The following is a 57463-nucleotide window of genomic DNA, read 5'->3' on the forward strand; positions in this document are numbered from 1 at the left end:
GACGCACGCCTCTTCGTCGTCGATGAGTCCATCGCCTCGGGTGACGGCGAGGTCGTCGTGCCGGCGGACCTCCGCGCGCGCGATCCGCGTCGCGGCGGCCGGATCCACACCGGGGTCGATGCCCTCGGCCCGCAATCGCACCCGCACACGTTCGGCGACCAGCGCAGAGGGATGATGACTCACCCCGGCATCCTCGCAAGTTCCCGATGCGGAGACCCGAAGTTATCCACAGGCATCCGGACCGTGGACGACTGCGGGCCGATCCCCAGGCATGCGGTTTCGCCGGCAACTAGAATGAAGCCACCGCGCGGGAGTGGTGGAATTGGCAGACACGCAGGATTTAGGTTCCTGTGCCCCAGGGCGTGTGGGTTCAAGTCCCACCTTCCGCACGAGAGACGACGGTGCCGATCGACGGCCGCCGAACGCGTCGCTCAGCCGCACCGCCGACCATTCACGACCGACGGGACTCTCCCAGTGCTCGAAACCATGTTGCACGCGCCGACCGCCCTCATCCCCTGGCTCGACCCCGCCACGATCATCGGGTCCGCCGGGCCATGGGCGCTGCTCGTGGTGTGCTTCATCATCTTCGCCGAGACCGGTCTGCTCGTCGGATTCCTGCTTCCCGGTGACACTCTCCTCGTGATCGCGGGGCTTCTCTCGCACCCCATCGCCGGATCAGAACACGGTGTCTTCGGCATCAACGTCTGGTTCGTCGCGCTCCTGATCGGTCTCGCGGCCTTCGTCGGCGGCGAAGTGGGATACGTGATCGGCCACAAGGGCGGTCCCGCCGTGTTCGAGCGCAAGGAATCGGGTCTCTTCAGCAAGAAGAACGTCGAGCGCACGAACGCGTTCTTCGAGCGCTTCGGCGGCATCACGGTGATCCTCGCGCGCTTCGTGCCGATCGTGCGCACCTTCGCCCCCGTCGCGGCAGGAGTCGGCCACATGCCGTGGCGTCGATACACGCTCTACAACCTGATCGGTGCGGTTCTCTGGGGCTTCGGGCTCACGATGTTCGGGTACGTGATCGGGTTCATCCCCCCGGTCGCGAAGTTCGTCGAAGACTACATCGACCTCATCCTCCTCGCCGCGGTGGGCGGCACCGCCCTGGTCACGCTGTGGCACTACCTGTCGGAGCGACACAAAGCCAAGAAGGCTGCGGCCGCGGGCGAGGACGTGGTGACGGATGCGGAGGAGGCACAGGAACTCGTCCTCGACGCCGACGTGTTCGACCGCGCTCCGGACCTGGACGGCGACGGCAAGCACTGACTGCCCGCGAGAGGGGGGCAGGCGGCCGACGTCGCTCAGCCGGCGTTCTTCGCGCGTTCCTCCTTGGTACGGGCGACGCTGGCGCGCAGTGCCTCCATGAGGTCGATGACCTCACCACCCTCCGCTGCCTTCTCCGCCTCGCCGAAGGTCTCGGCGACGTCGAACGTGTCGCCCGCCTCGATCTTCGCGTCGATGAGGGTGCGAAGCTCCTTCTGGTATTCGTCGACGAACTCCTCCGGGTCGAAGTCGGCGGAGTAGCTGTCGACCAGCGATGCCGACAGCTCGAGCTCCTTCTTCGAGATCCGCACATCCTCGTCGAGCGCGGGGAACTCCGCCTCGCGCACCTCGTCGGCCCACAGCAGCGTCTGCAACACGAGGACCTTCCCCCGCACGCGGAGCGCGGCGAGCCGTGTCTTCTGTCGCAGGGTGAAGCGCACGATGGCGGTGCGGTCCGTCTGCTCCAGGGTCTTGCGCAGCAGTACGTACGCCTTCGGGGACTTCGAATCGGGCTCGAGGTAATACGGCTTGTCGAGCGTGAGCAGGTCGACCTGATCCGACGGCACGAACTCGACGACGTCGATCTCCCGGCTCTTCTCGGCGGGGAGCGCCGCGAGGTCGTCCTTCGTGAGCACGACGGTCTGCCCGTCTTCGACGTAGGCGCGATCGATGTCGGCGTACGCCACGGTCTCGCCGCAGACCTCGCAGGTGCGCTGGTAACGGATGCGTCCGCCGTCCTTCTCATGCACCTGATGCAGTGGGACGTCGTGGTCCTCGGTCGCCGAATACACCTTCACCGGCACGTTCACGAGCCCGAACGTCAGCGCGCCCTTCCAGATCGTCCTCATGACACCAGTGAACACCAGGCGGAGCCGTCGCGACCAGACCCTTGACTACGCTGGCTGCATGGTCGGACAAGGGCAGATCGTGCAGGTCGACGGCCGCCGACTGCGCGTGACCAACCTCGACAAGGTCGTCTACCCCGCCACCGGCACGACCAAGGGCGAGATCATCGCGTACTACACGCAGATCGCACCGCTCATCCTCCCGCTCCTCGACGGCCGACCCGTGACCCGGAAGCGCTGGGTCGAGGGCGTCGGCACCACGGATGCTCCGGCCGATGCCTTCTTCACGAAACAGCTCGAACCCGGGGCACCCGACTGGATCCTCCGCCAGGCGATCCAGCACTCCGACGGTCCGAAGGAGTACCCGCTGGTCGAGGATGTGCCGACCCTCGTCTGGCTCGCGCAGGTGGCGGCGATCGAGCTGCACGTTCCACAGTGGCGTTTCGCGCCCGACGGCCTGCCGGGGCGACCGGACAGGCTCGTGCTCGACCTCGACCCCGGCCCGGGGGTCGGTCTCGATCAGTGCGCCGAGGTCGCCCGCATCGCCCGAGGGATCCTGACCGACATGGGGCTCGATCCGTTCCCTGTGACGAGCGGGAGCAAGGGCATCCATCTCTACGCCGCACTTCCCGGCGAGCAGACGAGCGACGAGATCTCCGCCGTGGTGAAGGAGCTCGCCCGCCTCATCGAGAACGATCATCCCGATCTCGCGACCAGTGTCATGTCGAAAGCCGTCCGCGGCGGCAAGGTCTTCCTCGACTGGAGCCAGAACAACGGCAAGAAGACGACCATCTCGCCGTACTCGTTGCGTGGCCGGGCGCAGCCCTGGGTCGCGGCTCCCCGCACCTGGGACGAACTCGACGAACCGGAGCTCGCGCAGCTCGACCTCGACGAGGTGCTCGCCCGCGCCGCTGCCGGAGTCGATCCCCTCGCGGCGCTCCGACCTCTCGTCGCCGCCCCGGCGTCGGCTCCTCCGCGGCATCGCGCTTCCCGCCATCCGCGCAGCGCACCGGCACCGGCGACAGCGCGGACCGCAACAGCCACCGTCGCCGCGCTCCCCCGATGCTCGCCGAGAACGGTACGCCCGGTGTGGCGCGCACCCTGAGCACGCCCTCGTGGGTCGAGGTGAAGTGGGACGGCATCCGGGCGATGGGCACGTGGGCGGACGGCAGGATGCTGCTCCACGCGCGTCGCGGCACCGACATCACGGCTCGCTACCCGGAGCTCACCGCTGACGGCACTCCGTTCCTCCCGGTGTCGGACGCCATCGTCGACGGAGAGATCGTGGCCTTCGACGGTCATGGCCGACCGAGTTTCTCGCTGCTGCAGAACCGGATGCACCTGACCCGGCCCCGCGAGATCGAACGCGAGGTGGTGCGCACGCCGATCGTGTACATGGTGTTCGACCTCCTGCGCCTCGACGGACATGACCTCACCGGGATGCCGCTGCGCGAACGGCGCACCCTGCTCGAAGAGGTGATCTCCGAGCTCGAGGCACCCGTTCGACTCCCTCCCGTGTTCGACGATGTCGACGCGGCGCTCGCGGCCAGCGGGGAGTTCGGACTCGAAGGTGTCGTGGTCAAGGATCCGCAGTCGAGGTATCGCCCCGGTCAGCGGAGCCCCTCCTGGCTCAAGCTCAAGCACACGCGGATGCAGGAAGCGGTCATCGTCGGGATCCGTCCGGGAAAGGGAGACCGGGAGAGCACGCTCGGCTCGCTGCTGCTCGCTGTGCCGGAGCGGGCATCCTCCTCCGCGGGGGCGTCTCCCCGACTTCGCTACGTGGGACGCGTCGGCACGGGATTCACCGACCGCATCCTTCACGACCTCCTCGCGCGACTGGAACCGCTGCGGATCCCGGATGCGCCCCTCGACGGCGTCCCCGCCCTCGACGCCTCCGATGCGCTCTGGGTGCGTCCGGAACTGGTCGGCGAGGTCGAATTCGCGAACTGGACACCCGACGGAGTGCTGCGCCATGCGCGATGGCGCGGGCTGCGCCCAGACAAGGAACCGGGCGACATCGTCGTCGAGTCCTGACCGGCGGTCGACGCACCGGCTCCGCTCAGGCGTGGTGCGGTTCGCAGTCGGACTGCTCGGCTGGTTCGATCTGGAAGGTGGAGTGCTCGACGTCGAAGTGATCCGCGAGACACGCCTGCATATCGGCGAGCAACTGCGTGGAGCGGCCGTCCGCGAACAGCTGCGGGTCGACGCTCACATGCGCCGTGAACACGGGTGCGCCTCGCGTCAGCTGCCACACGTGCACGTCGTGCACGCCGACGACACCGCCGTAGCCGAGCAGGTGGGTTCGGATCTCGCTGACCGCGGTCCCCTTCGGCGCGGACTCCGCGAGCACCGAGAAGACTTCGCGGAGCAGCGCGACGGCCCGCGGGATGATCATCGCCGCGATGAACAGGGACGCGATGGCGTCGGCCGGCATCCATCCGGTCACGAGGATGACGATGGCGGCCACGATGACCGCCGCGGATCCGATCAGGTCGCCCATCACCTCGAGATACGCCCCGCGCACGTTGATGCTGGTGCGCTGGGCGCGGCTCAGCAGCCACATCGACACGGCGTTCGCCAGCAGACCCACCACGGCCACGATCAGCATCAGTCCGCCCGCGACCTCGACGTCGCCCGGATTCACCAGCCGTCCGATACCCTCGACCGCGACCCAGGTGGCGAGCGCGATCAGGATCACGGCGTTGATGAGGGCGCCGAACACCTCGGCGCGCTGATAGCCGAAGGTGCGTCGGTCGTCTGCCGGACGCGCGGCCACGGTGGCGGCGATCAAGGCGATCACGAGAGCGGAGGCATCCGTGAACATGTGCGCGGCGTCTGCCAGCAGCGCGAGCGAGCCCGTCAGGAGGGCACCGATGACCTGCACCACCATCACGGTCGCGGTGAGCGACAGCGAGATCGCCAGCAGGCGTCGGCTGCTGGCCGAACGGATGCCGCCGGCGGCGGGTGCGTGATCGTGCATGCCACCAGGCTAGACCGCGCGACCGGGTCGACAGGCCGATCCGGCCTAGTCGGGAAGGGTAACGATTCTCAGCGTCACCGGGGGTTCACGCGCGAGCGCGCCGGTAGGTGAGGACGACGCAGCCGTTGTCGAAGGGGCGCGCTTCCTCCAGCTCGAAAAGCACCGGGGCGAAGGCGAAGCGCGCCATCGGAATCCCCTCACCGACGATGACCGGGTACTTCTTGACGATGAGTCGGTCGATCTCGTCGATCAGCGCACCGGCCAGCTGTGCGCCACCCGCGAGGTAGATGCCCAGACCGGCTTCCGCTTTCAGCTCCCGCACCCTCTCGACGGGATCGGTGCGGACGATCTCCACGTTCCCGTCGCGCGAATCGGGGAGGCTGCTGCTGAACACGACCGTGCGCAGGTGCGCATACGGGTCGGTCACCCCCACCTGCAACGCCGGTTCGTACGTGCGACGTCCCATCACCACGGTGTCGAAGCGGGTGACCGGAGCATCCGCCCCACCCCGGCCTGCCCGGGCGAACGTCGGCTGCACGTCGGCGAGCTCGGTGCCGAGCGTCTCCGCGAAGGCAGGGGTCACGGGGTAGAAGTCGACCTCGTCCGCGGGGCCGGCGATGAAGCCGTCGAGAGAGACGCCGATGTAGTAAGTCAGTTCACGCATGCCGTCACACTAACCACTACGGGTGCAGTACGTCAACGGTAGTGGTTACAACAGCCGCGGATCAGAGCGCGGCGAGCAGGGGCACAAGTTCCGAGAACGCGCGAGCCCGATGGGACTGAGACTGCTTCTCCTCCGCGGTGAAATCGCCCACGGTGCGCTCGTTCCCCGTCGGCTGCCCATCCGGGATGAAGATCGGATCGTAGCCGAAGCCTCCCCCGCCCGAAGCGGCGTGCGCCAACCGTCCTGGCCATCGCCCCTCCACGACACGCTCCCGCCCGTCGGGGAGGACCAGCGCGATGGTCGAGGTGAAGTGCGCCGTGCGATGGGGATCGGCGATGTCGCGCAGCTGATCGAGCAGCAGTTCGAGATTCGCGGACGCGTCCTTCTTCTGACCCGCCCAGTACGCGGAGAACACGCCGGGAGACCCGCCGAGCACATCGACGCAGATCCCGGAGTCATCGGCCAACGCCGCGAGCCCCGTGTGCGCAGACGCCGCCCTGGCCTTGATGAGGGCGTTCTCGGCGAATGTCACGCCATCCTCCACCGGCTCCGGGCCGTCGTACCCGATGACCTCGAGGTCAGGACGCGTTCGCGCCACGATCTGCTGGAACTCCGCGACCTTGTGCGGGTTGTGCGTCGCGAGCACCACCTGCATCGTCACTCCCCGCCAGCGCGGCGAGCTGCTTGCCCTTCAGGTCTTCGCAGCCGGCGAGGCCCAGCTCGAGCAGCGCATCCAGCTCGAGCTTGTCGAAGGGCGCACCCTCCGCCGTGCCCTGCACCTCGACGAACAGTCCGCGACCGGTGACGACCACGTTCATGTCGGTCTCCGCGCGCACGTCCTCCGTGTATGCCAGGTCGAGCATGGGCTCGCCGTCGATGATCCCCACCGAGACGGCGGCGACGGAATCGAGGAGCGGCGTCGAGTTCCTGCCGATGAACTTCTTGTCACGACCCCACTCGATGGCGTCGGCCAGGGCCACATAGGCCCCCGTGATGGCGGCAGTCCTGGTCCCGCCGTCCGCCTGCAGCACGTCGCAGTCGATGACGATCGTGTTCTCGCCCAACGCCTTCGTGTCGACGACGGCGCGCAGTGCCCGGCCGATGAGGCGGGAGATCTCATGCGTCCGACCGCCGATGCGTCCCTTGACGCTCTCACGGTCGTTCCGGCTGTTGGTCGCCCGAGGGAGCATCGCGTACTCGGCGGTGACCCAGCCCTTGCCCTTGCCCGTCAACCAGCGGGGCACCCCGTTCGTGAACGATGCGGTGCACAGCACCTTCGTGCCCCCGAAGCTGATCAGAGCCGATCCCTCGGCCTGTGCGCTCCAGCCGCGCTCGATGGTGATCTCGCGGAGCTGATCGGTGGAACGGCCGTCGACGCGGACGATTTCGGTCATGTGCTTCTCTCGGGTCGGGGTGAGCGAATCGGTCGGGACGATTCGAGGCGGGTCTTACTCGAAGGCGGTGCGGGGAACGGAGATCACACCGGTCTGCACGAGCTGCACATCGCGCACCTCGCGCCCCATCAGACGATTGGCCAATGCGGTGAAATCGTCGGTCGAGGCGCCGGTCGCCTCGTAGACATAGGTGGCAGTGGCATTCGGCGAGGCGAGCAGGTCACCCCGCACCAGTTGGCGATACACATCGCCTGCCGTCTCGTCGTCGCTGGAGACCAGCGTGACCCCTTCGCCCATGACGTAGCTGATGGCGCCCCGCAGGAACGGATAGTGCGTACAGCCGAGCACGAGCGTGTCGACCCCCGCATCGCGCAGCGGAGCGAGATACCCCTCGGCGACCGCAAGGACTTCGGGCGTACCCGTGATCCCCGCCTCGACGAACTCGACGAACCGGGGGCAGGCGGCGGTGAAGACCTGGAGACGTTCGTTCACCTCGAGCATGTCCTGGTAGGCCCTCGACCCGATGGTGCCGACCGTGCCGATCACGCCGACGCGTCCGTTGCGCGTCGTGGAGACGGCGCGGCGCACGGCGGGACCGATGACCTCGACGACGGGGATGTCGTACCGCTCTCTCGCGTCCCGGAGCATCGCTGCCGAGGCGGTGTTGCACGCGATCACGAGCATCTTCACACCCTGATCCACGAGGGTGTCGAGCACCTCGAGGGCATACCGGCGGACATCGGCGATGGGCTTGGGTCCGTACGGCGAGTGGGCGGTGTCGCCGATGTAGACGAAAGACTCACGGGGCAGCTGGGCGCGGATGGCCCGCGCCACCGTGAGCCCGCCGACACCGGAGTCGAAGATCCCGATCGGCGCGTCGTTCATGACTCCCCAGCCTACCCGCGTGCGGCCCCACCGCGCGTATCAAGACGCTCACTAAGCTGAGCGCATGACCACGTCGACGGCGCTGCTCACCGACCGCTACGAGCTGACGATGCTCGCTGCCTCCCTCCGCGACGGCACGGCGTTCCGGCCGAGCGTCTTCGAGCTGTTCTCCCGGCGATTGTCCGGGGGGCGCCGATTCGGCGTCGTGGCGGGGACCGGACGTCTGCTCGGACTCCTGCGGGAGTTCCGGTTCGGAGAGGACGAGCTGCGGTTCCTGCGCGACGAGGAGGTCGTCGATGCGGCGTCGCTCAAGTACCTCGAGGACTACCGGTTCACAGGGTCGATCCGCGGCTACCGCGAGGGAGAGCTGTACTTCCCCGGCTCGCCCATCCTCACGGTCGAGGGGTCTTTCGCCGACGCGGTGGTGCTCGAGACCCTCGCCCTGAGCGTGCTCAATCACGACTCCGCCGTGGCGACTGCGGCGTCACGGATGAGCATCGCGGCGGGTGAGCGCCCTCTGGCCGAGATGGGTTCACGGCGTGCTGCCGAGCGCTCGGCCGTCGCTGCGGCGCGCGCGGCCTACATCGCCGGGTTCGGGGCGACGAGCAACCTGGAAGCCGGGCGGAGTTGGGGTATCCCGACGATGGGGACGGCGGCGCACTCCTGGACTCTCCTGCACGACACCGAGGAGGAGGCCTTCCGTGCCCAGGTGGAGAGCATGGGTGTCGGCACCACGCTGCTCGTGGACACCTACGACATCCGCACCGGAGTCGAGACGGCCATCCGCGTCGCCGGCACGGGGCTCGGCGGGGTACGGATCGACTCCGGGGACCTGCCGATCGTCGCCGCCGATGTGCGCGCACAACTCGACGAACTCGGAGCGACGTCGACGCGGATCACGGTGACCAGCGACCTGGACGAATACGCGATCGCGGCCCTCGCCGCGTCACCCGTCGACGCGTACGGTGTCGGCACGTCGGTGGTGACCGGATCGGGCTATCCGACCGCGAGCATGGTCTACAAGCTGGTGGCACGGCAGGACTCCACCGGGTCGTGGATCGGCGTCGCGAAGGTCTCGGCGGACAAGGGATCGCACGGTGGGCGCAAGGCCGCTTTCCGCACGCTCGTCGATGGTGTCGCGACCGCCGAGACCGTCGCGGTCTCCGACGGGTTCGAAGAGATCGACACGGCGAGCGAGCATCCGGACGGGCGTGCGCTGCAGGTGACGTTCGTGGAAGCCGGCGAGATCGAGACCGCCTACGAGGGGATCGAGGGGACTGCGGCCGCACGGTCGCATCACCTGCGGGTACGCGAAGAGCTTCCCGTGCGCGCCCTCGCCCTCAGCAAGTCCGACCCGGCGATCCCCACCGTCTACGTCGACGCCGACTGACGTCAGCCGATCATCGACTCGTAGATCTCCTTGCACGTGGGGCAGATCGGGAACTTCTCCGGGTCGCGACCCGGCGTCCACTTCTTGCCGCACAGTGCGCGCACCGGCTTGCCGGTGATCGCCGACTCGAGGATCTTGTCCTTCTTCACATAGTGCGAGAAGCGCTCATGGTCGCCCGGCTCGAGGTTCTCCTCACGGAGGAGCTCTTCCAGTTCGCGATCAAGCGTTGCCACGCCGCCCTGATCGGGGCTGTCCAGCGGAGTACTCATCCCGTGAGTCTAGCGTCGTCGTGTGCCTCGCGGGCGGCCCTCACGCGGTCTCGACGAACTCCATGAGCCGCTCGCCGCTGCGCTCGAAGATGCGACCGCCGATGACCGCTCCCGCTGCGAGCACGCCCAGTCCGACGAGGAGTCCGACCCAGAACGTCGCGGGCGCGTATGCGGAGCCTTCGATGATCGACGCGGCGAACAGCCAGATGGTCGGCACGCTGAGCACGATCGCGCCGAGGAACGCCGCCGCCGGACCGTAGGCGCCGCGGGAGGTCGGCCGCTGCGGCTGCTGGAACGGACTGTCTCCGGGCCGTGACACCGCATACGGGGCCACGACCGAGACGATGCTCGAGAGTCCGAGCGCGCAGAAGAGCAGGCTCGCCGCGAGACCGCCGAGCGGCAGGAGCAGACTCCAGTCGCCTACGAGGAGGAGCGAGAGGGCACGGCGATCGCGAGGACCGGAACGGCCACCAGCAGGACGGGGACCAGACGCCCCAGACGGTCAGGCAGCCCCCGGACGCCACTGGCCACGTGGGTCCACAGCGCGGTCGAGTCGTAGGCGACGTCGTTGTGCGGAAGCCAGCCGAAGAACAGCGCCATGACCGGGACCGGCACGAGAGCGGCCACTTCGAGCGGCACGCCCGCGACGATGAGCGGCAACACCGTGAGCACCCCGGCGACCGGGACCACGATGATGTTCATGATGTATCGGCGATCGCGAAGCCAGTACACGAGGCTCCGGGATGCGATCGCCCCGAACGCGTTCGACGGCAGAAGACCGAACCAGCCGAGTCCGGTGCGCTCTCGCGAGGCGACCGGACGTTCGGTGGTCGTGAGGAGGCGGCTGACCAGCCAGGACCACACCAGCCAGAGGACACCGATGGTGAGGATCGCGACGATACCGCTCGCCCATGCCGATCCGGTCTCCCCGCAGCCGCCGAGAAGAGGAACCCCGGCGCAGCGGCGAACGGCGTGAACCCCAGCACCGTGGACAGTGTCGCCAGCGACTCCGGCACATGGCCGTCCCAGCGCAACGACCCCAGGAACACCGCCACGGGGAAAGCGATCACGAGCAGCGCGAGCGCGAAGAGCGCGGTGAGCTCACGGGAGCGCCGCTCCGGAAGCAGCAGGGCGTTGATCGCCATGCCGATCCGCGCGATGAGCACCGTCGTCACCACCCCGACGACGGTGAACAGCACCGCGAGGGGCCACGGGGTGCCGGCGGACACGGCGACGACGCAGACGCTCACGTAGACCGCGAGGAGGGCGAGGCTCGGCACGCTCACGAAGGCCGCCAGCACAAGCACCCACGGCATCTGCCGCTCGTCCACGCCGAACACCGCGAAGCGCCGCGGATCGAGCTGGTCGACGGCGCCGACGAGGATCGGGCCGACGAGGAACCCGAGAAGAAGTGCGCCGCCACCGAGGACGGTGACCGCCCGTGCGACGGGAACTGAGGCGTCGGCGAGGCTGAACACCGCGAGACAGACCACGACGGTGACGATGACGACGGCAGCGAACGCGAGAAGAGTGCGAACCCGACGATCGCCGCGCAACGACCCGAGCAGCAGCGCGAATCTCAGTCGGAGAACGTGTGCAGCCACTCGAGCCCCTCCACCTCTCCGCTGGAGCCGGCGAGTTCGACGAACCGTGCCTCGAGCGTCTGACCCGCGCGCACCTCGTCGATCGTGCCCTCTGCGAGCACTTCGCCGCCGACGATGATCGCGACCCGAGAGCAGACACGTTCGACCAAGTCCATGCCGTGGCTGGACAGGATCACGGTTCCTCCGTGCGAGACATAGGCACGCAGGATGTCGAGGATGACCGCGGAAGAGACCGGATCGACCGATTCAAACGGCTCATCCAGCACGAGGACGCGCGGCGAGTGGATCATCGCTCCGGCGAGCATGATCTTCTTCGTCATTCCGGCCGAGTAGTCGGAGACCACCCGGCTCAACGCGTCTCCGAGGTCGAACGCGCGCGCCAGATCCGTCGCGCGCTTCTCGATGACGTCCGAGGACAGCCCCCGCAGAAGTCCGTAGTAATAGAGCAGCTGACGACCGGTGAGACGATCGAAGGTGCGGAGCCGATCAGGGAGCACGCCCATCAGGCGCTTCGCCGCCTGCGGTTGCGCCGACTGGTCGATGCCGCAGATCACGACGCTTCCTTCGTCTGCGCGCAGGAGGCCGGCGACGATGGAGAGCGTGGTCGTCTTGCCCGCGCCGTTCGGACCGACGATGCCGTAGAAAGACCCGGCGGGAACCGTCAGATCGATGCCGTCGACGGCCCGATTGTCGCCGAACTGCTTCACGAGTCCGCGGATGCTGATCGCCTCGGTGTCCGGACCGCTTTCGACGGCGCCGGCCGCCGTGTCGTCGGACGCCGTGTCATCGACGACGGCGTCCGGTTCGGCGATCACGACGGCGTCCGGCTCCACCTCCGGCGCGGGATCGGGCTCGGCGACGAGGGTCGGTTCGCTGTCATCGTCGGATCTCGCCACGGGCGTCTCCCCCTCATCCGCCATCAAAGCAGAGGATGCACCCTCGACCGCCGGGTCCGAATCGACCACCGGGTTTGAATCGACCACCAGGTCCGACTCGACCACCAGGTCCGACTCGACCACCAGGTCCGACTCGACCACCAGGTCCGACTCGACCGCAGGGTTCGACTCGACCGCAGGGTTCGACTCGACCGCCGAGCTCGACTCGGCGGTGGGAGCCTGCTCCGCCGCAGGCGTCGCTTCAGGCTCGGCCTCGGCCGCCGTGGCCGCGGCCGCCTTCGCCGCCCTGGTGGCTGCCGCCTTTGCTGCCGCTGACCTCGCCGCCGTGGTCTTCGCCGTCGCAGAACGGGCAGTGGACTTCGCCGCCGCCGATTTCGCGGCAGCGGACTTCGCGGCAGCGGACTTCGCGGCAGCAGTCTTGGCCGCACCGGCCTTGGCCGCACCCGGCGTCGCCGCACCGGTCTTGGCCGCACCGGTCTTGGCCGCACCGGTCTTGGCCGCAGCGGTCTTGGCCGCAGCCGCCGTCGCGGGCTTCTTCGTCGCTCGCGCAGCCGTGTTCTTCGCCGCAGCTGTACGCGCGGCTGCCGCCGTCCGCGGTGCCGCGGACGGACGGTCCAAGGCTTTCGTCAGGGGCTCCACGACGACCTCGGCGGATGGTGCCGCCTTCTCGGCGGCTGCCTTCGCGGTGGCGGTCTTCACAGCGCTGTTCTTCGCAGTGTTGGTCTTCGCCGCGCTGGACCGAGGCTGCGCGGTGGAGCGTGCTCCAGTCGTGGTCTTCTTCGTCGCCGCAGGTGCCTTACGCGCGGCTGAGGCGCTCTTCGCCGTGGGGGTCTTCTTCGCCGTCGGAGTCGTCTTCGCCGCCGCGGGCGGAGTGCCGACCGTCTGCTTCGCGGCCGGAGCGCGCTTCACCGTTGCCTTTCGCGGCGCGGTCTCGGTATCGTCCACCTGGGCGGTGCGGTCGTCAGGGGAAGAAGTCACCGTCCTACGGTATCAATGGGCGGCCGCAAGCCAAGCCGCCGCGCAACATTCCGCTCCCGGATCCGAAGATCCGGGAAAGATCCGAATCCGACGAAGACCCTGTGCGTCCGGTGTGTACTCGGTCACGAAATGGCAACGGGGACGTCAGGACCCGGAGCTTCTCAGGCTGAATCGCTAGCATGAACGCGGCACGACGAAGTGTCTGGTCGGTGAATCGACCGTGAACACAACTTCCTTTAGGAGCACTCGTGACTCTTCAGACCGTCATCCTCGCCGCGGGCATGGGCTCGCGCCTCGGCCGTGCGCTGCCGAAGCCGCTCACCGAACTCAGCGACGGCCGCACGATCATGGGCCAGCAGCACGACAACATCCGCGCCGCCTTCGGCTCCGACGCACGCATCACGACGGTCGTCGGCTATCGCGCCGAGACCATCATCGACGCCTTCCCCTCGGTCAACTACGTCCACAACGAGCGCTACGACGAGACCAACACCTCGAAGAGCCTGCTCCGCGCCCTCGGGGCGACGGGACGGGGTGGCGTCCTGTGGATGAACGGCGACGTGGTCTTCGATCCGATGATCCTCGGTCGCGCAGCGGCGTACATCGAGCGCGACCAGTCGTTCGTCACCGTCAACACCTCCAAGGTCAGCGACGAAGAGGTGAAGTACACGGTCACGGCCGAAGGCTTCATCAACGAGCTGTCCAAGACCGTCAAGGGCGGGCTCGGCGAGGCCGTCGGCATCAACTACATCTCGTCCACGCACAAGAAGGCGTTCATGCGCCAGCTGCAGCGCGTCGAGGATCAGGACTACTTCGAGCGTGGGCTCGAGCTCGCGATCGCGGAAGATGGTCTGCTCCTCGAGCCGATGGATGTCTCCGACCTGTACGCGGTCGAGGTCGACTTCGCCGAAGACCTCGAGCGGGCGAACCTCTTCGTCTGATCCGCTCCCGAAAGCCCGGTTCCTCGAGGAGCCGGGCTTTCGGCGTTTTCGCGGTCGGGCTTCGTAGGATCGCTGCATGACCCCCAAGGTGCACAAGATCCACTCCCTCCCGGATGACGCCCCGTGGGACAAGGGCGTGCCGCCCCAGGGTTCTCCTGAGCATCCGATGATGGTGCGCGGACTCGACAGGGTGCTGTCCATCCAGCGTCCCCTCGTCCTCGCGCACATCCGCAGCATCCGTCTGCGCAACCCCCAGGCATCGCCGTCCGAAATCATCCGGATCCTCGAACGGCGCTACCTCGCCGCGGTGACGACCGGAGGGGCCGCCGTCGGCGCGACCGCGGTCGTCCCCGGCATCGGCACGGGCGTCACCCTCGCGCTCTCGGGCGTCGAGACCGTGGGCTTCGTCGAGTCGACGGCACTGTTCGCCCAGTCCGTCGCCGAGGTCCACGGCATCGCGGTCGCCAACCCCGACAGGGCCAGGGCGCTCGTGATGACACTCATGCTCGGCAAGGAGGGCGTCGACCTGGTCGGGCAGCTCGCGGGTCAGGTCGCAGGACGAGGGGGGAGCCGGTCGTCGTACTGGGGCGAGCTCGTCACGAAGTCGCTCCCCCGCGCAGCCGTCGGACCCCTCGTCGATCAGCTCAAGAGCATGTTCGTGAAGCAGTTCGCCGCGAAGGGCGGCGCCTCGGTCATCGGCAAGGCCCTCCCGTTCGGCATCGGCGCCGCGGTCGGAGGCGCGGGGAACCACATCCTCGGACGCCGCGTGCTCACCACCTCGCACAAGGCGTTCGGCGCTGCTCCGATCGACCTGCCGATCGAGCTGGAACCCGTGCCGGGGGCCGAGAAGCTGGAGTTGCGGATGCTCCGCGGCGCCCGCTATGCCGGGAACGCGGTCGCGGGTGCGGCAGGAACCGTGGCCCGCGGCGCGGGATGGGTGGGACACCGCGTGGGCGAACTGGCCACCAGCCGGCGCACGGCTGTCGAACAGCTCGAGCCGAACCCGCACGACACCGGCGACCACGACCTCACCTCCCTCTCGGGCTCGTCGCCCTCCGTGGAACGCGATCGGAACGAGCCGGCGGGCTGACGGACACTGCACGCTCGTCGCCAAAGGATCAGCCGCCTCGTTGTGCCGAGCATCCAACGGACCGAGGCGACCCGACGCTAGGGTGGAATCCGTGACGGACAAGCCCGACCTCTTTACCACCGCCGGCAAGATCGCGGACCTGCGCGCTCGCTACACCGAAGCCGTCGTCGACGCAGAAGCGAAGGCGAAGGAGAAGCAGCACGCCAAGGGCAAGATGACCGCCCGTGAGCGCATCGAGCTGCTCGTCGACCCCGGGAGCTTCGTCGAGTTCGACGAGTACGTGCGCCACCGCACCACCGCGTTCGGCATGGACCGCTCCCGCCCCTACGGCGACTCGGTCGTCACGGGCGTCGGCACCATCAACGGCCGTACCGTGGCCGTGTACTCGCAGGACTTCTCCACCTTCGGCGGATCGCTCGGCGAGGTCGCCGGCGAGAAGATCGTGAAGATCATGGAGTTCGCGCTCGCAGGCGGCATGCCGTGCATCGGCATCCTCGATTCGGGCGGCGCACGCATCCAGGAGGGCGTCGTCGCGCTCGGCAAGTACGGCGAGATCTTCCGCCTCAACACCCGCGCATCCGGCGTCATCCCGCAGATCTCGATCATCATGGGCCCCGCAGCCGGGGGTGCGGTGTACTCCCCCGCGCTCACGGACTTCGTGATCATGGTCGACAAGACCAGCCAGATGTTCGTCACGGGCCCCGACGTCATCAAGACGGTCACCGGCGAGGACGTGGGCATGGAGGAGCTCGGTGGCGCATACACGCACAACACCCGCTCCGGCGTCGCACATTACCTGGCGGAAGACGAGGACGACGCGCTCGACTATGCGCGCACGCTGCTGAGCTTCCTGCCGGACAACAACATGGCAGAGCTCCCGTCGTACGAGAGCGCGTTCGAGTTCGAGACCACCGATGCCGACCGTACGCTGAACACGATCGTGCCCGACTCGACGAATCAGCCCTATGACATCCACACGGTCATCGAGCGCGTCGTCGACGAGGGCGACTTCCTCGAGGTCCAGCCGCTGTTCGCACCGAACATCGTCATCGGCTTCGGCCGTGTGGAGGGCCGCTCGGTCGGCGTCATCGCCAACCAGCCGTCCCAGATGGCCGGAACGCTGAACATCGAGGCCGGCGAGAAGGCCAGTCGCTTCGTCCGCTTCTGCGATGCGTTCTCGATCCCGATCGTCACCCTGGTCGACGTGCCCGGCTACCTTCCCGGCACCGACCAGGAATGGACCGGCGTGATCCGTCGCGGGGCGAAGCTGCTGTACGCCTACGCCGAAGCCACGGTGCCCCTGGTCACCGTGATCCTGCGGAAGGCCTACGGCGGCGCGTACATCGTGATGGGTTCCAAGCAGCTCGGCGCCGACGTCAACCTCGCCTGGCCCACGGCCGAGATCGCCGTCATGGGCGGCCAGGGCGCCGTCAACATCCTCTACCGCGGAGAGATCAAGAAGGCCGAGGAAGCGGGCGAGGACGTCGCCGCCGTGCGCACCCGGCTCGCGAACGAGTACACCTACAACGTGGCGTCGCCGTTCCTCGCGGCGGAGCGCGGCGAGCTCGACGGCATCATCGAGCCGGCGAACACCCGCGTCTCGATCGCGAAGGCCCTCCGCGCTCTGCGCGGCAAGCGCGCGGAGCTGCCGCCCAAGAAGCACGGGAACATCCCCCTGTGACCGGGCAGGAAGCCCCCGGCGCGGCATCGGATCCGGCGGCGCCGATGCTGGAGATCACGCGCGGGACGGCGACCGAGGAAGAACTCGCCGCGCTCATCGCCGTGATCAGCGAGGCATACGCGACCGAGGCCGCCGACGCCGTCGCCGAAGAGCCGTCCGTCTCGGCCTGGACCCGCACGCAGCGCCCCCTTCGCCGACCGTTGCGTCGGGACATCCCCTGGGGACGCTTCTCCGGCTGAGACGACGCCGACCGGGGCTGCCGCTGTGGTCTCAGCCGTCCAGCAGCAGGACGGATGCGCGCGGGCTGAGCACGGAATCGAGCACGACGCATCCTGCACCCACCGCGCCGACGTCGTCGCCGACGACCGTCCCGTCGACGGGGAGTTCCCGCACCGCACGTGTCGCACTCGCGCGCGCCAGTCTCTCGGGGATCTCGCCGAGATACACCGCGGCGAGCCGCGACCAGAACGGGCCGCCGAAGACGACGCGATCGACGTCGAGCATGTTCGTCAACGCGGCGGTCAGCACCGACATGTGCACCGCCGCCTGACGCAGCACGCCGACGGCAGAAGCATCGCCCGCGGCGGCGCGCTCGCACAGCGCGGTGAAGCGCCCATCGACGGCCTCGACATCGCTCCCCTCGCGGTCGTCGCGGAACACCCCCGCACGCTCCGCCTGCTCCACGATCGCCTGCGGGGTGCACACGACCTCGACACACCCGCGCGAACCGCAGGTGCACGCGGGGCCATCCGGGTCGACGATGATGTGCCCGACCTCGCCGATGTTGCGCGTGCTCCCGGGTATCGCCCTGCCGTCTCGGGCCACGGCCGCCCCGATCCCGGTGCCGAGATAGACGAAGACGAAGGAGTCGTCAGCGGAGGCCCTTCGCCTCCAGAGCTCGCCGACGGCCGCCGCGGTCGTGTCCTTCTCCAACACCACGGGCATCCCGGTCGCCTCCGCGAGCACCGCTCTGAGTGGCACCCGGTGCCAGCCGAGGAGCTTGGGCGGATCGATCACCGTGCCCTTCTCGACGTCGAGGGGGCCGGGCGCGGCCACTCCCACCCCGGCGATCCGGGTCCGATCCACCCCGGACGCCGTGATCAGCGCCTCGATCGTCGTGGCCATGGCGGCGACGATCTGTCGGGGCTCCTTCGCCGGAGTGCGCACGCTCATCCGCCGCACCACCGCCCCCGACAGGTCGAGCAGGACGAACGTCATGATTGCGGGATCGAGGTGCACTCCCACCGAGAAGCGGCTGTCCGGGACGAGGCGCAGAGTGACCCGGGGCTTGCCGGGGCCGTTGATCGTGCGCCCGGCCTCGCGGATGAACCCGTCGTCCAGGAGGCGCCTCGTGATGTTCGTGACCGTCTGCGCCGACAGCCCCGTCGCGGCAGCGAGCTCGATCCGGCTCAGCCCCTCGGCCGACTGGCGGACGGCCTCCAGCACGACGGACTGATTGAAGTCACCCATCCGCGGAAGATTGGTGCCTCGACGCATTCCCATCGTCCAATGATGGCCCATCGGCGTGGAAACCGTGTCCCCCAAAATACCTACAGACAACGCGTGCGCGACCGTTCAGACTAAGGGAGACGCTTCGCGTTCGGCTGGTCTCTCTGTCCCAGGGTAGACAGACGCTGATCGGCCACCAGCGGACGGTTTTCGGGTAACTGTCCGCACGGCGAGGGGCAGGCGGATTCGCCGCCCCTCGCCCACTCTCTCCGCATCCTCGACTCCGGTCACCTCCCCAGGGCCGGAGCCGAGGACGTGCGCGCGACTCGCGCCGTGATCAGCCTCCGGCGGGATCCCGCGGGATCTCGTGCCACAGGTCGACCGCGTCATCGTCGCCGGAGGAGCGGGTTCCGGCGCGGCCGACGACGGTCACCGCGACACGTGGATCACGCGCGGAACGGATGATGATGCGGGCAGCCTTGGCCTGGGTGAGTGTCGCCGCCAGCTCATCTCTGATCGCGCCGCGACGAGCCTCGTCGATGCCGTCGAACCCGCCCTCGTCGAACACGGTGACGACGGCGCCGCGTCTGCGCGCGACATCGATCGCATTGCGCACGGCATCGTTGAGGAGGTCCGCGCCGCGCAGTTCGTCGCGCAGTCGCCCCTCCGCAAGACGCGCCTCCCGTCGTTCGCCGTCGTCGAGGGCGCCCCGCGTGGCGACGACCCGACTCAGCACGGGGCCGGCGACGGCCAGAGCGAACTGGGTGCGCAGACGCCTCTCGCGCTGCCGCACCCGCTGCGTGGCATGCCATGCCGAGACCGCCTGCTGGATCTCGGCGAGGCGCTCGGTATCGCGCACCGCACGGTCCCAGAACATCACGAGCAGTCTGGCGACGGCGACCCACATGATCGAACCGACCAGACCGAGGGTGAGCGCCACGCCGACGCCGAGGTACGCGGAAGCGGCGACCACGAGCACCACGAGCACCAACCAGCCGATGAGGAAGCGACGGCGCACCACGCAGACGACGCCGAGCAGCCCAAGCGCACCGATGTACCAGGTGGCGAAGGGCGCCGTCCGGTCGCCGGGCTCCAGCGAGAAGGTGACCAGTGTCGGGATCAGAGCGCTGGCCAGCAGTGCCAGCACGGCCGACCACAGAGGCATGCGCACCGATGTCGCATCACCCAGGATCGCAATGTTCACCACCACCAGGTACACGCCGATCGCGAGGACCATCAGCAGCGGCGCCGTTGGCTGCTCGATCCACCACACTCCCCGAGCGACGAAGTACAGGGCGAACCCGACCGCGAGCGAGGTGGCGACACTGCGCACCGTGCGGTTCATGAGCGCTCCCACCCCAGAGTGACGACCGTGCCGTGCTCGTCCGACCGGATGTCTGCCGTCCCGGCGACACCGGCCATACGCGCGAAGATCGAGGCCCTGATCCCGAGACGATCCGCCCCGATGGCTTCGACGTCGAAACCCGGTCCGGTATCGGACACCGTGACCGCGACCCCCTCGTCGCCGTGCCCCTCGGCGACGATGTGCAGACCACGCCCGTGCGCATGCGCCACGGCGTTGCCGATCGCCTGCCGCGCGGCGAGCACGAGAGCCCTGGCCGCCCGACCGGGGATGAGCCCGATACCCCCGCGTTCCTCGACCACCGCGTCGGCACCGAGCTCCGAGAGCGAACGGCGCAGCTCGACCACGATCTGCGCCGTGCCGACCGGCTCATCGCTCCCCTCCTGCGCGACGGCCGCCTCCGTGTTCGCGAGGCGGGTGAGAGCCCGCGCGCGCCATCGCCACCGCGAGCTCTTTCGCGCGGTCGCCCTCGGCCCGCTCGGCGGCGATGAGCGCGGCCAGCACACTGTCGTGCATCAACGCCGACATCGCCACACGCTCTTCCTCGGCGGCGGCGGCAGCGGCGGCGGTCGAGTACGAGGACACGGCCTGCGCCCTGGCCTCATCGACCCCCGCGGCGACGGAACGGAACATCCAGCCGAGCGAGATCATGACGACGCCGAGGATCAACGTGAAAGACACATCGAACGCGGTCGTCACCCAGAACTCCCGGGAGAACTCCCCTTGCACGAGACGGACATAGCCGTAGACCAGCGGCATCCCGGCGGCCCAGGCGAACTGGAGCCACAGCGGGAAGGCGAGCATCGCCGCGACCACGCCCACGTTGACGAGGAAGAAGATCCATGGTTGGTCGCCCGCGCTCTTGTCCGCAGGGTCGACGACCGTCGGCCAGGCGGCGAGCGCGAGCACGTAGACCACGGCGAATGCGCCCGAGAAGGTGCGCACCCCGCGGCCGACCAGACAGGCCACCAGCATCGCGGCGAGCGGCACGAACACCACGACCAGCATCACGATGTGCACCACATCGGCCCGCGACAGCGAGTTCACCGCGCCGATCAGCGCCTGCGCACCGAGTACCGCGGAGCCGAGCGCGACGACGATCGCGAGGATGCGCTCCATGCGCTTCCCGGTGAAGCGCTCGAACTCCGTCTCGGTGCCGCCGGGAGAGGGGATCTTGCTCCAGGCATCTCGGATGCTGAGCGGGTCAGCGGGCACTCGATGCCCCGTCGGCCGCGACGATGCCGTCTTCCATCGCTCGACGGAGAAGATCGACCTTGGTGGGCGCTGGCCTGCCGACCTCGACGTACTTGACCCTGATGCGAGTGATGTTCTCCTTGGCCGTGGAGTAGGCGACGCCGAGCCGTTCGGCGACGGCCTTCAACGGCAGCCCCGCCGCGTACAACCGGAGCACCTCGCGTTCGCGGGTGGAGAGCTGCGCATCCGCGAAGTCCCGATCGCCGTCGACCGCGCTCGCCCACTCGACGTTGTTGAGCGCCTCGCCCTGCGCGACGGTCCGGATCGCGTCCAGGACGTCGTCGAGGGCCGAGGACTTGCTGACGACGCCTGCCGCTCCGGCCGACAGCGCTTCGCGGACGGCGGCCGGACGATCGGCGACGCTGTGGATGACGACGCTCGCCCCGTCGCTCACGAGCGATGTGACGTTCTCGGTCACGGTGGTGCCGTCGCCGAGCGTGAGGTCGAGGACGACCACGTCAGCCGGCGCGGACCCCGACGCGGCGCGCCACTCGAGGTAGGAGACGACGGTGCTTCCCGAGAACACGACAGTCTGCGAATCGCGCGCGCACGCGGCCTCGAGGCCGAGGCGTACGGACTCGTGATCGTCGATGAGTGCCACCCTGCTCATCCCCCCAGCCTAGTGAGTCCCCTCGGACCCCCACGGCGGCGGTCACCTGGTGAGCAGTGCGACGACCTCGAAGTGGTGCGAGTGGGGGAACAGGTCGAAACCACGGAGACGGTCGACGTTCCATCCGAGAGTCCGGAAGGTGCCGAGGTCACGCGCGAGCGCGACGGGGTCGCACGCGACATAGGCGATGGCCTCGGGCGACGAGGCATGCACCGCCTCGACCACCTGACGGCCGGCACCGGCGCGCGGCGGATCGAGGATCACGGCACCCGTGCGCCCGGCGCCGGTGCGCGACGCGAGGAACCTGTCGACGCGCGCGGTCACCGCGGTCACATCGACCGGGGCGAGGTTCGCGACGGCGTGCTGCGTGGCCCGAGCGCTCGACTCGACTGTCACGATGTCCGACCCTCCGAGGTCGGCGAGGGTCGCGGCGAAGAGCCCGACACCGCCGTAGAGGTCGTAGTGTGCGCGCTCGGGGTCCACATGCCCGTCCAGGATGCCGTACACCGCTGCATCCAGCACCGACGCGGCTCGCGGGTGCACCTGCCAGAATCCGGTGGCATCGACCTGGAAGCGACGATCGCCGACGACCTCCTGGATCACCTCGGGGGTCGGACGCCGCCGGAAGCCCCGCGCAACGCGGGCGGGCCGTTCCGTCTCTTCGCGTCGTATCACGCGCACCTCGCCGTCGGCGGGCTCGACGAGCTCGATGCGTCCCGGTGCCTCTCCGCCCAGCGCGAGCGCTGCTTCGGCGATGGCGGGCCGCGAGAGCGGGTAGGAGGTGACGGGGATCACACGGTGGCTCCGTGCGGCGAACGGACCGACGACGCCGGCCTCATCGACGTGCAGGGTGACCCGCGTGCGCCATCCCGTACCGTCTCCCGACGCGACGGCTTCGATCTCCGGCGCGACGAGACCCTGGCCGGCGAACCGGTCGAGCGCCTCCGCCAGCACCTGGCGCTTGAGCACCCGCTGGTGGTCGAGGTCGATATGACCGAGATCCGCTCCGCCTGGACGTTCCGCGGGGTCACGCGACAGGTCAGCCTCGGGCCAGATGTGCGGTCGTCGGTGTTCCGACGCGTCGAGCACCTCGATCGTCTCCGCACGCCAGAAGCTGCGGGTCGCGGCATCCGAGCCCTCCGGAGGGGTGATCAGTCGGGCACGGACGCGCTCCCCGGGATCGCGTCGGACACGAAGACCACGCGCCCTCATGCCGGGCGACGAACGTGCCTCCGTGCGCGATGCCGGTGATGTCGAGTTCGAGCACGTCGGCTGCGGAGGAAGTCATCCTTCGAGGATACGGTGGTGCACATGCGCGTCTGCCTCGCCTCCACGTCCCCTGCCCGACTGATGCTGCTGCGCCAGGCCGGAATCGAGCCGCTCACGGCGTCGCCGGACGTCGACGAGGACGCGGTCGCTGCCGCGGCGGAGGCCGAGCGTGGCGCTTCCCTCGCCCCTGCGGAGCTGGTGCTGCTGCTCGCGCGCGCCAAGGCCGCTGCGGTCGCGCAGGATCTGGCCGCCGCCGGCGAGTTCGACGGCATCGTGATCGGCGGCGACTCCATGTTCGCGATCGGCGGGAAGGTCTACGGCAAGCCCTACACCCCGGACGAGGCGACCCGCCGCTGGCGGGAGATGCGCGGCGCCACCGGAGTGCTGCACTCCGGTCATTCGGTCTTCCGCGTCGCGCCGGGCGAAGCCCCCGGGAAGCGACCGCCGTCGCCGAGGCGGCGGTGACGTTCGCCGCGGATGTGAGCGACGCCGAGATCGACGCGTACGTCGCATCCGGCGAGCCGCTTCGTCGCGGGCGCCTTCACCGTCGACAGCCTCGGTGGGGCGTTCATCACCCGGGTGGACGGCGATCCGTCCACGGTCGTCGGGATGTCCCTGTCGACGGTGCGGCGCCTGGCCGCCGAGCTCGGGGTCCGGTGGACCGACCTGTGGTCGTAGACTCCCCTCCACGTTTTCGCGTCTTTCTTGTGGGGAGTCGTCAAAGGGATCGGGGTCCTTCTCGCTAGGCTGGCAACCATGCCTGCTATCGCCAAGGTGCTCGTCGCCAACCGCGGCGAGATCGCCGTACGCATCATCCGCGCCGCCCGTGACTCCGGGATCGCCTCCGTCGCCGTCTACGCGGACCAGGACCGGGACGCCCTGCACACCCGTCTCGCCGACGAGGCGTACGCGCTCGGAGGCTCCACCAGCGCCGAGACGTACCTGCAGATCGAGAAGATCCTCTCGATCGCCCGCCGCGCCGGCGCGGACGCCGTGCACCCCGGCTACGGATTCCTCGCCGAGAACGCCGAGTTCGCCCGCGCCATCATCGATGCGGGGATGACCTGGATCGGCCCGTCGCCCGAAGCGATCGAGGCCCTCGGCGACAAGGTCACGGCGCGTCACGTCGCCGAGAAGGTCGGCGCGCCCCTCGCCCCCGGCACGCCCGGTCCCGTCGAGGGCGCCGACGAGGTCATCGCCTTCGCGAAGGAGTTCGGCCTTCCGATCGCGATCAAGGCGGCATACGGCGGCGGTGGACGCGGCCTCAAGGTCGCGCGTGAGCTCGACGAGGTCGGCGAGCTGTTCGAATCGGCGACGCGGGAGGCCGTCGCGGCGTTCGGTCGCGGCGAGTGCTTCGTGGAGAAGTACCTCGACAAGCCCCGCCACGTCGAGACCCAGTGCCTGGCGGACGCCGAGGGCAACGTCGTCGTCATCTCGACGCGCGACTGCTCGCTGCAGCGCCGCCACCAGAAGCTCGTCGAGGAAGCCCCGGCCCCGTTCCTGACCGATGAGCAGAACGACCTCCTCTACTCCGCGTCCAAGGCGATCCTCAAGGAGGTCGGCTACGTCGGCGCCGGCACCTGCGAGTTCCTGATCGGCGCCGACGGCACCGTCTCGTTCCTCGAGGTGAACACCCGCCTCCAGGTCGAGCACCCGGTCTCGGAAGAGGTCACCGGCATCGACCTGGTGCGCGAGCAGTTCCGCATCGCCGCCGGCGGCACCATCGACTACGGAGACCCCGAGCCGCAGGGCCACTCGATCGAGTTCCGCATCAACGGCGAGGACCCGGGTCGCGGGTTCCTCCCCCAGCCCGGTCCGATCCACGTCTTCAAGACCTTCGGCGGTCCGGGTATCCGTCTCGATTCCGGAGTGACGGCCGGCGACGCGGTCTCCGGGGCGTTCGATTCGCTGCTCGCGAAGATCATCGTCACGGGCAAGGACAGGGCGGAGGCGCTGGAGCGCTCGCGCCGCGCACTGGACGAGTTCGAGGTCGCCGGACTCCCCACCGTCATCCCGTTCCACCGCAAGGTGGTGCGTGACCCCGCCTTCACCGCCGTGGACGGCGACTTCGGCATCTTCACCCGCTGGATCGAGACCGAGTTCGTCAACGACATCCCCGCGTGGGACGGCGAGCTGGAAGCACAGGCCCCGTCCGAGGCGCGGCACACCGTGGTCGTCGAGGTCTCTGGCAAGCGCCTGGAGGTCAGCCTCCCCGACCGTGTCGCCGTCGCTCCTGGCGCGGCAGGGCGCCCGGCGGCCGTGCCGCCGTCGCGCCGCAGCCACGCCACCACCGCCAATGCGGGGGCATCGGGAGACGCCGTGAAGTCGCCCATGCAGGCCACGGTCGTCAAGATCGCCGTCGAAGACGGTCAGCAGGTCGTCAAGGGCGACCTCGTCGTCGTGCTCGAGGCCATGAAGATGGAGCAGCCGCTGCAGGCACACAAGGACGGCGTCATCGGCAACATCAACGCGGATGCCGGCGCCACCGTCTCGGCCGGACACCAGCTCCTCACGATCAGCTGACCCGTAGACGCAACGACGAAGGCGCCCCACCGAGGTGGGGCGCCTTCGTCATGTCCGCAACGATCAGGAGATGTTGACGAGGTGCATCGCCCTGCTGGCGTCGGTGATGCTGCTCGACAGCGACGGGTACGCCGCGAAGACGCGCGACACCTGATCGACCGTCAGTCGTCGCTCGACGGCGACCGCGATCGGGTAGATCAGCTCGGAGGCCTTGGGCGCCACGATGACGCCGCCGATCACGGTTCCGGACCCCTTGCGGGCGATGAGCTTGACGAAGCCGTCCTTGATGCCCATCATCTTCGCCCGGGGGTTGGCCGCGAGCGGAAGCTTGTAGACCATGCCGTCGGCGATGCCGTCTTCGACGTCCTTGACCCCGTAGCCGACCGTCGCGATCTCGGGCGCGGTGAAGATGTTCGAGGTGATCTTGATCAGCTCGAGCGGGATCACGATGTCGCCCAGCGCGTGGAACACGGCGGTGCGCCCCTGCATGGAGGCGACAGAGGCCAGCGGGAAGAAGTTCGTGCAGTCTCCGACCGCGTACACGTTCGGGACGGAGGTGCGGGCGACCTTGTTCACCCGCACGTGACCCGAGTCGTCGAGCTCGACGCCCGCCTCCTCGAGACCGATGCCCGCGGTGTTCGGGATCGACCCGACCGCCATGAGACAGTGGCTGCCGTCGACCGTGCGCCCGTCCGACAGCGTCACGGTCACGCCGTCCTTCGTGACCTCGACCTTGTCGGCCCTGGACTTGGAGAGCACCTGCATGCCGCCGCGCTTGAACACCTTCTCCAGGACGCTCGCCGCATCCTTGTCTTCGCCCGGGAGCACCTGATCCCGGCTGGAGACGAGCGTGACCTTGGCGCCGAGGTTCATGTAGGCGGAAGCGAACTCCGCCCCCGTGACGCCGGATCCGACCACGATCAGGTGCTCGGGGAGCGACTTCATGTCGTACAGCTGCGTCCACGTGAGGATGCGCTTGCCGTCGGGCTTGGCCGAGTCCAGCTCGCGGGGCGATGCACCGACGGCCACCACGATCGTGTCGGCTTCGACCCGGTCGAAGTCGGTCCCGCCCTGACCGGTCGACACGACGATCGCCGTCGGTCCCTCGAGCCGGCCGTGACCGGAGAGGATGCGCACTCCGGCGTCGAGGAGCGTGGCGCGCATGTCCTCCGACTGCTGGCCGGCGAGGGCGATGAGCCGCTTGTTCACGGCAGCGAGGTTGATGGCGATCTCGGGCTTGAGCGGCTTGCCGTTCTCTCCCTTGGCGTAGAAGTTCACCCCGAGGTCGCTCGCCTCGGAGATCGCGACGGCCGCGTCGGCGGTCGCGATGAGGCTCTTCGAGGGCACCACATCGGTGAGCACGGCCGATCCGCCGACGCCCACCCGCTCGACCAGGGTGACCTCGGCCCCGAGCTGAGCGGCCGCGAGGGCCGCCTCGTAACCGCCGGGACCGCCGCCGAGGACGGCGACGCGCTGAGTGCGCTCGAAAGTGGTGGAAGACATGGAATCCATTCTTCCCCAATCCTGGCCCCCGAGCCTGCACCTTCCTAGAGTGGATCCATGCCTGAAACGCACAGCAACCCCTCGACGACCCGACCGCGAACCCGTTCGAGGTCGCCGCCGAGGCCGCCGCAGACATCGCGCGTCTGACCGGCGTCGAGAAGCACGACATCGCCCTCACCCTCGGCAGCGGCTGGGGCAAGGCCGCCGACATCATCGGCGAGACCGTCGCGACCATCCCCGCCACCGAGGTCACCGGCTTCTCAAGCCCGCCCTCGAGGGCCACGTCGGCACGCTCCGCAGCATCCGCACCCCGGCGGCAAGAACGTCCTCGTGATCGGCGCCCGCACGCACTACTACGAAGACCACGGCGTGCGCCGCGTCGTGCACAGCGTGCGGACCGCCGCCGCGACGGGCGCTGCGATCATGGTGCTCACGAACGGCGCGGGCGGCATCCGCGAGACCTGGAAGCCCGGTCAGCCCGTGCTGATCAGCGACCACATCAACCTCACCGCGGACTCCCCTCTCGAGGGCGCGACCTTCATCGACCTGACCGACCTGTACGCCAAGCGTCTGCGCGACATCGCCCGCAGCATCGACCCGAGCCTCGACGAAGGTGTGTACACGCAGTTCCGCGGACCGCACTACGAGACCCCGGCCGAGGTGCAGATGGCCAAGCACATCGGCGGTCACATCGTCGGGATGTCGACCGCCCTCGAGGCCATCGCCGCGCGCGAGGCCGGCATGGAGATCCTCGGCTTCTCGCTCATCACGAACCTCGCCGCGGGCATCCAGCAGACTCCGCTGAGCCACGCCGAGGTCATCGAGGCCGGACGCGAAGCCGAGCCGGTGATCTCCGCGTTGCTGGCCAGGGTGGTCGAGGCGCTGTGAGCGAGGATCGGCTCGTCCAGGCACGCGCCTGGTTGCGGCAGGACCCCGACCACGAGACCCGCGACGAGCTCGCCGGCCTCATCACACGTGCCTCCGCCGGCGAGGACGCCGCGCTCGCCGAGCTGGACGATCGGTTCAGCACCCGTCTCGCGTTCGGCACCGCAGGACTCCGCGGAGAACTCGGCGCCGGCAGCAACCGGATGAATCGCGTGCTCGTCGCGCAGGCCGCTGCGGGCTTCGCCGCGTATCTGCGCGCGAGGACGCCTGATGCGACCCCACCGTGGTGATCGGCTACGACGGCCGCCGCAACTCGCGCGTGTTCGCGACCGACTCCGCCGAGCTCTTCGCCGGCGCCGGCCTGCGTGCGATCCTGCTGCCCCGCCTGCTCCCGACCCCGGTGCTCGCGTTCGCCGTGCGCCACTTCGGCGCCGATGCGGGAGTGATGGTGACAGCCAGCCACAATCCCCCGAACGACAACGGGTACAAGGTGTACCTCGGCGGAGCCGACCAGGGTTCGCAGATCGTGGCTCCCGCGGATGCCGAGATCGCGGCGCAGATCCAGCGCGTCGCCGACAGCCGATCCGTGACGGAGCTGTCGCGCTCCACGGCGTACGAGACGGCCGGAGAAGAGGTCGTCGAGGCGTACATCGCCGCGACCGCCGCCGTGGCTCCCGCGCCGGCCGGCACCACGGGGATGCGCTGGGTGTACACCGCGATGCACGGCGTCGGATGGGAGACGCTCTCGCGCATCGTGAAGGACGCCGGATACCCGCAGCCCTTCGTCGTCGAGGAACAGCTCGCTCCCGATGCGACCTTCCGCACGGTGTCGTTCCCGAACCCCGAGGAACCGGGGGCGATGGACCTCGCCTTCGCCAGGGCCCGCCGAGTGAAGGCGGACTTCATCCTCGCCAACGACCCCGATGCGGATCGACTCGCCGTCGCCGTCCCGGACGAGAGCGCACCGGACGGCTGGCGCCGACTGACCGGCAACGAGGTCGGCCTCCTGCTCGGCGCGAGAGCCGCCCGTGCCGCGGAGGGCACGCCGGGTGCGTCGCTCGCGTGCTCGCTCGTCTCGTCTCCCGGCCTCGGTGCCGTCGCCGCGCACCACGGGTTGGACTTCCACGAGACGCTCACCGGCTTCAAATGGATCTCGCGTGCCCCCGGCATCGTGTTCGGCTACGAGGAGGCCCTCGGTTACCTCGTGAACCCCGAGACGGTCCGTGACAAGGACGGCGTGTCCGCGGCCGTCGCGGTGCTCGGCCTCGCCGCCGAAGCGCGCGATCGCGGCGCGACGCTGGTCGACCTCCTCGCCGAGCTGGGCGAGACGTACGGGCACTTCGCCAGCGGACAGGTCTCGGTGCGCGTCGACGATCTCTCGGTCATCGGCGCCGTCATGCTCGCCCTGCGCACGCTCCCCCGACCCATATCGCGGGCCGCTCGATCACGTCGGCCGAGGATCTGCTGCAGGCGGCCCCCGGGCGTCCCTCTGGCGATGTGCTGCGGTACCTCCTCGGCGACGGTTCGCGCGTCATCGTGCGCCCCAGCGGCACCGAGCCGAAGCTCAAGGTCTACATCGACGCGCGCGCCGACACGGCAGAGGGCGCACGCGCGGCCGTGGCGGAACTCGAGGCCGGCGTGCGGACGCTGCTCGACGAGCGCTCCTGACCATGCCGACGCGACACCTCATCGTCAGCGCGCACAACGGCGCGCACGCCCGACCGGTGGCCGAGCTCGTCCGTCTGGCGCAGTCGCACGGCACGACGGTGACCCTCCGCACGGCGGACGGCACGACGGTCGACCTGAGCAGCGTCCTGGCGGTGATGGACCTCGGTATCGCGTCCGGCGATGCGGTGGTGCTCGAGACCGCGCCGTCCGACACATCGGAGGCCGTCCTCGATCAACTCGCCGAGGTGCTCGCCCCCCGGGAGTGATCCGCGGGCTCAGCCGTCGATCACGGCCACGAGCTCGTCGAGGAACGCCTCGAACGTCGAACCTCTCCGCACGATCCTCTGCACGCTCTCGCGTTCGCTGAACACCTCGACCAGCTGCTCGAACACGGTCTGGAAGGCGGCACGATCGCCCTCGCTGAACGCGGCCAGGGCGACGACCTGCACGCGCCCACCGCCCCACGCCGCCGAGCCGTCGGCGACGCCGATGGCGATTGCCGTGCGCGTGGCCGTCATCTGCAAGGCGTGCGGGACGGCGAGCGCATCCGTGAACGTGGTCGATGACATCCGCTCGCGCACGATGGTGTTCTCGATGTAGTCCTCGCCGATGAGTCCGGCACGCATCAGGAGGCCACCGAGGCGGCGGATGATCGCCTCCTCCCCTCGTCCGGCAGCGGGAAGACGAACGCGTCGGCCAGGAAGTAGCGGGCGAGCTCGCCGCGGAGCCGTGTGAGCCTCCTGCTCCGTCGTACGCGCGCGGCAGCCTGCTGGATGCGGTCCACATCGGCATCGGTCAGGAACGGCTGGATGCGAACGAACCGGTCTCCCGATCGCCCGGGTTCGATCGTGCTGAGCACGAGGTCGGTGTCGAAGGACGCCCAGTCGGGGTCCACGTTCGTGACCACGCTGGTGACCTCGATCGCCGATCCGAGCGAACGGTCGACGCTCGAGCGCAGCAGTTCGTGCAGCTCCTGGTATCCCGGGCACACGATCGTCGCCGTGAGGATCGACTCGGCCTTCCTGCTGCGTTCGAGACGGCCGCCGACGTGCATGGCGATGTAGGCGATCTCGTCGTCGTGGATGGGGGTGCCGACGCGGTCGTGCAGTCCACTCGCGATCGACACCGCGACCTCGAAGATCATCGGGTAGCTCGTCTTGAGCGAGCGGGTGAGCGGATTGCGCGTCAAGGCGCTCTCCTCCGCGCGGCGCAGGAGGTTCTGCACGTGCAGTGCGAGCCGGAGCACGAACGTCTCGTCGACGAGGTCGACCTGGAAGTCGTCGGCCGCCCTCGCGAGCTCGGCGCGCACCGCGTCCTCCACCGAAGCATCGACCCCGCTGCGCGCGACCTCGCGAGTGGCGTCCTCCCCGGCGCGACGATGCGGGTGAGCACGAGCGACGCGAGATGGTTGCTGTCCCCGTCCCCGAGAACGACGGAGAAGTGCTCGTCGGCGAGTCGGGCGATCACCGCTGCGACCCGGGGGATCTCCTCGCGGGCTCCGACCGGAGGCGCCTCGAGAGCGTGGCCGGCGGCGACCCTGTCCGCCGCGATGGCGATATGGAGCAGCACGTCGGCGATCGCCAGCTCGTTCACGTAGTACCCCAGCTCGCCGAGCTCACCCACCAGGGCCGACTTGAACGGACCAACGGCGCTGGCGGCGACCGCGGAGCCGGAGAGCGCACGGCGGAACGTCTCGGGGTGGAACGAGGCATCGTCCATCTCGTCGTGCGCGAGTCGACTGAGCAGCCGCCGCTGAGCCGCCTCGTCGCCGCGCAGCCGCACGATCTCGCGGTCGCGCTCGAGCAGGAGGTCGGTTCCTTCGAGCAGCCCGCGCACACGCGCGAGGTCGGCCTCGAGCGTCGCCTCGCTGACGTGCAGCTCATCGGCCGTGTCGAACACGTCGATCCCCCTCGGCTCGTCCAGGAGCGAACGGACGAGTGCGTGCAGCCGGTCACGGGGTGCCGACTCTCCCGTCTGCCGCGTGCGCAGCGCACCGCGCGCCCCGGAGCCTGCGCGATACCCCGCCGGACCGGATTCGATCGCGGCAGCACCGGGAGTGCGCGCGTTCAGCGCGGCGACGTAGGAGCGGATGCTGCGTGGCGTGACGCCCAGCAGATCGGCCAGGCTTCCTGCCGTCGACCATCCCTCCTGGCGCAGGAGCGTCGCGAGGAGCTGGTCCTGGCGCTGGCGCGACATGGTCCTCTCCTTCCGCGTGCTGACCGCACTGTCTCGACGTGGTCTCCATGATGTCAGCATGCCGGTACTCGAGGGCGGAAGGCGCTGTTCCGCGGGGGCGGAAAGGAACGTGTTGGCGCGGCGCCCCTCCCTGTTCACAGACTGTTCTCAGGAAGGTGGGAATCGATGAGGATCCTCGTGGTGTGCGGCGCCGGGGCGTCGAGCACATTCGTCGCGCAGCGCCTGCGCAGCGCGGCAGCGGCCGCCGGTCTCGACTGGGAGGCAGCGGCCGGCATGGAGAGTTCGCTCATCGACGCGGACCCCGATCTCGTCCTCGTCGGCCCCCACCTCGGCGAGCGGGTGGAAGCCATCCGCGGCGCCGTGAGCGCCCCTGTCGCGGTGCTCCCGGCCGACGTCTTCGCCGACCGCGACGGATCACGCACGCTCGTCTTCGCCCGCTCGATCCTCGCCGCCGCCGGCGACACCCCGAAAGGAACACCATGACCGCCACCCGCACCGTTCGCATCGGCTCCTCCCACGGACTGCACGCCCGCCCCGCGAAGCTCTTCGCCCAGGCGGCGAAGGACTCCGGCGTCGCGGTGACCATCGCCAGGACTCCGGCAAGCCCGTGAACGCGGCGAGCATCCTCGGCGTCATCGCCCTGGCCGTCGAGCACGGCGACTATGTGACCCTCACCGCGGAGGGCGACGGCGCGGAGGACGTGCTCGACACCCTCACCGAGCTGCTCACCACCGACCACGACCAGGACGCCGCCGGATGAGCGAGCTGCGCGGCGTCGGCATCGGCCTCGGGGTGGCCCAGGGGCCGGTCGTCCGCATGTCCGAAGCGATGCCGGCACCCGAGAACACGCCGAGCACCGCGGGCGCCGACGCCGAGCGCGCACGGGTCCGCGAGGCCGTATCGATCGTCGCGGAGGAGCTGAACGCGCGTGGTCAGGCTGCGGGCGGATCGGCGCAGGAGGTGCTCGAGGCGCAGGCGATGATCGCCGAGGACCCGACCCTCCAAGACGAGGTCGATGCCCGCATCGATGACGGCGCGACGGCGGAGTGGGCCGTGCATGACGCCTTCGCCGGATTCCGTGCCACGCTCGAGGCCGTCGGCGGCTACCTCGGCGAGCGCGCCGCCGACCTCGATGACATCGCGCAGCGCGTGCTCGCACGCCTTCGCGGGGTCGAGGCGCCCGGCGTCCCGGCCCCGGGCCATCCCTTCGTGCTGGTGGCGCGCGATCTCGCCCCGGCCGACACCGCGCTGCTCGACCTCGATCAGGTGCTCGCCCTGATCACCACCGACGGCGGACCCACATCGCACACCGCGATCCTCGCTCGCGAGAAGGGCATCGTCGCGATCGTCGGCGCCGCAGACGGCGACATGCTCGAGACAGGCGAGACGGTGATCGTGGACGCGGCCGCCGGCGTCATCACGCGAGAGCCCACCGAAGACGAGAAGACTCGCGCGGCTCAGCGCGCTGCCGCTCGTCGCTCCGCGGACTCCGCCCCGCTGACTCCCGGCGCCCTCGCCGACGGCACGCGTGTCGCACTGCTCGCGAATCTGGGGAAGCCCGCAGACGCCGCGGATGCGGTCGCTCGGGGGCCGAGGGCGTCGGGCTGTTCCGCACCGAGTTCCTGTTCCTCTCCTCGGCCCAGGCGCCGACGATCGCCCAGCAGCGGGAGGCGTACCGCGAACTGCTGGCCGCGTTCCCCGGGCGCAAGGTCGTGGTGCGGATGCTGGATGCCGGAGCCGACAAGCCGCTCGCCTTCCTCAACGATGCGCACGAGGAGAACCCCGCGCTCGGGCTCCGTGGTCTTCGGGCGCTCCGGGCGAGCGAGGACATCCTCCGCGAACAGCTCACCGCCCTCGCCGAGGCCGACGCCGAGACCGAAGCCGAGCTCTGGGTGATGGCGCCGATGGTGGCCACGGTCGAGGAGACGAAGTACTTCACCGGGCTGGCCCGCGAGTACGAGCTGCGCACGGCCGGCGTCATGGTGGAGATCCCCGCGAGCGCCCTGCTCGCCGACCGGGTGCTCGCACACGCCGACTTCGCGTCGATCGGCACGAACGACCTCACGCAGTACACCATGGCGGCCGACCGCATGCTCGGGTCGGTCGCGGGCTTCCAGGACCCCTGGCATCCGGCCGTGCTGCGCCTTGTGCGTGAGGTGGGCGACGCCGGGGCGCGTCTCGGCAAGCCCGTCGGCATCTGCGGCGAGGCCGCGGCCGACCCGCTGCTCGCCGTCGTCCTGGTCGGCCTGGGCGCGACCAGCCTCTCGATGGCACCGTCGGCACTGGCCGATGTGCGGCACACCCTGTCCCAACACACCCTGTCCGAGGCACGGGGTCTCGCCGAGGCCGCTCTGGCCGCCGACGACGCCCCTTCCGCCCGAACCGCCGCAGCGACGCTCGCCGCGGCTCTCCCCCTCCACAAGAAAGAGACGACATCATGACGACGACGTCACCTGCCGCCACCCGACCGGGCGGCCTCCGCGTGGGCGTGCAACGCTTCGGCACGTTCCTCTCCGGCATGATCATGCCGAACATCGCGGCTTTCATCGCCTGGGGCTTCATCACGATGCTCTTCATCCCCAAGGGTTTCTTCGGGGCGGAGAGTCCGTTCGACTGGCACTGGGCGGGAGTCGCCGAGATCATCGGTGGCGGCGGGGATTCCGCCGTGATCGGCTGGCAGGGCGCGATGACGGCCGTCGCAGAGAGCGCCGACGGCAACATCCTCGCGTACGTCGGCCTGGTCGGACCGATGGTCACCTACCTGCTGCCGCTGCTGATCGCCAACACCGCGGGACGCATGGTCTACGGCGAGCGCGGGGGTGTCGTCGCGACGATCGCGACGGTCGGCGTGATCGTCGGCACGAACATCCCGATGTTCCTCGGCGCGATGATCATGGGCCCCATCGCGGCGTGGCTCATGAAGCAAGTGGACCGGCTGTGGGACGGCAAGATCCGCCCCGGCTTCGAGATGCTGGTGAACAACTTCTCCGCCGGCATCCTGGGCATGCTCCTGGCCATCGTGGGCTTCTTCGCCTTCGGGCCCGTCATGCTCGGTGTCAGCGCGGCGCTCGGCACCGCGGTCGACTGGCTCGTGTCACTGAACCTGCTGCCGCTCGTGTCGATCATCGTCGAGCCGGCGAAGGTGCTGTTCCTCAACAACGCCATCAACCACGGCGTGTTCACGCCCCTGGGCATCGAGCAGGCCACCGAGGCCGGCAAGTCCATCCTGTTCCTCATCGAGGCGAACCCCGGCCCCGGCCTCGGTCTGCTGCTCGCCTTCACCTTCTTCGGTGTCGGAGCGGCGAAGGCGTCGGCGCCGGGCGCGGCGATCATCCAGTTCTTCGGTGGCATCCACGAGATCTACTTCCCGTACGCGCTGAGCAAGCCGACCACGATCCTCGCCCTCATCGCGGGTGGCGCGGCCGGTGTCACGACGAACATGGTGCTCGGCGGCGGTCTGGCGTTCCCGGCCGCCCCGGGAGCATCATCGCGGTGACGGCAGCCGCCATCGGACCCGGCGCGGGGAACCTCCTCGTCGTGTACCTCTCGGTGATCATCGCTGCGACGGTCACCTTCCTGATCACCGGAGTGATCCTGCGCGCGTCGCGAAAGCGCGATCTCGAGGCGGAGGGCGACACCTTCGGCGCGGCGATCGCGCAGACCGAGGCGAACAAGGGCAAGTCGTCCGTCGCCATGGATGCCTTGCGCACGTCGACGGCGGCCTCCTCGTCCGAGACCGTCGCGGCGCCGAGCACGACCGCCGTCGCCGCGGCGCCGATCGAACGCATCGTGTTCGCGTGCGACGCGGGGATGGGATCGTCCGCCATGGGCGCCAGCGTCCTGCGCAACAAGCTCAAGAAGGCCGGGATCGAAGACGTGGTCGTCACCAACCAGGCGATCGCCAATCTCGACGGCACCGCCGACGTCGTGATCACGCAGCAGCAGCTCACGGAGCGCGCGACAGCCAAGTCACCGAACTCGGTACATGTCTCGGTGGACAACTTCATGAACTCGCCCAAGTACGAAGAGGTCGTCGAGATGGTGCGCGAGCAGCGAAAGGACACAGAATGAGCGTTCTGACCCCCGAACAGGTCCGCATCCACCCCGGAGGGGCCACGCGGGACGAGGCGCTCCAGGAGGCGACCGACATCCTGGTCGCTGCCGGAGCCGTCACCCCGGCGTATGTCGATGCGATGCGACAGCGCGAGGAGACCGTGTCGACCTTCATGGGCAACGGCCTCGCGATCCCGCACGGCACCAACGACGCGAAGGACGCGATCCTCGCCTCGGCCCTCTCGGTCGTCCGCTATGACGGCGGCGTCGACTGGTCGGGGGACCCCGCGACCTTCGTGATCGGCATCGCCGGGGTCGGCGACGAGCACCTCGAGATCCTGTCGCGCATCGCGATCCTGTTCTCCGAGGAGGACGACGTGGCACGCCTCGCGGCGGCGCAGACCTCGGAGGAGCTCTACGCCCTCCTCTCGGAGGTGAACGAGGGATGAAGGCGGTCCACTTCGGGGCGGGCAACATCGGGCGCGGGTTCGTCGGTCTGCTGCTGCGCCAGGGCGGTTACGAGGTCGTCTTCTCCGACGTCGCGGACGCCCTGGTCGACGCGATCAATGCGGCCGACTCCTACACCGTGCACGAGGCCGGCCCCGGGGGACCGATCACGTCGTGACCGGGTTCCGCGCCGTGAACAGCCGCACCGATCCCGCGGGCGTGGCCGAGGAGGTGTCGACAGCCGATGTCGTCACCACCGCCGTCGGCCCGACCGTGCTGCGGTTCGTGGCGCCGTCCATCGTCGCCGGGCTCGCGCTCCGCTCCCCCGACGCCGCCCCGTTGCAGGTCATGGCGTGCGAGAACGCGATCGGAGCCACGGACCTGCTGCGGCGCGAGGTCACCGCGGCCGCGGGTGCGGATGCCGAGGCGCTGCTGCGTCGTGCGGTGTTCGCGAACACCGCGGTGGACCGGATCGTCCCTGCACAGCCGCCAGGAGCCGGGGTCGACGTCACGGTCGAGCCCTACTTCGAGTGGGCGATCGAGTCCGGTCCGTTCGGCGATACGCCGCCGAGCATCCCCGGCGCGCACTTCGTCGACGACCTGGCGCCCTACATCGAGCGCAAGCTCTTCACCGTGAACACCGGGCACGCGGCGACCGCGTACTTCGGGGCGCGCGCCGGCATCGAACGCATCTCCGACGCGCTGGCGGACCCGGCGATCACGGTCGCAGTGTCGGCGGCCCTCGAAGAGACGTCCGCCGTCCTCGTGGCCGAGCACGGACTCGATCCTCTCGATCTCGCCGCCTACCGCGCTGCCATCCTCGATCGGTTCCGCAACCCGGAGCTCATCGACACTGTCCAGCGGGTGGGTCGCCAGCCGCTGCGCAAGATCTCCCGGCACGAGCGCTTCGTCGGCCCTGCCGCGATGGCCGCAGAGCGCTCGCTGCCGACCGCGGCGCTGGTCGCCGCCATCGGCGCGGCCCTCGCGTTCGACGATCCGGCCGACGAGCAGTCGGTAGAGCTGCAGGAGCTGTTGCGCACCGAGGAAGCCGCGGCGTTCACCGTGCGCACCACGGGTATCGATCCCGAGCATCCGCTGTTCCCGCGCGTGCGGGACGCCGTGGCCGCCCGTCAGCGAGACCTCGGCATCGGCTGACGCCGCTCCGGAATCGACGCCCCCGTCCACCCGATACGATCGGGAGGACGGGGGCGTTTTCAGAGCACAGCGACGTGCGGGGAGCAGCATGAACAGATACGCCGTGATCGGCGCGGGACCGTCCGGCCTGGCCGCAGCGCGCGCACTGCGCAGGCGCGGGATCGACGTCGACGGCTACGAGGCCTCGCACGGGGTCGGCGGGCTGTGGGACATCACCAATCCGCGCAGCACGATGTACGAGTCCGCGCATCTGATCTCGTCGCGCACCACGACCGAGTTCGCGGAGTTCCCGATGCGGTCGCGCGTCGACTATCCGGGGCACCGGGTGCTGAAGGAGTACTTCCAGGAGTATGCCGACCACTTCGACCTGACCGGACTCTTCCGGTTCTCGACCAGGGTCGCGCGCCTCGAGCCCCGCGACGGCGGATGGGATCTCACGAGCATCGGCCCCGACGGCGAGGAGACCCGCTGGTACGCCGGGGTCGTGCTCGCCAACGGTACGCTCGCCGAACCGAATGTGCCGACGTTCCGCGGCGAGTTCACGGGCGAACTGCTGCACACCAGCGCCTACACGTCGCCCGAGCAGCTCCGCGGCAAGCGCGTGCTGTTGATCGGAGCGGGCAACTCCGGTTGCGACATCGCGGTGGATGCCGTGCATCACGCCGTCTCCGTCGACATGAGCGTCCGCCGCGGGTACTACTTCGTCCCCCGGTACCTGTTCGGAAAGCCCAGCGACACCCTCAACCAGGGCCGTCCACTCCCGGCACGGATCAAACAGGCGCTCGACAGCCGGGTGCTGCGGGCGTTCACCGGCGATCCGGTGCGGTTCGGTTTCCCGAAGCCCGACTACCGCATCTACGAGTCGCACCCGATCGTGAACACCCTGATCCTGAACCACCTCGGCCAGGGCGACCTGCGCATCCGCGCCGACATCGACCGCTTCGACGGGACGACCGTGCATTTCCGCGACGGCAGCGCCGACGACTACGACCTCGTGCTGCTCGCCACGGGATACACCCTCGACTACCCCTTCGTCGACCGACAGCACCTGCACTGGCGCGGCGCCTCGCCGCGCCTGTTCCTGAACGTGTTCCCTTCGTCGTTCAACGGCCTGTACGTGATGGGCATGATCGAGGCGTCCGGCATCGGGTGGCAGGGTCGCTACGAGCAGGCGGACCTCCTGGGCGCATACCTGGAAGCCGTCGAGAACGACCCCGCGCGCGCCCACCGCTTCCGCGCACGTGTCACCGGCGCCGCCTGGCCCGACGTGACGGGCGGATACCACTACCTCGGCCTGGATCGGATGGCCTACTACGTCAACAAGGACGCCTACCGCCGAGCGGTGCGGCACGAGCAGGCAGCCCTGGGGGCAGCCGTATGAACGTCGACGACGTCGTCCTCTCCTTCACGCCGGGGACCCTCACGATCCTCAACGTGGTGCTCGGCCTGATCATGTTCGGGATCGCCCTCGACACCGCGCCGAGCGACTTCCGCGTCGTGGCGAAGCACCCCCGACCGTTCGCGATCGCGATCCTCGCTCAGCTCCTCCTGCTCCCGATCGCGACGTTCCTGCTGACCCTCGTGCTCCCGGTCCCGCCTTCCATGGCGCTCGGGATGCTGCTGGTCGCGTGCTGCCCTCCGGGGAACATCTCCCAGGTCCTGACGCATCGATCGGGCGGCAACGTCGCTCTGTCCGTCTCGCTCACCGCGGTCGGGAATCTGATCTACATCTTCGCGATGCCGCTCAGCATCACGTTCTGGGGTTCGCTGCACCCCACCGCGCGCACCCTGCTGCGCGACGTCGCGGTCGACCCGTGGCGGATGCTGCTCGAGATCCTGCTCATCGTGGGCCTCCCCTTCGCGCTCGGGCTCCTTCTCAGGGCGAAGGCCCCCGGGTTCAGCGCGCGGGTGCAGCCCTTCGTGAAGTGGTTCAGCCTGATCGCCCTCCTCGGATTCATCATCGCCGCTCTCGTCGGCAACTGGGCGGTGTTCGTTCAGGTGCTGGGCATCATCCTGCTCGTGGTCGCCGTCCATGACGCCGTCGCCCTCGCGCTCGGCTACGGCACAGCGGTCGTCGGCGGACTCGGCACCCGCGAGCGCAAGGCCATGACGTTCGAAGTCGGCATCCGCAATGCGGGCCTCGGGCTCGGGCTCGTGTTCCTGTTCTTCGACGGACTCGGGGGCATGGCCATCGTCGCGGGCTGGTGGGGCATCTGGGACATCGTCGCCGGTCTCGTGCTGGCCGGGCTCTGGGCCCGGCACACGAGGAAGCGCACGGGATCGGCCACCGGAGACGCCAGCGGTCGCACCGCCGTCGAGGCCGCCTGATGTCGCGCGTGCTCATCACGGGAGGCGGGGGCTTCCTCGGCTCGCACGTGGCTGCGGCCCTCGCCACGCGCGATGACGTGGACGTCGTCGTCTCCGCGGATCTGCGGACGGGCGCGCCGCGCGACGGCATCGTCGACGCGATCCTCGATGTGACGGACCCCGCAGCACTCCCTCCACTGCTGCAGGAGCACCGCATCGACACGGTCGTCCATCTGGCGGCCATCGTGAACCCGGGGCGCGACGTCGATGCGGAGTACCGCGTCGACGTGACGGGGTCTGCGAACGTCCTCGCCGCGTGCGTCCGGACGGGCGTGCGGCGGGTCGTCGTCTCGAGTTCCGGCGCCGCATACGGATATCACGCCGACAACCCGGAGTGGATCGACGAGGACCAGCCGCTGCGCGGCAACGACGCCTTCCCCTACGCGCGGCACAAACGACTCGTCGAGGAGATGCTCGCCGAGCACCGGGGGGCGCATCCCGAGCTCGAGCAGGTGATCTTCCGGATCGGGACGATCCTCGGTCCCTCCGTGCGGAACCAGATCACCGGCCTCTGGGACGGACGACGCCTCCTCCGCATCGCCGGCTCCGATTCGCCTTTCGTCTTCGTCTGGGTGGACGACGTGGCGGCGGTGATGGTGAAGGCCGCCACCGAAGGGCCGTCCGGGATCTTCAACGTCGCCGGCGACGGGCGGATGACGGTGCCCGAGATCGCCGCACGGCTGCGCAAGCGTCAGCTCGTGATCCCGGCGTGGGCGCTGAGCGTGAGCCTGCGGCTGGGACGGACGCTGCACCTCACCGCGCACGGCCCGGAGAAGGTCCCGTTCCTGCGCTACCGACCCGTGCTCGCGAACCGGCGCCTGAAAGAGGTGTTCGGCTACGAGCCGACGCGCACCTCTCGCGAGGCGTTCGAGGAGTACCTGCGCACGCACCCCGCAGTGGTCCGGAGCGACCCCGCCGCGCAGTAGCGTTGAGGGGTGCAGAAGAAGCGTGGTCGCCGGATCCTGAAGCGCGTGCTGTGGAGCCTCGCCATCGTGGTGGTGCTCGCTGTCGGGGGCGTGGTCGCGTGGAGCCAGATCGGCGTCATGGCCGCGGAACCGGGGCCGCTCGCCACTGTGCAGGAGAATCCCGAGATCACCGTGACCGACGCCGAGCAGGGCATCGTGCTCGCCCCGGCCGACGGCGATTCCGATCTCGGACTCGTCTTCATCCCCGGCGCCAAGGTCGATCCCTGGGCCTACGCCGCCATCCTGCAGGGTCTCGCCGAAGACGGCGTCACGGTGGTCATCACCCGCCCGTGGCTCAACCTGGCGTTCTTCGACCCGCGGGGGCTCGACGCCTTCACCTCCGCCGCCGCGGACGTCGACGTGTGGGGTGTGGGAGGGCACTCCCTCGGCGGTGTCCGCGCGTGCCAGCTCGCCGAGGATGCCGACGCTCTGGTGCTGTTCGGGTCGTACTGCGCGAACGATCTGTCGAACAGCGACCTCCCTGTGTTGAGCATCGCCGGCAGCGAGGACGGCCTGTCCACCCCGAGAAGATCGCCGATGCGCGCGGCCTTCTTCCGGCCGACGCCGAGATGGTGGAGATCGATGGCGCATCGCATGCGTCGTTCGGCGACTACGGCCCGCAGGACGGCGACGGCACCCCGTCGATCTCCACCGAGGACATGCACGCCGAGGTCACGCAGCTGGTCGACGACTTCCTCTCTCCCCTCGCCCCCTGACCGTCACGACGCCCCTCTTCCGGCATCGAGCACCGCATCCAAGAGCGGATGCAGGTGCCGCGAGCGCAACACGGACGCGGCCGTCCGCGCCCCGGCCTCCAGCGCAGCGGGGACGTCGGCTCCGTCGAGTCGGGCATCGAGGACTCCCGCGAGGAAGGCATCCCCTGCGCCGTTCGTGTCGACGACCTCGACAGGCACCGCGGGCACCCGATGCACCGTCCCGTACCCGTCCACCGCGACCGCGCCGTCCGCCCCGAGGGTGCACACGGCGAGGCTCGCACCGGCGGCGACGCGTGAACGCAGGAAAGCCACCGGATCATCGAGCCGGTCGGCGTTGCAGAAGACCGCATCCGCCGCCTCCAGGAAAGGCCGGTGGTAGTCGGCCTCCCCGTCGTAGTCGTGCACATCGACCCACACGGGTGTACCGGTCGCGCGGGCGAGCGGAAGAAGACGCAGCGGTTCCGCCGCAGGTCGAGCACGACCGCCCCTGCTGCCGTCATCCGGTCGCGAACCCACATCCGCGTCACCGGCCGTCGCCACGGGAGTCGACACGTAGAGCGACACCCTGGCACCCGCGCGCGTCATGAGGTTCAGATGCCGCTCGGTGACGCCGTGGCCCCAGTGTGCGCGCACCCGCTCGCCTTCAACGCGGCCTGCACCCGCTCGCCGTCCTGGTCGGCGCCGGCCAGGGCGTACAGGTCCACCGCCCGCCCCAGCGCGGTCAGGCTCAGCGCCTTGCCGGCACTGGTACCGCCGACCGTCTCCCATGTCTCCTCCGCGAACTGCATGTGCGGGACCGGTTCCGGAAGCCGGTCGAGCACCACGATCGTGTTCCAGGACGCGGGGCCGGCGATGAAGACGGAGGCGGGCATGCGACCATCCTGCCGCCTCGAAGCAGGTCAGCCGATGCGCGACACCAGCTCGTCCAACCCCATCCCGTAGTCGATCCGCACGACGGGGAGCGCGAGCTTGTCCGTGCCGACCGTGACATAGCCGGGCTCGATCGTCCGTGCCATCTCGAAGCCGGCCGCGGCGACGCCCTGTTTCGCCGTGTCGTCGTAGTGCCCGAACGGATAGGCGATGACTTCGCGCACACCCAGAGTGTCGGCGGAGACGGTGAGGTCGGCGGCGATCTGCTCGGCGGTCCAGTTGACCATCCGGCCCTTGCCGTTGTCGCCCGCCTGGTGCATGTCATGCGTGTGCGACCGGCGCAGGACGTAGATCGACGGCGCCGGATCGGAGCGGTACGCGGTGATCATGAACGAGGTGGCCAGCAGTCGGTGCTCGTCGACGACCGGCACCGCGAGGTCGAACCAGGTCTGGTCGGCGTCGTCGTCGGTGATGATCACGCTCCGGGCGGGGAGCGAGAGGCGCCCGTCGATGAACGCACTGAGCTCGTCCCATGTCGGCAGGTAGAAGCCGGTCGTCGCGATGTGGGTCATCTGCGCGTCGAAGTCGCCGATGTAGGCGTAGTTCCCGCGCAACCAGCCCTTCTCGCCGTCGGGGTCGGCCGTGAACTGGTGATACATGAGGATGGGCACGCGCACGCCGTCCGCCGCGTTCTCCTCCGGGGTCTTCCATGCCGCGAAGAGTTCGATCTGCTGATCGTCGCACACGACGAGGTCGGCGCCGTTGACGCGCGCGGCGACCGTGAAGGCTCCGGCATCCGCCGCACTCGCGTACCATCCGGCGAACACGCGACCGTCCAGCTGCGGGATCGGCAGCCCCTGATACAGGGCCTCCTGCCATTGCAGGACGGGGGCGGTGGGTGCACCCTCGCCGACGAAGGACACCGCGCAGGCCCGCGGGTCGTCCGCATCCGCCGCGAGCTGCTGTGCCGGCGTCAACGGGTGCGCGAGCGCCGCGGTGCGCGCCTTCGGGATCGGATCCGGCTGCGCGCGGCTCACCCAGGCGAAGGTCGCAGCGCCGCCCCCAGCAGGACGACGGCCATGCAGACTCCGACGACGGTCGCTGTCCGCGAGCGCGGCTTCCCCCCGGGAGCCACGATCAGATGTCGAATCCCTCGGCGATCATCTCCACGAGCTCTTCCCGCTCCTCGACCGGCAGGAACGCCGCGGCTGCCGCGTTGAACTGGAAGGTCTCGAGGTCGTCGAGGTCGTACTCGAAGGTCTCGACCAGCAGCGCCAACTCCCGCGTGAGCGACGTGGCGCTCATCGTGCGGTTGTCGACGTTCACGGTCACCGCGAATCCGAGTTGGTAGAGCAGGTCGAAGGGGTGATCGACGAGGGTGTCGCCCCACGCGGCGATCGCACCGGTCTGCAGGTTCGACGACGGCGAGAGCTCGAGCGGGATCTCACGGTCGCGCACCCAGCGGGCCAGGTCGCCGAACTGCACCTGCACCTCATCGCCCTCCTGGGTGACGACCTGGAGGTCCTCGGCGATGCGGACGCCGTGGCCGAGGCGCAGCGCGCGCCCGTCCAGCAACGCCGAACGGATCGAGGCGAGACCGGCCGCCTCCCCCGCATGCACGGTCACCGGGAAGAAGTTCTCTGCGAGGTAGTCGAACGCGGCACGGTGGTTCGACGGCGGGAATCCGTCTTCCGGACCCGCGATGTCGAAGCCGACGGCGCCACGGCCGCGGAAGTCGACGGCGAGCTCGGCGATCTCCCTCGCCCGATCGGTGTGACGCATGGCCGTGATCAGCTGTCCGACGCGGATGCTGCGGCCGCCGCGGTCGGCCGCATCCTCCCCCTCTTCGATGCCCTGCTGCACGGCCTCGACGGCCTGCTCCAGCGTGAGGCCGCTCGCCTGGTGCTGCTCGGGGGCCCAGCGCACCTCGCCGTAGACGACGCCGTCCGCTGCGAGATCCTGGACGAACTCGCGCGCGACCCTGGTGAGACCCTCCGCGGTCTGCATGACCGCCGTGGTGAGGTCGAAGGTCTTGAGGTATTCGACCAGGGAGCCCGAGTCGCTCTTCTTCGCGAACCACGCACCGAGGGCGGCAGGGTCGCTCGCCGGAACCTCGAGTCCGATGGCATCCGCGAGCTCGATGATGGTGCCGGGCCGCAGCGCGCCGTCGAGGTGGTCGTGCAGCGACACCTTGGGCAGGCTCCGCAGGGAGACGCCCTGGAGCGTGACGTCGCCGTTCGCATCGATCGACATGGTGATCCTCTCGGTCGCGGATGTGCTCAGTTCAGGCTAGCGGTCGGGAGGTCACGCCGTGATGCGCTCGCGGACCAGCGGACCGGCAGCCGGAGCTGCGTCGCCGATCTCCCACGCGCCGTCGAGGGCGTCGATCGCTCGGGGAATCTGGCCTCGTCGGCCGCGGAGAGCGTGAACAGCGGTTGGCCGGCCACGACACGGTCGCCGGGCTTCGCGTGCAGGTCGATCCCCGCCTCGAAGATCACCGGGTCCTGCGCCCTCGCACGCCCCGCGCCGAGGCGCCAGGCCGCGACGCCGAACGGCAGTGCATCCATCCGGGTGAGCACGCCGTCGGCCTGCGCGGTGACCACATGGGTCTCCCTCGCCGTGGGGAGCTCGGCATCAGGATCGCCGTCCTGCGCGCGGATCATCGCCCGCCACGTGTCCATCGCGCGACCGTCGTCGAGGGCGGCCTCCACGTCGGCGTCGGGCTGCCCCGCGAGCGCGAGCATCTCGGTGGCCAGGGCCAGCGTGAGCTCGCGGACGTCGGCGGGACCGCCTCCCGCGAGGATCTCGACCGATTCGCGCACCTCGTTGGCGTTGCCGATCGCGAGCCCGAGCGGCACGTTCATATCGGTGAGCAACGCCGTGGTCGCCACGCCCGAGTCGGTGCCGAGCGCGACCATGGTCCTCGCGAGCTCGCGAGCACGGTCGATGTCCTGCATGAAGGCGCCTGAACCGAACTTCACGTCCAGGACGAGCGCGTCCGTCCCCTCGGCGATCTTCTTCGACATGATGCTCGACGCGATCAGCGGGATGGCTTCGACCGTGCCGGTGACGTCGCGGAGGGCGTAGAGCTTCTTGTCTGCGGGAGCGAGACCGGATCCGGCCGCGCAGATGACCGCTCCGACCTCGCCCTGCATCTGCGCGAACATCTCTTCGTTGCTGAGAGCGGCACGCCATCCGGGGATCGACTCGAGCTTGTCGAGCGTCCCTCCGGTGTGGCCGAGCCCGCGGCCGCTCAGCTGGGGCACGGCGACGCCGAACGAGGCGACGAGCGGGGCGAGCGGAAGCGTGATCTTGTCGCCGACGCCGCCGGTGGAGTGCTTGTCGACGGTCTTCTTGCCCAGGGACGCGAAACTCATCCGCTCCCCGGAAGCGATCATCGCGTCGGTCAGTACGCGGATCTCGTCGCGCTCCATGCCGCGCTGGAAGATCGCCATCGCGAACGACGCCATCTGCGCGTCCGAGACGTACCCGCGCGTGTAGGCATCGACCATCCACCGCAGCGCCGCCTCGGGAACCGCACCTCCGTCGCGCTTCGCGCGGATCACGTCCACCGCGTCGAAAGGCTCCACCGTCGTCATCGTGCGTCCTCCAGGTCGCGCGGCCCGAACGCGTCGGGCAGCACCTCGTCGATCGTGCGGATGCCGGAGACCGTCTCCAGGAGCATCCCGGGCATCGCGTGCTCGTAGAGCAGCTGCCGGCATCGCCCGCACGGCATGATCGTCTGTCCGTCGTTGTTCACGCACACGAACGCGACGAGCTGCCCGCCGCCCGACATGTGCAGATCGCCCACGAGCGCGCACTCCGCGCACAGCGTGACGCCATACGACGCGTTCTCGACGTTGCAGCCGGCGACGATGCGCCCGTCGCCGACGAGTGCGGCCGCACCGACGCGGTAGCGCGAGTACGGCGCATACGCCTTCGTCATGGCTTCCGTGGCGACCTGACGCAGTTCATCCCAGTCGATGTCCGTCATTGCGATGCTTCCCTCTTCCCGGCAGACCTAGGACTTGATGTACGGCTTGCCGTCCGCGGCAGGAGCCTTGATCTGCCCCGCGAACCCGGCGACCGCCAGGAGCGTCACGACGTACGGGAGCATGAGCATGAACTCGCCGGGGATCGGCGTCTTCAGAATCGACAGCAGGTTCTGCAGGTTCGTCGCGAAGCCGAAGAGCAGGGCAGCGAGCGTCGCGCGGATCGGGTCCCAGCGCCCGAAGATCACGGCCGCGAGGGCGATGAAGCCGAGACCCGCCGTCATGTCCTTGCCGAACTGCGGCACCGAGACGAGCGTGAAGTACGCACCGCCCATGCCCGCGATCGCACCGGCGAGCAGCACGTTCCAGAATCGGGTCGGGTTCACCTTGATGCCCACGGTGTCGGCCGCCTGCGGGTGCTCGCCCACGGCACGCAGCCGCAGACCCCACCTGGTGCGGTAGAGCCCCCACGCGACCACGGCGACCGTGATGAACATCAGGTACCCGATGAACGTCTGGTTGAACAGCACGGGTCCGATGATCGGGATGTCGCTCAGCACAGGGATCTCGACACGCGGGAACCGCACCGGCGTGTTCAGGGTCGCCTCGTTCGGCGCGAGGAGCGCACCGTAGAGGAAGCCGGTGAGACCGGTGACGAGGACGTTGAGCACGACGCCGACGATGACCTGCTCGACGAGGTACTTGATCGCGAACGCCGCGAGCACGCTGGCCACGAGGACACCGCCGACCATCGCGCCGAACAGGCCGACGAACGGGTTGCCGGTGATGCTGGACAGCAGGGCGGCGGAGAATGCGCCGAGGAGCAGCTGGCCCTCGATCGCGACGTTGACGACACCGGCGCGCTCGCCGATCACGCCGCCGAGGGCGCCGAACACGAGCGGCACCGAGAGCGACACCGCGCCGAAGAGCAGGCTCGTGACCGGGACGAGTCCCCGGCGGCCGCCCATACGAGGAACGCGAAGACGGCGAGGACGCCGTACGCGATGACCAACCACAGCGAGGGCGTGCGGTAGGTCCAGGCGCGCAGGAATGCGCCGACCGTCAAGACCACGAGGATGCCGAACACGACCCAGAAGGTCGACGCCGTCGGCAGCGCCACGTCGGGCAGCGCGAGCGCCGAGGACTGGTCGGAGAGGCGGAAGGTGCTGATGCCGTCGCGAGGAACCGCGAGGAACAGCAGAGCCAGCAGCGCGGTGGCAGCAGCGAGCACGATGGGCGCCTTGAGGTGCCGTTCCTTCACCGTCGCGAGCTGCACGGTGCCGTCTGCGGCCTGGGTCTGCACGAGCGACATCATGCCGTCACCGCCTTCTTCGCGGCCTTGGCTCTCGCCTTGGCGGCCTTCTCGGCATCGGTCTTGGGGAGGAAGAACACCGAGCGCAGCAGCGGCGGCGCGGCGATGAACAGCACGACCAGCGACTGCACCACGAGCACGATGTCGACCGGGATGTCCTGGGCCTGCATCGAGAACGAGCCGGCCTTGAGCGCGCCGAACAGGATGCCGGCGGCGAAGGTGCCCCACGCCCGGCTGCGTCCGAGGAGAGCGACGGTGATCGCGTCGAAGCCGATGCCCGCGTCGATGGTCTCGGTGACACCCGTGGTGACGGCGCCCTGGATCTGGTTCATGCCGGCGAGACCGGCGAGGCCGCCCGCGAAGAGCATCGCGTACACGTAGATGCGCTGGACGCTGATGCCTGCGGCACGGGCGGCGTGCGGGTTCTCCCCACGGCGCGCATGCGCATGCCGAGCGACGAGCGCTCGATGAGCCACCAGACGAACAGGGTCGCCACGATGACGATCACGAATCCGAGGTCGAGGAGCGGGAACTGCGGCCCCAGCAACGTCGGGAACTGCGCACTCTCGGGAGTCGCCGAGCCGAGCGCCTGGTTCGTGCCCGGCTTCTGCAGCAGACCCGGAGTGCGGATCATCCACAGCAGCAGGTAGTACGCGATGTAGTTGAGCATGATCGTGAGGATCACCTCGTGCGCACCGGTGCGCGCCTTGATGAGTCCGGCGATGGCGCCCCACAGCGCGCCGCCGGCGATACCCGCGATGAGGGTGACCGGGATGTGCAGCCAGATGGGCAGGTCGAGCGAGAAGGTCAGCAGCGCCGCCACCGCGACGCCGATGAGCATCTGGCCGCGTGCACCGATGTTGAAGAGCCCGACGCGGAACGCCAGCGCGACGCCGAGACCCGCTGCGATCAGCGGTGCGGCGAAGCCGAGGGTGTTCGTCAGGGGACGGATCTGCGCCGCGAAGTCCGCGCCTCTGGCGTTGAAGATCGCGCCGCGGAAGAGCGCCTCGTAGCCGTTGTACACGGCGTTCCAGGCGGCGACGAACGTGTCACCGGGCTGCGCGAAGAAGTAGACGGATGCCGCCTGCACGTCTTCGTTCGTGAAGGCGATGAGGATTCCGCCGACGACGAGCGCCAGCACGATCGCGAGGATCGTGGTGACGGCGTTGCCGCGGAGGATCTCCTTGAGGATGACGTTGCCCCGCGGGGGTGGCGGCACATCCGCCGGATCACGCGGAACCGTGCCGGTGCTCGTGGCGAGCTCCTGCGGCGGGATCCCCTTCGTCGCATCGCCCGCGCCGGGCGTCGCTCCGCTCACGCGGCCACCTCTCCTTCGGCCGCACCGGCCATCATGAGTCCGAGCGTCTCCCGGGGCGTGTCGCCGGGGACGATGCCGACGATCGTGCCGCGGTACATCACCGCGATCCGATCGGCGAGAGCTGCGACCTCGTCGAGCTCGGTGGAGACGACGATCACGGGGACACCGGCGTCGCGCGTCTCGATGATCCGCTTGTGGATGAACTCGATCGATCCGACGTCGACGCCGCGGGTCGGCTGCGCCGCGACGAGCAACCGCAGGTCGCGGCTCATCTCCCTGGCGATGACGACCTTCTGCTGGTTGCCGCCCGAGAGCGTGCCCGCAGCTGTCTCTGGCCCCTGGGTGCGGATGTCGTACTCGGTGATGCGGGCGCGCGCGAACTCGTCGAGAGCCGAGCGGCGCAGCGTCCCCGCACGGCTGAACTCCGGGTCGTCCGAACGGTCGAGGATCAGGTTCTCCGCGACGGAGAAGCCGGCCACGAGCCCGTCCTCCGTGCGGTCCTCGGGGACGAAGCCGACACCGGCGTCGAGAATGGCCCGCACGCTCTTGCCGACGAGCTCGGTGCCGTCGAGCACGATGCTGCCTTCGACGCGGGCGGCGAGACCGACGATGGCCTCCACCAGCTCGGTCTGCCCGTTGCCCTGTACCCCGGCGATCGCGAGGACCTCACCGGGGCGGACCGCGAAGTCGATGCCGTCGACGACGATCGCACCCGTGGGGGTCAGGACGCGTAGACCCTTGACCTCGAATCCGCCCTCGCCGAGCCGCGGCGGGTCCTTGTGGACGGTCAGTTCCACCGCCCTGCCGACCATGAGCGAGGCCAGTTCGGCGTTCGTGGCCGTGGGCGAGGCCTCGCCGACGACGCGCCCGAGGCGGACGATGGTGATCTTGTCGGCCACTTCGCGCACCTCGCGCAGCTTGTGCGTGATGAACACGATCGCCGTGCCCTCGTCGCGCAGCTGGCGCATGATGTTCATCAGCTCGTCGGTCTCCTGTGGAGTGAGCACGGCGGTCGGCTCGTCGAACACGAGCACCTTGGCATCGCGCGACAGCGCCTTGATGATCTCGACGCGCTGCTGCACTCCGACGGGGAGGTCGCCCACGAGCGCATCCGGGTCGATGTCGAATCCGAAGCGCGCGGCGACCGACCGCACGTGCTCGCGTGCCTTCGCGATGTCGAGCGTGCCGAGCGCCTTGGTCTGCTCGTGTCCGAGCATCACGTTCTCGGCCACGGTGAAGACCGGGACGAGCATGAAGTGCTGGTGGACCATGCCGATGCCGGCCGCCATCGCGTCGCCGGGGCCACGGAAGCGCTGCACCTCGTCGTCGAGGAGGATCTCGCCCTCATCGGCCTGATACAGCCCGTAGAGCACGTTCATCAGCGTGGATTTGCCTGCGCCGTTCTCGCCGAGGAGCGCGTGGATCTCGCCGGGCTCCACCACCAGATCGATGTGGTCGTTGGCAACGAGGCTGCCGAATCGCTTGGTGATGCCGCGAAGTTCGAGCTTCATATCTGCACCTTATCCAGAAGAGTCATCCAGGAGAATCATCGTCCGTCCACGGCACGGGGCGAGTGGCCGCCTGCTCACCACTCGCCCCGTGCTGGACCTGCGACGACTTACGGGGAGTTCGGGGACTCCACCGTGATGTCGCCCGAGATGATCTGCTCCTGGAGAGCGGTCAGCTCGTCGAGCAGACCGTCGGGCAGCTGCGACTCGAAGTCGCCGAAGCCGGAGAGCTTGACGCCCTCGTTCTCGAGCGTGCCCACGTACGGGGCCGGGTCGAACTCACCCTTGGCTGCGGCGATGGTCGCGTCCTTCACAGCCACGTCGATCGCCTTCATGATCGAGACGAGCGTGATGCCGGCGACGCTAGGGTCGGCGACCGCCAGGTCGCTGTCGACGCCCAGCATCAGGGTGTCCTTGCCGCTGTCGGCGATCGCCGCGGCAGCGCTCTGGTAGACGGGACCGCCGACCGGGAGGATCACGTCGACGCCCTGGTCGAGCACGCCCTGTGCGGTCTGCTTCGCGGTGTCGTTCGCGTCGAAGCCGCCCGTGAACGAGCCCTTCTGCGTCTCCTGGTCCCAGCCGAAGACCTCGACCGCAGCGGACTTGTCCTCGTTGTACTTCTCGACGCCGAGCTGGAAGCCGTCCATGAACACCGCGACGGACGGGATCTGCATTCCGCCGAAGGTGCCGACCTTGTTGACGCCGCTCTGCGCGGACCATGCCGCCGAGGCGTAGCCGCCGAGGTACGCAGCCTGAGCCGTGTCGAAGACCAGCGGCTTGATGTTCGGGGCATCGACGTTGCCGTCGAAGTCGTTGTCGGCCCAGTCGTCGATGATCGCGTAGTCGATCTCCGGGTTGGCGAGAGCGGACTCGACCGTGGCTGCCGACAGCTTGAAGCCGACGGAGACGATCAGCGAGCAGCCTTCGGAGACGGCGGTCTCGAGGTTCGGCGCGTAGTCGTTGTCGTTCGCCGACTCGAACTCGAGGGGCTTGATGCCCAGCTCGTCGGCGGCCTTGTCCATGCCCTCCTTGGCGGACTGGTTGAACGACTTGTCGTTCCAGCCGCCGGCGTCGGAGATGAGGCACGGCACGAAGTCGGAGTCGACCGGCTTCTCGGAGCCCTCAGGCTTGTCGGCCGGCGCCTGGCCGCAACCGGCGAGTGCGAAGATGACGCCCGCGGCGACGGTCGCGCCGAGCAGCTTCTTGGTGGTGGAGATGGTCAACGGATGCCTCCCTCAACGAAACCGCGGCCATCGCGGATCGATCAAAGTTACCTACTGTTTCGACATTTGCGCACTCTCGCGCGGTTTGCGCTGGCCAAAGGTTACAAAGCTGAAATCAAGCCAGCCGATGAGCGTCGGAGCGTGCTCTTAAGCGCACCAGTCAGAGCACGTCTCCGCGACCGGTGAGCTTGAGCGACTCCACGACGCCCTTGACCCGTTGCGCGTGCTGGACCGTGGTGACCAGGAGCGCATCGGGGGTGTCGACGACGACGATGTCCTGCACGCCGACCAGGCTGATCACGCGCGTGGTCTGGCTGACCAGGATCCCGCTCGCGCCGTCGGTCAGCACCCGCGCGTTCGGCCCGAGCACGGCGAGGTCGTTCTTGCGCCCGTTGTTGATGAGCTTCGTCAAAGAGGCGAAGTCGCCGACGTCGTCCCAGTCGAAGTGGCCCGGGACGACGGCGAGGCGTCCTCGACGCGCGGCGGGCTCGGCGACCGCGTAGTCGATGGCGATCTTCTTCAGACGCGGCCAGATCCGGTCGACGGCGGGGCCGCGTCGATCACGGTCGTCCCACGCCTCGGCCAGTTCGAGGAGCCCGGCGTGCAGTTCCGGCTCGTTCGCCGCGATCTCGTCCAGCAGCACGCTCGCCTTCGCGATGAACATGCCCGCGTTCCAGAGGTAGCCCCGATCGGCGATGTACTCCTTCGCGGTCTCCAGGTCGGGCTTCTCGACGAAGCTCTCCACGAGGGCGGCCTCGCGCGCACCGTCGACCACGAGCTCCTCCCCCTTCTTGATGTAGCCGAAACCGATGGCGGGTTCCGTCGGCGTGATGCCGATCGTGCAGATGTACCCCTCGCGGGCGACCTCGACGGCGTCGCGTACCGCGAACTCGAACACCCGGGTGCTGCGGATCACGTGGTCGGCGCTGAACGATCCGATGATCACGTCGGGCTCGCGGCGATGCAGGATGGCCGCGGCCAACCCGATCGCGGCCGCCGACTCCCGAGGCTCCGACTCCAGGAAGACGTTGAGGTCGGCGATGCCGGGGAGCTCCGCCTCGACGGCAGCGCGGTGGGCACGACCGGTGACGACGGCGATCCGGTCCGATCCGGTGAGCGGTTCCAGACGGTCCCAGGTGTCGCGCAGGAGGGAGTGCCCCGATCCGGTGAGGTCGTGCAGGAACTTCGGCGCGTCCGCGCGAGAGAGCGGCCAGAGCCGACTGCCGATGCCGCCGGCGGGAATCACTGCGTAGAAATCCTTGATGGGTTCGCTCACCCTGACAGGGTAGCCGCAGAGAACATCTCGACATCGAGATACTTAGGCTCCCCTTCGTCGCTCCCAGTGTTCTGACAGGAATAGGATGGAGGACGATCGGGCGTGCCTGACTTCGACAGGCTCACACTTGAACGAGAGCAGTGCACGCGACCGACGCACATCGATCAGGGAGGACGACCGTGTCCACGAGCGCTCGCTTGACACCGTCGATTTCGGAAACCACGTCCAAGACCCCCCGCGGCACCCTCTACCGAGGCCGCGAAGGCATGTGGTCGTGGGTGCTTCACCGCATCACCGGAGTCGCCATCTTCTTCTTCCTGTTGGTGCACGTGCTCGACACGGCACTGATCAGGGTCTCGCCTGAGGCGTACAACGCCGTCATCGGCACGTACAAGAACCCCATCATGGCGCTCGGCGAGGTCGTCCTCGTCGCGGGAATCGTGTTCCACGCGATGAACGGACTGCGCATCATCGCGGTCGACTTCTGGTCCAAGGGCGCCAAGTATCAGCGGCAGCTCTTCTGGGGCGTGCTGCTGGTGTGGGGCATCATCATGGCCGGGTTCGTGCCGCGCCACCTGATGCTCGCGTTCGCCGGGTTCGGAGGGGGACACTGATGACCGCCCAGACCATCGCCGCACCGGCTCGCCGTCGCCGCGGAGTCAACCTCGAGAAGTGGGGCTGGATCTTCATGCGCGCGTCGGGCGTCGTGCTCGTCGTGCTGATCTTCGGCCACCTGTTCGTCAACCTGATGGTCGGCGAAGGCATCCACGCCCTCGACTTCGCATTCATCGCCGGCAAGTTCGCCACGCCGTTCTGGCAGTGGTGGGACGTGCTGATGCTGTGGCTCGCGCTCATCCACGGCGCCAACGGCATGCGCACGATCGTGAACGACTACGTCACGAACAACACCGCTCGCAAAGCGCTCACCTGGGCGCTCGGCCTCGCAGCCGGCCTGCTCATCATCCTCGGCACGCTCGTCGTCTTCACGTTCGACCCCTGCCTGGGTGTGACCGAGGACAGCGTCCTGTGGACCGAATGCGCCGCGCTGGTCGGGAACTGAGAAGAAGGCTAAGAAGAAGTGACTACCGAGACGCAGGATTCCGTCGTCCGTGACGGCGTGCACTACCACCAGTTCGACATCGTCATCGTGGGGGCGGGTGGCGCCGGCATGCGTGCGGCCATCGAAGCGGGCCCCGGCGCGAAGACCGCGGTGATCTCCAAGCTGTATCCGACGCGTTCGCACACCGGTGCGGCACAGGGCGGCATGGCGGCGGCTCTCGCCAACGTCGAAGAGGACTCGTGGGAGTGGCACACCTTCGACACGGTCAAGGGCGGCGACTACCTCGTCGACCAGGATGCGGCCGAGATCCTCGCGAAGGAGGCCATCGACGCGGTCATCGACCTCGAGAACATGGGCCTCCCCTTCAACCGCACGCCCGAGGGCAAGATCGACCAGCGCCGTTTCGGCGGCCACACCGCCGAGCACGGGAAGACCCCGGTCCGCCGTGCGTGCTACGCGGCCGACCGCACCGGCCACATGATCCTGCAGACGCTGTTCCAGAACTGCGTCAAGCTCGGCATCAACTTCTTCAACGAGTTCTACGTGCTCGACCTGCTGACGGTGAAGGATGCCGACGGCAAGACCCAGGTCTCCGGCGTCGTCGCGTACGACCTCTCGACCGGAGAGCTGCACGTCTTCCAGGCCAAGGCGGTCATCTTCGCGACCGGCGGCTTCGGCAAGATCTTCAAGACGACGTCGAACGCGCACACCCTCACGGGCGACGGCGTCGGCATCGTGTGGCGCAAGGGCCTTCCGCTGGAGGACCTCGAGTTCTTCCAGTTCCACCCGACCGGTCTCGCCGGCCTCGGCATCCTCCTCACGGAGGGAGCGCGAGGCGAGGGAGCGATCCTGCGCAACGCCTCGGGCGAGCGCTTCATGGAGCGCTACGCCCCGACCATCAAGGACCTCGCGCCGCGTGACATCGTCGCGCGCTGCATGGTGCAGGAGGTCGCAGAGGGCCGCGGCGCCGGCCCCCACAAGGACTACGTGCTGCTGGACTGCACGCACCTGGGCGCCGAGGTGCTCGAGACCAAGCTCCCCGACATCACGGAGTTCGCCCGCACGTACCTGGGCGTCGACCCGGTCGTCGAGCCGGTGCCCGTGATGCCGACCGCGCACTACGCGATGGGCGGCATCCCCACGAACAACAACGGCGAGGTGCTCGCCGACAACGACACCGTCGTGCCCGGCCTGTACGCCGCAGGTGAATGCGCGTGCGTCTCGGTGCACGGCGCGAACCGCCTCGGCACCAACTCGCTGCTGGACATCAACGTGTTCGGCAAGCGCTCGGGTCGCAACGCGGTGGAGTACGTCAAGACGGCCGAGTTCGTCCCGCTGCCGGAGAACCCTGCCGCTTTCGTCTCCGACATGCTCGAGGGCCTGCGCAACAACCAGGGCACCGAGCGCATCGCGGTCCTTCGCAAGACGCTGCAGGACGAGATGGACAAGGGCGCGCAGGTGTTCCGCACGCACGAGTCGCTCCAGCACGTGCTCGGCGTCATCGCCGAACTGCGTGAGCGCTACAAGAACGTGCACGTCGACGACAAGGGCCAGCGGTTCAACACCGACCTCCTCGAAGCCGTCGAGCTGGGCTTCCTGCTCGACATCGCCGAGGTCGTCGTCTACGCCGCGCAGAACCGCGAGGAGAGCCGCGGCGGCCACATGCGCGATGACTTCCCGAAGCGCGACGACGAGAACTACATGCAGCACACCATGGCCTACCTCACGGGCGACCCGCACTCGTCCGACCCCAGCGACCACATCAAGCTCGACTGGAAGCCCGTCGTCTTCACCAAGAACGACAAGGGCGAGTTCAACTACCCGCCGATGGAGAGGAAGTACTGAGCATGTCGAACGCCATCGCGGAAGCACCCGCGGACACGACGGAAGAGACGGGCATCCAGTCCTTCATCGTCACCTTCAACATCCGCCGCTTCGACCCCGAGGTCGACGCCGAGCCGCACTGGGTCGACTACGACGTGGAGCTCTTCTCCACCGACCGCGTGCTCGACGCGCTGCACAAGATCAAGTGGGAGGTCGACGGCTCGCTGACCTTCCGACGCTCCTGCGCTCACGGCATCTGCGGCTCGGATGCCATGCGCATCAACGGCCGCAACCGCCTCGCCTGCAAGACGCTGATCAAGGACCTCGACATCTCGAAGCCGATCTACGTCGAAGCCATCAAGGGCCTGCCTCTGGAGAAGGACCTCGTCGTCGACATGGAGCCTTTCTTCGCGTCGTACCGCGAGGTGCAGCCGTTCCTCGTCGCCAGCTCCGTGCCGGAGAAGGGCAAGGAGCGCACGCAGTCGATCGCCGACCGCGAGATCTTCGACGACACCACCAAGTGCATCCTCTGCGCCGCGTGCACCTCGTCCTGCCCCGTGTTCTGGACCGACGGGCAGTACTTCGGTCCGGCGGCGATCGTGAACGCGCACCGCTTCATCTTCGACTCGCGCGACGACAACGCCGCCGTGCGCCTCGACATCCTCAACGACAAGGAGGGCGTCTGGCGCTGCCGCACGACCTTCAACTGCTCCGAGGCGTGCCCGCGCGGCATCGAGGTCACGAAGGCCATCGCCGAGGTCAAGCAGGCGGTCCTTCGCGGTCGCCCCTGACGCGCCGATTCAGGCGATCACACGAGAACAGGCGGTTCCCTTACGGGACCGCCTGTTCTCGCGTTATCGCCTGTTCTCGCGCGGAGCACCACCGCCCTCGAGAGGCCGCACTCCCCACCATCGACGCTTGGATAGGGTAGGCAGGTGTCCGATCCCGATGGCGCCTCGAGTGAGGCTCGCCGCCTCGATGCCGCCGTCGAGCGCGCGACCGCGATCACCCGACGCACGCTCGGCCTGTTCCCAGTCCGCGTCTGGCGGCATTTCCTCCAGCACAACGGCTTCCTGCTGGCGGCCGGCGTCAGCTATCAGGCTCTCTTCGCGATCTTCGCGGCGATCTACCTCGCCTTCGCGATCGCAGGGCTCTGGCTCGGCGGCAGCGAGGACGCCGTCAACGGTCTGATCGACATCATCAACAGCTACATCCCCAACCTGATCGTCCCCGAGGGCGGTGTGGCCACCCCCGAGCAGGTGCAGGAGATCGCGGCCAACACCACCGGCGTCCTCAGCATCACCGGTGCGATCGCGCTCGGCACCGTGATCTGGACGGCCATCGGGTGGGTGACGTTCTCCCGTCGCGCGACCAGGGACATCTTCGGTCTCCCGCCCGACCGGCGCAGCTACATCATCCTGAAGGCCCGCGATCTGCTGGCCGCTCTGATCTTCGGCGTCTCCCTGATCGTCGGCTCGCTCCTCAGCTCGGCGAGCGCCACGGTGCTGCGCTGGCTCCTCAGCCTGCTCGACTGGGACTTCGGCTCCGACGGGGTCAACCTCGGCATCCGCATCGGAACGGTGGTGGTCTCGTTCGCGCTGCTGTCGTCGGCCCTGGCAGCGATGGTGCGATTCCTCACGGGAACCTCGTTGCGCTGGCGCACCATCTGGCCAGGTGCCCTTCTGGGCGGCGGCGCGATGACCGTGCTGCAGTACGGCGCGGGCTTCCTGCTGAGCTATACGCCCTCCAATCCCCTCCTGGCCACGTTCGCGATCTT

The 57463-nt window shown here is 69.0% G+C and carries 48 protein-coding genes, 1 tRNA gene and 12 pseudogenes (1 of these 61 only partly in view); 29 read left to right on the plus strand and 32 right to left on the minus strand.

Features of this window, described 5'->3' with window-relative positions; translation table 11 throughout:
* Positions 1–307 precede the first annotated feature (307 nt).
* Positions 308–389, plus strand: a tRNA-Leu gene (locus G4G29_RS13130).
* A 97-nt stretch (positions 390–486) separates the two neighbouring features.
* Entirely contained in the window at positions 487–1266 is a 780-nt protein-coding gene (locus G4G29_RS13135; RefSeq protein WP_183152837.1) for a VTT domain-containing protein, read from the plus strand.
* Between the two features lie 35 nt (positions 1267–1301).
* Here G4G29_RS13135 and G4G29_RS13140 read toward each other — a convergent pair whose 3' ends face one another.
* Positions 1302–2111 (minus strand): Ku protein, encoded by an 810-nt coding sequence (locus G4G29_RS13140; RefSeq protein WP_183150436.1) that lies wholly within the window; start codon positions 2109–2111, stop codon positions 1302–1304.
* Between the two features lie 58 nt (positions 2112–2169).
* Here G4G29_RS13140 and ligD (G4G29_RS22225) point away from each other — a divergent pair, with 58 nt between their 5' ends.
* Both ligD (G4G29_RS22225) and ligD (G4G29_RS22230) read left to right on the plus strand, forming a co-directional pair.
* The gene (gene ligD / locus G4G29_RS22225) at positions 2170–3213 is read left to right on the plus strand and encodes a non-homologous end-joining DNA ligase (RefSeq protein WP_244632009.1); all 1044 of its coding nucleotides are present in this window, start codon (positions 2170–2172) and stop codon (positions 3211–3213) included.
* A complete protein-coding gene (ligD, locus tag G4G29_RS22230; protein WP_244632010.1) occupies positions 3198–4142 on the plus strand; it encodes a non-homologous end-joining DNA ligase in 945 nt (314 codons plus the stop codon). Before ligD (G4G29_RS22225) ends, ligD (G4G29_RS22230) begins: the two co-directional genes overlap by 16 nt.
* Before the next feature lie 25 nt (positions 4143–4167).
* On the opposite strand, the gene G4G29_RS13150 is transcribed toward ligD (G4G29_RS22230), so the two are convergent.
* From G4G29_RS13150 to murI, 5 genes are all read right to left on the minus strand, one after another.
* Entirely contained in the window at positions 4168–5088 is a 921-nt protein-coding gene (locus tag G4G29_RS13150) for a cation diffusion facilitator family transporter (protein ID WP_183150437.1), read from the minus strand.
* 85 nt (positions 5089–5173) lie between these two features.
* Complete coding sequence (locus G4G29_RS13155) at positions 5174–5752, minus strand: dihydrofolate reductase family protein (RefSeq protein ID WP_183150438.1); 579 nt, start codon at positions 5750–5752, stop codon at positions 5174–5176.
* 61 nt (positions 5753–5813) lie between these two features.
* A complete protein-coding gene (gene rdgB, locus G4G29_RS13160) occupies positions 5814–6407 on the minus strand; it encodes an RdgB/HAM1 family non-canonical purine NTP pyrophosphatase (protein ID WP_183150439.1) in 594 nt (197 codons plus the stop codon).
* Positions 6331–7146, minus strand: coding sequence for a ribonuclease PH (rph, locus tag G4G29_RS13165; protein ID WP_244632011.1), 816 nt, complete (start codon positions 7144–7146; stop codon positions 6331–6333). The genes rdgB and rph overlap by 77 nt, the downstream gene beginning before the upstream one ends.
* A gap of 54 nt (positions 7147–7200) precedes the next feature.
* Complete coding sequence (gene murI, locus G4G29_RS13170; protein ID WP_183150440.1) at positions 7201–8031, minus strand: glutamate racemase; 831 nt, start codon at positions 8029–8031, stop codon at positions 7201–7203.
* 64 nt (positions 8032–8095) lie between these two features.
* Between murI and G4G29_RS13175 the strand changes: the two genes are divergently transcribed.
* Positions 8096–9421, plus strand: coding sequence for a nicotinate phosphoribosyltransferase (locus G4G29_RS13175; protein ID WP_183150441.1), 1326 nt, complete (start codon positions 8096–8098; stop codon positions 9419–9421).
* A gap of 2 nt (positions 9422–9423) precedes the next feature.
* Here the strand turns inward: G4G29_RS13175 and G4G29_RS13180 are convergent, their stop codons facing one another.
* The 5 genes from G4G29_RS13180 to G4G29_RS22250 all read right to left on the minus strand — a co-directional run bounded on the left by G4G29_RS13180 (position 9424) and on the right by G4G29_RS22250 (position 13168).
* Positions 9424–9690, minus strand: coding sequence for a DUF3039 domain-containing protein (locus G4G29_RS13180; protein WP_026049764.1), 267 nt, complete (start codon positions 9688–9690; stop codon positions 9424–9426).
* Positions 9691–9730: 40 nt separating this feature from the next.
* Positions 9731–10024 (minus strand): hypothetical protein, encoded by a 294-nt coding sequence (locus tag G4G29_RS22235; protein ID WP_244632012.1) that lies wholly within the window; start codon positions 10022–10024, stop codon positions 9731–9733.
* 86 nt (positions 10025–10110) lie between these two features.
* On the minus strand, positions 10111–10392 hold the full coding sequence (locus G4G29_RS22240) for a hypothetical protein (RefSeq protein ID WP_244632013.1): 282 nt from the start codon (positions 10390–10392) through the stop codon (positions 10111–10113).
* On the minus strand, positions 10389–11294 hold the full coding sequence (locus tag G4G29_RS22245; protein ID WP_244632014.1) for a hypothetical protein: 906 nt from the start codon (positions 11292–11294) through the stop codon (positions 10389–10391). Before G4G29_RS22245 ends, G4G29_RS22240 begins: the two co-directional genes overlap by 4 nt.
* Positions 11270–13168 (minus strand): ABC transporter ATP-binding protein, encoded by a 1899-nt coding sequence (locus tag G4G29_RS22250; protein ID WP_244632015.1) that lies wholly within the window; start codon positions 13166–13168, stop codon positions 11270–11272. Before G4G29_RS22250 ends, G4G29_RS22245 begins: the two co-directional genes overlap by 25 nt.
* A 248-nt stretch (positions 13169–13416) precedes the next feature.
* On the opposite strand from G4G29_RS22250, the gene G4G29_RS13195 reads away from it, so the two are divergent.
* The 4 genes from G4G29_RS13195 (at position 13417) to G4G29_RS13210 (ending at position 17119) form a co-directional block, all read left to right on the plus strand.
* On the plus strand, positions 13417–14109 hold the full coding sequence (locus G4G29_RS13195) for an NTP transferase domain-containing protein (protein ID WP_183150442.1): 693 nt from the start codon (positions 13417–13419) through the stop codon (positions 14107–14109).
* 76 nt (positions 14110–14185) lie between these two features.
* Positions 14186–15199, plus strand: coding sequence for a hypothetical protein (locus tag G4G29_RS13200; RefSeq protein WP_244632016.1), 1014 nt, complete (start codon positions 14186–14188; stop codon positions 15197–15199).
* A gap of 82 nt (positions 15200–15281) precedes the next feature.
* A complete protein-coding gene (locus tag G4G29_RS13205) occupies positions 15282–16880 on the plus strand; it encodes an acyl-CoA carboxylase subunit beta (protein WP_183150443.1) in 1599 nt (532 codons plus the stop codon).
* Between the two features lie 44 nt (positions 16881–16924).
* Complete coding sequence (locus tag G4G29_RS13210) at positions 16925–17119, plus strand: acyl-CoA carboxylase subunit epsilon (protein ID WP_183152839.1); 195 nt, start codon at positions 16925–16927, stop codon at positions 17117–17119.
* Positions 17120–17150: 31 nt separating this feature from the next.
* Here G4G29_RS13210 and G4G29_RS13215 read toward each other — a convergent pair whose 3' ends face one another.
* The 6 genes and pseudogenes from G4G29_RS13215 to G4G29_RS13240 form a co-directional block, all read right to left on the minus strand.
* The gene (locus G4G29_RS13215) at positions 17151–18350 is read right to left on the minus strand and encodes an ROK family transcriptional regulator (RefSeq protein WP_183150444.1); all 1200 of its coding nucleotides are present in this window, start codon (positions 18348–18350) and stop codon (positions 17151–17153) included.
* 316 nt (positions 18351–18666) lie between these two features.
* On the minus strand, positions 18667–19674 hold the full coding sequence (locus tag G4G29_RS13220; protein ID WP_183150445.1) for a hypothetical protein: 1008 nt from the start codon (positions 19672–19674) through the stop codon (positions 18667–18669).
* Positions 19671–20039, minus strand: a complete 369-nt coding sequence (locus G4G29_RS13225; protein WP_183150446.1) for an ATP-binding protein — start codon at positions 20037–20039, stop codon at positions 19671–19673. Before G4G29_RS13225 ends, G4G29_RS13220 begins: the two co-directional genes overlap by 4 nt.
* A gap of 22 nt (positions 20040–20061) precedes the next feature.
* Positions 20062–20907: a hypothetical protein gene (locus G4G29_RS13230; RefSeq protein WP_183150447.1), complete on the minus strand. Its 846-nt coding sequence runs from the start codon at positions 20905–20907 to the stop codon at positions 20062–20064.
* A complete protein-coding gene (locus G4G29_RS13235) occupies positions 20897–21556 on the minus strand; it encodes a response regulator transcription factor (RefSeq protein WP_183150448.1) in 660 nt (219 codons plus the stop codon). The genes G4G29_RS13230 and G4G29_RS13235 overlap by 11 nt, the downstream gene beginning before the upstream one ends.
* A 42-nt stretch (positions 21557–21598) precedes the next feature.
* Positions 21599–22844, minus strand: a pseudogene (locus G4G29_RS13240) (TRAM domain-containing protein).
* A 23-nt stretch (positions 22845–22867) separates the two neighbouring features.
* Between G4G29_RS13240 and G4G29_RS13245 the strand changes: the two are divergent.
* Both G4G29_RS13245 and G4G29_RS13250 read left to right on the plus strand, forming a co-directional pair.
* A pseudogene (locus tag G4G29_RS13245) lies at positions 22868–23503 on the plus strand (Maf family protein).
* Between the two features lie 78 nt (positions 23504–23581).
* Positions 23582–25348, plus strand: a complete 1767-nt coding sequence (locus tag G4G29_RS13250; protein ID WP_183150449.1) for a biotin carboxylase N-terminal domain-containing protein — start codon at positions 23582–23584, stop codon at positions 25346–25348.
* Between the two features lie 63 nt (positions 25349–25411).
* Here the strand turns inward: G4G29_RS13250 and G4G29_RS13255 are convergent, their stop codons facing one another.
* Positions 25412–26860: an NAD(P)H-quinone dehydrogenase gene (locus G4G29_RS13255; RefSeq protein ID WP_183150450.1), complete on the minus strand. Its 1449-nt coding sequence runs from the start codon at positions 26858–26860 to the stop codon at positions 25412–25414.
* A gap of 68 nt (positions 26861–26928) precedes the next feature.
* Between G4G29_RS13255 and G4G29_RS13260 the strand changes: the two are divergent.
* The 3 genes and pseudogenes from G4G29_RS13260 to G4G29_RS13270 form a co-directional block, all read left to right on the plus strand.
* A pseudogene (locus G4G29_RS13260) lies at positions 26929–27739 on the plus strand (purine-nucleoside phosphorylase); the annotation flags it as partial.
* Positions 27736–29404: pseudogene (locus tag G4G29_RS13265) on the plus strand (phospho-sugar mutase). The pseudogenes G4G29_RS13260 and G4G29_RS13265, both read left to right, overlap by 4 nt.
* A gap of 2 nt (positions 29405–29406) precedes the next feature.
* Positions 29407–29670 (plus strand): HPr family phosphocarrier protein, encoded by a 264-nt coding sequence (locus tag G4G29_RS13270; protein WP_183150451.1) that lies wholly within the window; start codon positions 29407–29409, stop codon positions 29668–29670.
* Between the two features lie 9 nt (positions 29671–29679).
* Here the strand turns inward: G4G29_RS13270 and G4G29_RS24075 are convergent, their stop codons facing one another.
* From G4G29_RS24075 to G4G29_RS24085, 3 genes are read right to left on the minus strand one after another with little or no spacing between them, the layout of a single operon-like run.
* Entirely contained in the window at positions 29680–30057 is a 378-nt protein-coding gene (locus G4G29_RS24075; protein WP_345941180.1) for a PTS sugar transporter subunit IIA, read from the minus strand.
* Positions 30030–30650: a PRD domain-containing protein gene (locus G4G29_RS24080; protein ID WP_345941181.1), complete on the minus strand. Its 621-nt coding sequence runs from the start codon at positions 30648–30650 to the stop codon at positions 30030–30032. The genes G4G29_RS24075 and G4G29_RS24080 overlap by 28 nt, the downstream gene beginning before the upstream one ends.
* The gene (locus G4G29_RS24085) at positions 30590–31600 is read right to left on the minus strand and encodes an HTH domain-containing protein (RefSeq protein ID WP_345941076.1); all 1011 of its coding nucleotides are present in this window, start codon (positions 31598–31600) and stop codon (positions 30590–30592) included. Before G4G29_RS24085 ends, G4G29_RS24080 begins: the two co-directional genes overlap by 61 nt.
* Positions 31601–31765: 165 nt before the next feature.
* On the opposite strand from G4G29_RS24085, the gene G4G29_RS13280 reads away from it, so the two are divergent.
* The 10 genes and pseudogenes from G4G29_RS13280 to G4G29_RS13325 all read left to right on the plus strand — a co-directional run bounded on the left by G4G29_RS13280 (position 31766) and on the right by G4G29_RS13325 (position 41303).
* Complete coding sequence (locus tag G4G29_RS13280) at positions 31766–32083, plus strand: hypothetical protein (RefSeq protein ID WP_183150452.1); 318 nt, start codon at positions 31766–31768, stop codon at positions 32081–32083.
* Positions 32080–32360 (plus strand): annotated as a pseudogene (locus tag G4G29_RS13285) (HPr family phosphocarrier protein). Before G4G29_RS13280 ends, G4G29_RS13285 begins: the two are co-directional and overlap by 4 nt.
* A pseudogene (gene ptsP, locus G4G29_RS13290) lies at positions 32357–34041 on the plus strand (phosphoenolpyruvate--protein phosphotransferase). The pseudogenes G4G29_RS13285 and ptsP overlap by 4 nt, the downstream one beginning before the upstream one ends.
* Positions 34038–35671: pseudogene (locus tag G4G29_RS13295) on the plus strand (PTS mannitol transporter subunit IICB). The pseudogenes ptsP and G4G29_RS13295 overlap by 4 nt, the downstream one beginning before the upstream one ends.
* Positions 35668–36102 (plus strand): PTS sugar transporter subunit IIA, encoded by a 435-nt coding sequence (locus G4G29_RS13300; protein WP_183150453.1) that lies wholly within the window; start codon positions 35668–35670, stop codon positions 36100–36102. The pseudogene G4G29_RS13295 and the gene G4G29_RS13300 overlap by 4 nt, the downstream one beginning before the upstream one ends.
* Positions 36099–37255, plus strand: a pseudogene (locus G4G29_RS13305) (mannitol-1-phosphate 5-dehydrogenase). Before G4G29_RS13300 ends, G4G29_RS13305 begins: the two are co-directional and overlap by 4 nt.
* Positions 37256–37343: 88 nt before the next feature.
* Positions 37344–38636 carry an NAD(P)-binding domain-containing protein gene (locus G4G29_RS13310; RefSeq protein WP_183150454.1) on the plus strand — a complete coding sequence of 431 codons (1293 nt, stop codon included), beginning with the start codon at positions 37344–37346 and terminating at the stop codon, positions 38634–38636.
* Positions 38633–39583 (plus strand): bile acid:sodium symporter family protein, encoded by a 951-nt coding sequence (locus G4G29_RS13315; RefSeq protein WP_183150455.1) that lies wholly within the window; start codon positions 38633–38635, stop codon positions 39581–39583. The genes G4G29_RS13310 and G4G29_RS13315 overlap by 4 nt, the downstream gene beginning before the upstream one ends.
* Positions 39583–40548, plus strand: coding sequence for an NAD-dependent epimerase/dehydratase family protein (locus G4G29_RS13320; RefSeq protein WP_183150456.1), 966 nt, complete (start codon positions 39583–39585; stop codon positions 40546–40548). Before G4G29_RS13315 ends, G4G29_RS13320 begins: the two co-directional genes overlap by 1 nt.
* Before the next feature lie 9 nt (positions 40549–40557).
* Positions 40558–41303 (plus strand): annotated as a pseudogene (locus G4G29_RS13325) (alpha/beta hydrolase).
* Between the two features lie 3 nt (positions 41304–41306).
* Here the strand turns inward: G4G29_RS13325 and G4G29_RS13330 are convergent.
* From G4G29_RS13330 to G4G29_RS13375, 11 genes and pseudogenes are all read right to left on the minus strand, one after another.
* Positions 41307–41888 (minus strand): PfkB family carbohydrate kinase, encoded by a 582-nt coding sequence (locus tag G4G29_RS13330; protein WP_244632599.1) that lies wholly within the window; start codon positions 41886–41888, stop codon positions 41307–41309.
* A gap of 5 nt (positions 41889–41893) precedes the next feature.
* Positions 41894–42175, minus strand: a complete 282-nt coding sequence (locus G4G29_RS22255; RefSeq protein WP_244632017.1) for a hypothetical protein — start codon at positions 42173–42175, stop codon at positions 41894–41896.
* Positions 42176–42202: 27 nt separating this feature from the next.
* Positions 42203–43210, minus strand: coding sequence for a polysaccharide deacetylase family protein (locus tag G4G29_RS13335; protein ID WP_244632018.1), 1008 nt, complete (start codon positions 43208–43210; stop codon positions 42203–42205).
* Between the two features lie 100 nt (positions 43211–43310).
* Positions 43311–44426: an adenosine deaminase gene (locus G4G29_RS13340; protein WP_183150457.1), complete on the minus strand. Its 1116-nt coding sequence runs from the start codon at positions 44424–44426 to the stop codon at positions 43311–43313.
* A gap of 51 nt (positions 44427–44477) precedes the next feature.
* Positions 44478–45772 (minus strand): annotated as a pseudogene (locus tag G4G29_RS13345) (thymidine phosphorylase).
* The gene (locus G4G29_RS13350) at positions 45769–46167 is read right to left on the minus strand and encodes a cytidine deaminase (protein WP_067119220.1); all 399 of its coding nucleotides are present in this window, start codon (positions 46165–46167) and stop codon (positions 45769–45771) included. The pseudogene G4G29_RS13345 and the gene G4G29_RS13350 overlap by 4 nt, the downstream one beginning before the upstream one ends.
* 27 nt (positions 46168–46194) lie before the next feature.
* A pseudogene (locus tag G4G29_RS13355) lies at positions 46195–47480 on the minus strand (ABC transporter permease).
* Positions 47477–48795 (minus strand): annotated as a pseudogene (locus G4G29_RS13360) (ABC transporter permease). The pseudogenes G4G29_RS13355 and G4G29_RS13360 overlap by 4 nt, the downstream one beginning before the upstream one ends.
* Positions 48792–50306: an ABC transporter ATP-binding protein gene (locus G4G29_RS13365; RefSeq protein WP_183150458.1), complete on the minus strand. Its 1515-nt coding sequence runs from the start codon at positions 50304–50306 to the stop codon at positions 48792–48794. Before G4G29_RS13365 ends, G4G29_RS13360 begins: the two are co-directional and overlap by 4 nt.
* A 107-nt stretch (positions 50307–50413) precedes the next feature.
* On the minus strand, positions 50414–51526 hold the full coding sequence (locus tag G4G29_RS13370; protein WP_183150459.1) for a BMP family ABC transporter substrate-binding protein: 1113 nt from the start codon (positions 51524–51526) through the stop codon (positions 50414–50416).
* A gap of 160 nt (positions 51527–51686) precedes the next feature.
* Positions 51687–52802, minus strand: coding sequence for a mannose-1-phosphate guanylyltransferase (locus G4G29_RS13375; RefSeq protein ID WP_183150460.1), 1116 nt, complete (start codon positions 52800–52802; stop codon positions 51687–51689).
* 179 nt (positions 52803–52981) lie between these two features.
* Here G4G29_RS13375 and sdhC point away from each other — a divergent pair, with 179 nt between their 5' ends.
* The 5 genes from sdhC to G4G29_RS13400 all read left to right on the plus strand — a co-directional run.
* Entirely contained in the window at positions 52982–53416 is a 435-nt protein-coding gene (gene sdhC, locus G4G29_RS13380) for a succinate dehydrogenase, cytochrome b556 subunit (protein ID WP_072591539.1), read from the plus strand.
* Positions 53416–53862 carry a succinate dehydrogenase hydrophobic membrane anchor subunit gene (locus tag G4G29_RS13385; protein ID WP_183150461.1) on the plus strand — a complete coding sequence of 149 codons (447 nt, stop codon included), beginning with the start codon at positions 53416–53418 and terminating at the stop codon, positions 53860–53862. The genes sdhC and G4G29_RS13385 overlap by 1 nt, the downstream gene beginning before the upstream one ends.
* An 18-nt stretch (positions 53863–53880) precedes the next feature.
* Complete coding sequence (sdhA, locus tag G4G29_RS13390; protein WP_183150462.1) at positions 53881–55707, plus strand: succinate dehydrogenase flavoprotein subunit; 1827 nt, start codon at positions 53881–53883, stop codon at positions 55705–55707.
* A 2-nt stretch (positions 55708–55709) separates the two neighbouring features.
* The gene (locus G4G29_RS13395; protein WP_183150463.1) at positions 55710–56477 is read left to right on the plus strand and encodes a succinate dehydrogenase iron-sulfur subunit; all 768 of its coding nucleotides are present in this window, start codon (positions 55710–55712) and stop codon (positions 56475–56477) included.
* 144 nt (positions 56478–56621) lie between these two features.
* Positions 56622–57463: the 5' portion of a YihY/virulence factor BrkB family protein gene (locus G4G29_RS13400; RefSeq protein ID WP_183150464.1), read on the plus strand. The gene runs 370 nt beyond the window's last position; only the first 842 of its 1212 coding nucleotides appear in the window; it begins with the start codon at positions 56622–56624; the stop codon falls past the right edge of the window.

Origin of the sequence: Microbacterium sp. Se63.02b (genome assembly GCF_014171575.1) — a bacterium.
Classification (GTDB): Bacteria; Actinomycetota; Actinomycetes; order Actinomycetales; family Microbacteriaceae; genus Microbacterium.

Coding starts and splice junctions, on each gene's coding strand:
- G4G29_RS13385 (WP_183150461.1), top strand. CDS start 53,416: ATGACCGCCCAGACCATCGCCGCACCGGCTCGCCGTCGCCGCGGAGTC.
- G4G29_RS13200 (WP_244632016.1), top strand. CDS start 14,186: ATGACCCCCAAGGTGCACAAGATCCACTCCCTCCCGGATGACGCCCCG.
- rdgB (WP_183150439.1), bottom strand. CDS start 6,407: ATGCAGGTGGTGCTCGCGACGCACAACCCGCACAAGGTCGCGGAGTTC.
- G4G29_RS13340 (WP_183150457.1), bottom strand. CDS start 44,426: ATGTCGATCGATGCGAACGGCGACGTCACGCTCCAGGGCGTCTCCCTG.
- G4G29_RS13235 (WP_183150448.1), bottom strand. CDS start 21,556: ATGAGCAGGGTGGCACTCATCGACGATCACGAGTCCGTACGCCTCGGC.
- G4G29_RS22240 (WP_244632013.1), bottom strand. CDS start 10,392: ATGAACATCATCGTGGTCCCGGTCGCCGGGGTGCTCACGGTGTTGCCG.
- G4G29_RS13220 (WP_183150445.1), bottom strand. CDS start 19,674: ATGAACCGCACGGTGCGCAGTGTCGCCACCTCGCTCGCGGTCGGGTTC.
- G4G29_RS13155 (WP_183150438.1), bottom strand. CDS start 5,752: ATGCGTGAACTGACTTACTACATCGGCGTCTCTCTCGACGGCTTCATC.
- G4G29_RS13210 (WP_183152839.1), top strand. CDS start 16,925: ATGCTGGAGATCACGCGCGGGACGGCGACCGAGGAAGAACTCGCCGCG.
- G4G29_RS13280 (WP_183150452.1), top strand. CDS start 31,766: ATGAGGATCCTCGTGGTGTGCGGCGCCGGGGCGTCGAGCACATTCGTC.
- G4G29_RS13300 (WP_183150453.1), top strand. CDS start 35,668: ATGAGCGTTCTGACCCCCGAACAGGTCCGCATCCACCCCGGAGGGGCC.
- G4G29_RS13250 (WP_183150449.1), top strand. CDS start 23,582: ATGCCTGCTATCGCCAAGGTGCTCGTCGCCAACCGCGGCGAGATCGCC.
- G4G29_RS13315 (WP_183150455.1), top strand. CDS start 38,633: ATGAACGTCGACGACGTCGTCCTCTCCTTCACGCCGGGGACCCTCACG.
- G4G29_RS13350 (WP_067119220.1), bottom strand. CDS start 46,167: ATGACGGACATCGACTGGGATGAACTGCGTCAGGTCGCCACGGAAGCC.
- G4G29_RS13140 (WP_183150436.1), bottom strand. CDS start 2,111: ATGAGGACGATCTGGAAGGGCGCGCTGACGTTCGGGCTCGTGAACGTG.
- G4G29_RS24085 (WP_345941076.1), bottom strand. CDS start 31,600: ATGTCGCGCCAGCGCCAGGACCAGCTCCTCGCGACGCTCCTGCGCCAG.
- G4G29_RS13135 (WP_183152837.1), top strand. CDS start 487: ATGTTGCACGCGCCGACCGCCCTCATCCCCTGGCTCGACCCCGCCACG.
- rph (WP_244632011.1), bottom strand. CDS start 7,146: ATGACCGAAATCGTCCGCGTCGACGGCCGTTCCACCGATCAGCTCCGC.
- G4G29_RS13270 (WP_183150451.1), top strand. CDS start 29,407: ATGCCGACGCGACACCTCATCGTCAGCGCGCACAACGGCGCGCACGCC.
- G4G29_RS22255 (WP_244632017.1), bottom strand. CDS start 42,175: ATGCCCGCCTCCGTCTTCATCGCCGGCCCCGCGTCCTGGAACACGATC.
- G4G29_RS13180 (WP_026049764.1), bottom strand. CDS start 9,690: ATGAGTACTCCGCTGGACAGCCCCGATCAGGGCGGCGTGGCAACGCTT.
- G4G29_RS13320 (WP_183150456.1), top strand. CDS start 39,583: ATGTCGCGCGTGCTCATCACGGGAGGCGGGGGCTTCCTCGGCTCGCAC.
- G4G29_RS13395 (WP_183150463.1), top strand. CDS start 55,710: ATGTCGAACGCCATCGCGGAAGCACCCGCGGACACGACGGAAGAGACG.
- G4G29_RS13215 (WP_183150444.1), bottom strand. CDS start 18,350: ATGGGTGACTTCAATCAGTCCGTCGTGCTGGAGGCCGTCCGCCAGTCG.
- G4G29_RS13255 (WP_183150450.1), bottom strand. CDS start 26,860: ATGGATTCCATGTCTTCCACCACTTTCGAGCGCACTCAGCGCGTCGCC.
- murI (WP_183150440.1), bottom strand. CDS start 8,031: ATGAACGACGCGCCGATCGGGATCTTCGACTCCGGTGTCGGCGGGCTC.
- G4G29_RS13310 (WP_183150454.1), top strand. CDS start 37,344: ATGAACAGATACGCCGTGATCGGCGCGGGACCGTCCGGCCTGGCCGCA.
- G4G29_RS13330 (WP_244632599.1), bottom strand. CDS start 41,888: ATGACGCGCGCGGGTGCCAGGGTGTCGCTCTACGTGTCGACTCCCGTG.
- ligD (WP_244632009.1), top strand. CDS start 2,170: ATGGTCGGACAAGGGCAGATCGTGCAGGTCGACGGCCGCCGACTGCGC.
- G4G29_RS13365 (WP_183150458.1), bottom strand. CDS start 50,306: ATGAAGCTCGAACTTCGCGGCATCACCAAGCGATTCGGCAGCCTCGTT.
- G4G29_RS13175 (WP_183150441.1), top strand. CDS start 8,096: ATGACCACGTCGACGGCGCTGCTCACCGACCGCTACGAGCTGACGATG.
- G4G29_RS13150 (WP_183150437.1), bottom strand. CDS start 5,088: ATGCACGATCACGCACCCGCCGCCGGCGGCATCCGTTCGGCCAGCAGC.